Annotated in this window: 51 protein-coding genes, 1 other RNA gene and 3 pseudogenes (1 of these 55 running past the window's edge); 24 read left to right on the forward strand and 31 right to left on the reverse strand. The window is 62.6% G+C overall.

Going from position 1 to position 55832, the window contains the following annotated elements; all coding sequences use genetic code 11:
* The 3 genes from ilvN to AC3CCE_RS22510 all read right to left on the reverse strand — a co-directional run.
* Nucleotides 1-503 carry the 5' portion of an acetolactate synthase small subunit gene (ilvN, locus tag AC3CCE_RS22500; RefSeq protein WP_023668352.1) on the reverse strand. It extends 70 nt beyond the left edge of the window, so the window shows 503 of its 573 coding nt (coding positions 1-503); the start codon lies at nucleotides 501-503; its stop codon lies beyond the left edge, outside the window.
* Between the two features lie 81 nt (nucleotides 504-584).
* Nucleotides 585-2381 (reverse strand): acetolactate synthase 3 large subunit, encoded by a 1797-nt coding sequence (locus AC3CCE_RS22505; protein WP_352626211.1) that lies wholly within the window; start codon nucleotides 2379-2381, stop codon nucleotides 585-587.
* 331 nt (nucleotides 2382-2712) lie between these two features.
* Nucleotides 2713-3675: a DUF1236 domain-containing protein gene (locus tag AC3CCE_RS22510; protein ID WP_023668350.1), complete on the reverse strand. Its 963-nt coding sequence runs from the start codon at nucleotides 3673-3675 to the stop codon at nucleotides 2713-2715.
* Nucleotides 3676-4259: 584 nt separating this feature from the next.
* Here AC3CCE_RS22510 and AC3CCE_RS22515 point away from each other — a divergent pair.
* The 3 genes from AC3CCE_RS22515 (at nucleotide 4260) to AC3CCE_RS22525 (ending at nucleotide 6762) form a co-directional block, all read left to right on the forward strand.
* A complete protein-coding gene (locus AC3CCE_RS22515; RefSeq protein ID WP_023731684.1) occupies nucleotides 4260-4562 on the forward strand; it encodes a DUF1236 domain-containing protein in 303 nt (100 codons plus the stop codon).
* 164 nt (nucleotides 4563-4726) lie between these two features.
* Entirely contained in the window at nucleotides 4727-6118 is a 1392-nt protein-coding gene (locus AC3CCE_RS22520; RefSeq protein WP_352626210.1) for a sensor histidine kinase, read from the forward strand.
* The gene (locus AC3CCE_RS22525) at nucleotides 6115-6762 is read left to right on the forward strand and encodes a LuxR C-terminal-related transcriptional regulator (protein ID WP_023668347.1); all 648 of its coding nucleotides are present in this window, start codon (nucleotides 6115-6117) and stop codon (nucleotides 6760-6762) included. The genes AC3CCE_RS22520 and AC3CCE_RS22525 overlap by 4 nt, the downstream gene beginning before the upstream one ends.
* A gap of 49 nt (nucleotides 6763-6811) precedes the next feature.
* Here the strand turns inward: AC3CCE_RS22525 and AC3CCE_RS22530 are convergent, their stop codons facing one another.
* The 3 genes from AC3CCE_RS22530 to tmpA all read right to left on the reverse strand — a co-directional run bounded on the left by AC3CCE_RS22530 (nucleotide 6812) and on the right by tmpA (nucleotide 9365).
* On the reverse strand, nucleotides 6812-7240 hold the full coding sequence (locus AC3CCE_RS22530) for a hypothetical protein (protein ID WP_023699032.1): 429 nt from the start codon (nucleotides 7238-7240) through the stop codon (nucleotides 6812-6814).
* A gap of 392 nt (nucleotides 7241-7632) precedes the next feature.
* Complete coding sequence (tmpB, locus tag AC3CCE_RS22535; protein ID WP_023725324.1) at nucleotides 7633-8217, reverse strand: (R)-1-hydroxy-2-trimethylaminoethylphosphonate oxygenase; 585 nt, start codon at nucleotides 8215-8217, stop codon at nucleotides 7633-7635.
* Entirely contained in the window at nucleotides 8214-9365 is a 1152-nt protein-coding gene (tmpA, locus tag AC3CCE_RS22540) for a 2-trimethylaminoethylphosphonate dioxygenase (protein WP_352626209.1), read from the reverse strand. Before tmpA ends, tmpB begins: the two co-directional genes overlap by 4 nt.
* A 121-nt stretch (nucleotides 9366-9486) precedes the next feature.
* Between tmpA and AC3CCE_RS22545 the strand changes: the two genes are divergently transcribed.
* Together AC3CCE_RS22545 and AC3CCE_RS22550 are read left to right on the forward strand one after the other, a co-directional pair.
* A complete protein-coding gene (locus AC3CCE_RS22545) occupies nucleotides 9487-10377 on the forward strand; it encodes a LysR family transcriptional regulator (protein ID WP_352626208.1) in 891 nt (296 codons plus the stop codon).
* A 138-nt stretch (nucleotides 10378-10515) separates the two neighbouring features.
* Nucleotides 10516-12317: pseudogene (locus AC3CCE_RS22550) on the forward strand (NAD(P)/FAD-dependent oxidoreductase).
* Here AC3CCE_RS22550 and AC3CCE_RS22555 read toward each other — a convergent pair.
* Genes AC3CCE_RS22555 through AC3CCE_RS22565 form a run of 3 tightly spaced genes read right to left on the reverse strand, consistent with a single transcriptional unit; the run spans nucleotide 12314 to nucleotide 13730 of the window.
* The gene (locus AC3CCE_RS22555) at nucleotides 12314-12835 is read right to left on the reverse strand and encodes a GNAT family N-acetyltransferase (protein ID WP_352460259.1); all 522 of its coding nucleotides are present in this window, start codon (nucleotides 12833-12835) and stop codon (nucleotides 12314-12316) included. The pseudogene AC3CCE_RS22550 and the gene AC3CCE_RS22555 overlap by 4 nt on opposite strands.
* Nucleotides 12836-12850: 15 nt before the next feature.
* Complete coding sequence (locus tag AC3CCE_RS22560) at nucleotides 12851-13159, reverse strand: hypothetical protein (protein ID WP_023682084.1); 309 nt, start codon at nucleotides 13157-13159, stop codon at nucleotides 12851-12853.
* A 4-nt stretch (nucleotides 13160-13163) separates the two neighbouring features.
* A complete protein-coding gene (locus AC3CCE_RS22565) occupies nucleotides 13164-13730 on the reverse strand; it encodes a helix-turn-helix domain-containing protein (RefSeq protein ID WP_023817975.1) in 567 nt (188 codons plus the stop codon).
* A 152-nt stretch (nucleotides 13731-13882) separates the two neighbouring features.
* Between AC3CCE_RS22565 and AC3CCE_RS22570 the strand changes: the two genes are divergently transcribed.
* Entirely contained in the window at nucleotides 13883-15715 is a 1833-nt protein-coding gene (locus AC3CCE_RS22570; protein ID WP_352626207.1) for an ATP-binding protein, read from the forward strand.
* A gap of 222 nt (nucleotides 15716-15937) precedes the next feature.
* On the opposite strand, the gene AC3CCE_RS22575 is transcribed toward AC3CCE_RS22570, so the two are convergent.
* The gene (locus tag AC3CCE_RS22575; RefSeq protein WP_352626206.1) at nucleotides 15938-16729 is read right to left on the reverse strand and encodes a GGDEF domain-containing protein; all 792 of its coding nucleotides are present in this window, start codon (nucleotides 16727-16729) and stop codon (nucleotides 15938-15940) included.
* Nucleotides 16730-16860: 131 nt separating this feature from the next.
* Nucleotides 16861-17844 carry a tRNA (adenosine(37)-N6)-dimethylallyltransferase MiaA gene (miaA, locus tag AC3CCE_RS22580; RefSeq protein WP_352626205.1) on the reverse strand — a complete coding sequence of 328 codons (984 nt, stop codon included), beginning with the start codon at nucleotides 17842-17844 and terminating at the stop codon, nucleotides 16861-16863.
* Between miaA and serB the strand changes: the two genes are divergently transcribed.
* On the forward strand, nucleotides 17834-18721 hold the full coding sequence (serB, locus tag AC3CCE_RS22585; RefSeq protein ID WP_352626204.1) for a phosphoserine phosphatase SerB: 888 nt from the start codon (nucleotides 17834-17836) through the stop codon (nucleotides 18719-18721). The two genes, miaA and serB, sit on opposite strands and share 11 nt — an antisense overlap.
* The gene (locus AC3CCE_RS22590) at nucleotides 18718-19290 is read left to right on the forward strand and encodes a GNAT family N-acetyltransferase (RefSeq protein WP_023744631.1); all 573 of its coding nucleotides are present in this window, start codon (nucleotides 18718-18720) and stop codon (nucleotides 19288-19290) included. Before serB ends, AC3CCE_RS22590 begins: the two co-directional genes overlap by 4 nt.
* Before the next feature lie 43 nt (nucleotides 19291-19333).
* On the opposite strand, the gene AC3CCE_RS22595 is transcribed toward AC3CCE_RS22590, so the two are convergent.
* The 6 genes from AC3CCE_RS22595 to AC3CCE_RS22620 form a co-directional block, all read right to left on the reverse strand.
* Nucleotides 19334-20851, reverse strand: coding sequence for a DegQ family serine endoprotease (locus AC3CCE_RS22595; RefSeq protein ID WP_023753511.1), 1518 nt, complete (start codon nucleotides 20849-20851; stop codon nucleotides 19334-19336).
* A gap of 239 nt (nucleotides 20852-21090) precedes the next feature.
* Nucleotides 21091-21276 (reverse strand): DUF2065 domain-containing protein, encoded by a 186-nt coding sequence (locus AC3CCE_RS22600; protein WP_023668333.1) that lies wholly within the window; start codon nucleotides 21274-21276, stop codon nucleotides 21091-21093.
* Nucleotides 21277-21280: 4 nt separating this feature from the next.
* Nucleotides 21281-22279 carry a protease modulator HflC gene (gene hflC, locus AC3CCE_RS22605; RefSeq protein ID WP_286457240.1) on the reverse strand — a complete coding sequence of 333 codons (999 nt, stop codon included), beginning with the start codon at nucleotides 22277-22279 and terminating at the stop codon, nucleotides 21281-21283.
* Complete coding sequence (gene hflK / locus AC3CCE_RS22610; RefSeq protein WP_352626203.1) at nucleotides 22279-23394, reverse strand: FtsH protease activity modulator HflK; 1116 nt, start codon at nucleotides 23392-23394, stop codon at nucleotides 22279-22281. Before hflK ends, hflC begins: the two co-directional genes overlap by 1 nt.
* Nucleotides 23395-23510: 116 nt before the next feature.
* Nucleotides 23511-24182 carry a dihydrofolate reductase gene (locus AC3CCE_RS22615; protein WP_352513017.1) on the reverse strand — a complete coding sequence of 224 codons (672 nt, stop codon included), beginning with the start codon at nucleotides 24180-24182 and terminating at the stop codon, nucleotides 23511-23513.
* Between the two features lie 157 nt (nucleotides 24183-24339).
* A complete protein-coding gene (locus AC3CCE_RS22620; protein WP_352626202.1) occupies nucleotides 24340-25350 on the reverse strand; it encodes a DUF4424 domain-containing protein in 1011 nt (336 codons plus the stop codon).
* Nucleotides 25351-25497: 147 nt separating this feature from the next.
* Between AC3CCE_RS22620 and cobF the strand changes: the two genes are divergently transcribed.
* Nucleotides 25498-26271 carry a precorrin-6A synthase (deacetylating) gene (cobF, locus tag AC3CCE_RS22625; RefSeq protein ID WP_023667410.1) on the forward strand — a complete coding sequence of 258 codons (774 nt, stop codon included), beginning with the start codon at nucleotides 25498-25500 and terminating at the stop codon, nucleotides 26269-26271.
* A gap of 202 nt (nucleotides 26272-26473) precedes the next feature.
* Here cobF and AC3CCE_RS22630 read toward each other — a convergent pair whose 3' ends face one another.
* From AC3CCE_RS22630 to modA, 4 genes are all read right to left on the reverse strand, one after another.
* Nucleotides 26474-26815, reverse strand: coding sequence for a winged helix-turn-helix domain-containing protein (locus tag AC3CCE_RS22630; RefSeq protein ID WP_023667411.1), 342 nt, complete (start codon nucleotides 26813-26815; stop codon nucleotides 26474-26476).
* 69 nt (nucleotides 26816-26884) lie between these two features.
* Nucleotides 26885-27997: a molybdenum ABC transporter ATP-binding protein gene (gene modC, locus AC3CCE_RS22635; protein WP_352626201.1), complete on the reverse strand. Its 1113-nt coding sequence runs from the start codon at nucleotides 27995-27997 to the stop codon at nucleotides 26885-26887.
* Nucleotides 27994-28698 (reverse strand): molybdate ABC transporter permease subunit, encoded by a 705-nt coding sequence (modB, locus tag AC3CCE_RS22640; protein WP_023667413.1) that lies wholly within the window; start codon nucleotides 28696-28698, stop codon nucleotides 27994-27996. The genes modC and modB overlap by 4 nt, the downstream gene beginning before the upstream one ends.
* Nucleotides 28699-28713: 15 nt before the next feature.
* Nucleotides 28714-29508 (reverse strand): molybdate ABC transporter substrate-binding protein, encoded by a 795-nt coding sequence (gene modA, locus AC3CCE_RS22645; RefSeq protein ID WP_155923552.1) that lies wholly within the window; start codon nucleotides 29506-29508, stop codon nucleotides 28714-28716.
* A gap of 159 nt (nucleotides 29509-29667) precedes the next feature.
* Between modA and AC3CCE_RS22650 the strand changes: the two are divergent.
* Nucleotides 29668-29865, forward strand: a pseudogene (locus tag AC3CCE_RS22650) (TOBE domain-containing protein).
* Between the two features lie 28 nt (nucleotides 29866-29893).
* Here AC3CCE_RS22650 and AC3CCE_RS22655 read toward each other — a convergent pair.
* Together AC3CCE_RS22655 and AC3CCE_RS22660 are read right to left on the reverse strand one after the other, a co-directional pair.
* Complete coding sequence (locus AC3CCE_RS22655) at nucleotides 29894-30688, reverse strand: thymidylate synthase (protein WP_023714748.1); 795 nt, start codon at nucleotides 30686-30688, stop codon at nucleotides 29894-29896.
* Nucleotides 30689-31047: 359 nt separating this feature from the next.
* Complete coding sequence (locus tag AC3CCE_RS22660; RefSeq protein ID WP_023668323.1) at nucleotides 31048-31359, reverse strand: DUF2853 family protein; 312 nt, start codon at nucleotides 31357-31359, stop codon at nucleotides 31048-31050.
* Nucleotides 31360-31527: 168 nt separating this feature from the next.
* On the opposite strand from AC3CCE_RS22660, the gene ssrA reads away from it, so the two are divergent.
* Nucleotides 31528-31886: a transfer-messenger RNA gene (ssrA, locus tag AC3CCE_RS22665) on the forward strand.
* A gap of 212 nt (nucleotides 31887-32098) precedes the next feature.
* On the opposite strand, the gene AC3CCE_RS22670 is transcribed toward ssrA, so the two are convergent.
* Nucleotides 32099-33304 (reverse strand): multidrug effflux MFS transporter, encoded by a 1206-nt coding sequence (locus AC3CCE_RS22670; RefSeq protein WP_023667417.1) that lies wholly within the window; start codon nucleotides 33302-33304, stop codon nucleotides 32099-32101.
* 188 nt (nucleotides 33305-33492) lie between these two features.
* On the opposite strand from AC3CCE_RS22670, the gene AC3CCE_RS22675 reads away from it, so the two are divergent.
* The 4 genes from AC3CCE_RS22675 to AC3CCE_RS22690 all read left to right on the forward strand — a co-directional run bounded on the left by AC3CCE_RS22675 (nucleotide 33493) and on the right by AC3CCE_RS22690 (nucleotide 35300).
* On the forward strand, nucleotides 33493-34176 hold the full coding sequence (locus tag AC3CCE_RS22675) for a TetR/AcrR family transcriptional regulator (protein WP_023668320.1): 684 nt from the start codon (nucleotides 33493-33495) through the stop codon (nucleotides 34174-34176).
* Nucleotides 34177-34306: 130 nt separating this feature from the next.
* Nucleotides 34307-34846 carry an SspB family protein gene (locus AC3CCE_RS22680; RefSeq protein ID WP_023741675.1) on the forward strand — a complete coding sequence of 180 codons (540 nt, stop codon included), beginning with the start codon at nucleotides 34307-34309 and terminating at the stop codon, nucleotides 34844-34846.
* Nucleotides 34847-34864: 18 nt separating this feature from the next.
* Nucleotides 34865-35059 carry a DUF4169 family protein gene (locus AC3CCE_RS22685; protein WP_023667420.1) on the forward strand — a complete coding sequence of 65 codons (195 nt, stop codon included), beginning with the start codon at nucleotides 34865-34867 and terminating at the stop codon, nucleotides 35057-35059.
* Between the two features lie 13 nt (nucleotides 35060-35072).
* The gene (locus tag AC3CCE_RS22690) at nucleotides 35073-35300 is read left to right on the forward strand and encodes a ribbon-helix-helix domain-containing protein (RefSeq protein ID WP_023688060.1); all 228 of its coding nucleotides are present in this window, start codon (nucleotides 35073-35075) and stop codon (nucleotides 35298-35300) included.
* Here AC3CCE_RS22690 and AC3CCE_RS22695 read toward each other — a convergent pair.
* A pseudogene (locus AC3CCE_RS22695) lies at nucleotides 35297-37086 on the reverse strand (chloride channel protein). The gene AC3CCE_RS22690 and the pseudogene AC3CCE_RS22695 sit on opposite strands and share 4 nt — an antisense overlap.
* A 174-nt stretch (nucleotides 37087-37260) precedes the next feature.
* Between AC3CCE_RS22695 and AC3CCE_RS22700 the strand changes: the two are divergent.
* Nucleotides 37261-37689: a MarR family winged helix-turn-helix transcriptional regulator gene (locus AC3CCE_RS22700; protein ID WP_031201823.1), complete on the forward strand. Its 429-nt coding sequence runs from the start codon at nucleotides 37261-37263 to the stop codon at nucleotides 37687-37689.
* A 40-nt stretch (nucleotides 37690-37729) separates the two neighbouring features.
* Here the strand turns inward: AC3CCE_RS22700 and AC3CCE_RS22705 are convergent, their stop codons facing one another.
* The 3 genes from AC3CCE_RS22705 to AC3CCE_RS22715 all read right to left on the reverse strand — a co-directional run bounded on the left by AC3CCE_RS22705 (nucleotide 37730) and on the right by AC3CCE_RS22715 (nucleotide 43750).
* Nucleotides 37730-41683 carry an AsmA family protein gene (locus tag AC3CCE_RS22705; RefSeq protein WP_352626200.1) on the reverse strand — a complete coding sequence of 1318 codons (3954 nt, stop codon included), beginning with the start codon at nucleotides 41681-41683 and terminating at the stop codon, nucleotides 37730-37732.
* A gap of 157 nt (nucleotides 41684-41840) precedes the next feature.
* Nucleotides 41841-42320, reverse strand: a complete 480-nt coding sequence (locus AC3CCE_RS22710; RefSeq protein ID WP_023815557.1) for a hypothetical protein — start codon at nucleotides 42318-42320, stop codon at nucleotides 41841-41843.
* A gap of 20 nt (nucleotides 42321-42340) precedes the next feature.
* Nucleotides 42341-43750, reverse strand: a complete 1410-nt coding sequence (locus AC3CCE_RS22715; RefSeq protein WP_352626199.1) for an FAD-binding oxidoreductase — start codon at nucleotides 43748-43750, stop codon at nucleotides 42341-42343.
* Between the two features lie 102 nt (nucleotides 43751-43852).
* On the opposite strand from AC3CCE_RS22715, the gene AC3CCE_RS22720 reads away from it, so the two are divergent.
* The 5 genes from AC3CCE_RS22720 to AC3CCE_RS22740 all read left to right on the forward strand — a co-directional run bounded on the left by AC3CCE_RS22720 (nucleotide 43853) and on the right by AC3CCE_RS22740 (nucleotide 46537).
* Nucleotides 43853-44338: a thioesterase family protein gene (locus AC3CCE_RS22720; RefSeq protein WP_023699589.1), complete on the forward strand. Its 486-nt coding sequence runs from the start codon at nucleotides 43853-43855 to the stop codon at nucleotides 44336-44338.
* A 146-nt stretch (nucleotides 44339-44484) separates the two neighbouring features.
* Nucleotides 44485-44682, forward strand: a complete 198-nt coding sequence (locus tag AC3CCE_RS22725; RefSeq protein ID WP_013531006.1) for a hypothetical protein — start codon at nucleotides 44485-44487, stop codon at nucleotides 44680-44682.
* Complete coding sequence (locus tag AC3CCE_RS22730; protein WP_155929625.1) at nucleotides 44669-44887, forward strand: hypothetical protein; 219 nt, start codon at nucleotides 44669-44671, stop codon at nucleotides 44885-44887. The genes AC3CCE_RS22725 and AC3CCE_RS22730 overlap by 14 nt, the downstream gene beginning before the upstream one ends.
* 55 nt (nucleotides 44888-44942) lie before the next feature.
* Nucleotides 44943-46091 carry a histidine kinase dimerization/phosphoacceptor domain -containing protein gene (locus tag AC3CCE_RS22735; protein ID WP_023682107.1) on the forward strand — a complete coding sequence of 383 codons (1149 nt, stop codon included), beginning with the start codon at nucleotides 44943-44945 and terminating at the stop codon, nucleotides 46089-46091.
* Nucleotides 46088-46537 carry a response regulator gene (locus AC3CCE_RS22740; protein WP_023668313.1) on the forward strand — a complete coding sequence of 150 codons (450 nt, stop codon included), beginning with the start codon at nucleotides 46088-46090 and terminating at the stop codon, nucleotides 46535-46537. The genes AC3CCE_RS22735 and AC3CCE_RS22740 overlap by 4 nt, the downstream gene beginning before the upstream one ends.
* Nucleotides 46538-46540: 3 nt before the next feature.
* On the opposite strand, the gene AC3CCE_RS22745 is transcribed toward AC3CCE_RS22740, so the two are convergent.
* Both AC3CCE_RS22745 and AC3CCE_RS22750 read right to left on the reverse strand, forming a co-directional pair.
* Nucleotides 46541-47446, reverse strand: a complete 906-nt coding sequence (locus AC3CCE_RS22745) for a dienelactone hydrolase family protein (protein WP_023682108.1) — start codon at nucleotides 47444-47446, stop codon at nucleotides 46541-46543.
* A gap of 188 nt (nucleotides 47447-47634) precedes the next feature.
* Nucleotides 47635-48831, reverse strand: coding sequence for an IS256 family transposase (locus tag AC3CCE_RS22750; RefSeq protein WP_488377099.1), 1197 nt, complete (start codon nucleotides 48829-48831; stop codon nucleotides 47635-47637).
* Nucleotides 48832-48930: 99 nt separating this feature from the next.
* Here AC3CCE_RS22750 and AC3CCE_RS22755 point away from each other — a divergent pair, with 99 nt between their 5' ends.
* Nucleotides 48931-49431 (forward strand): hypothetical protein, encoded by a 501-nt coding sequence (locus AC3CCE_RS22755; RefSeq protein ID WP_155923825.1) that lies wholly within the window; start codon nucleotides 48931-48933, stop codon nucleotides 49429-49431.
* 12 nt (nucleotides 49432-49443) lie between these two features.
* Here AC3CCE_RS22755 and AC3CCE_RS22760 read toward each other — a convergent pair whose 3' ends face one another.
* Nucleotides 49444-51783, reverse strand: a complete 2340-nt coding sequence (locus AC3CCE_RS22760; protein ID WP_198025530.1) for a glucose/quinate/shikimate family membrane-bound PQQ-dependent dehydrogenase — start codon at nucleotides 51781-51783, stop codon at nucleotides 49444-49446.
* Between the two features lie 243 nt (nucleotides 51784-52026).
* Here AC3CCE_RS22760 and AC3CCE_RS22765 point away from each other — a divergent pair, with 243 nt between their 5' ends.
* Complete coding sequence (locus tag AC3CCE_RS22765; protein ID WP_023712457.1) at nucleotides 52027-52860, forward strand: DUF2059 domain-containing protein; 834 nt, start codon at nucleotides 52027-52029, stop codon at nucleotides 52858-52860.
* A gap of 80 nt (nucleotides 52861-52940) precedes the next feature.
* The gene (locus tag AC3CCE_RS22770) at nucleotides 52941-55751 is read left to right on the forward strand and encodes an ATP-dependent helicase (RefSeq protein WP_023712456.1); all 2811 of its coding nucleotides are present in this window, start codon (nucleotides 52941-52943) and stop codon (nucleotides 55749-55751) included.
* Nucleotides 55752-55832 lie beyond the last annotated feature (81 nt).

Consider the following 55832-nt stretch of genomic DNA (forward strand, 5'->3'; position numbering starts at 1 on the left):
TTCATGATGGCGATGAACTGGTCGAGCTTCGAACCCTTGCCGGTAATCTCGAAGATGAAGTGCTCGGTGTTGGCGTCGATGACCGACGCGCGAAAAGCATCCGCCAGACGCAGCGCCTCGACGCGGGCTTCGCCAGTGCCGGCGACCTTGACCAGCGCCAGCTCGCGTTCCAGCGGCCGCTCCTGGCCGAACTCGTGCGAGCGCACGGTGAGATCGACGACGCGGTGCACCGGCACGATGCGCTCGAGCTGATGCTTGATCTGCTCCAGCACATGCGGCGTGCCGCGCGTCACGATGGTGATGCGTGACAGGTGCTTCTCGTGTTCGGTCTCGGAGACGGTGAGGCTCTCGATGTTATAACCGCGGCCGGAAAACAGGCCGATGACCCGGGCAAGCACGCCGGGCTCATTGTCGACCAGAACGGAGAGCGTGTGGTTCTCCGGCTTTTCCGTTTCCTTGGCGATGAAATAGGCGGAGCCGGTCGGTTGAAGCTGTGCGTTCATGACATGAATCTCGATTTCAGACTTTGAGCTAATTCTCTGTTTGCGCACGGCTTCTCGCGACAGCCCTGCCCCGGCTTGGACCTAGACCAGTTCCCTGCCCTTGGCGTCGATGGCGTTGGCCACGGCTTCGTCGGTCGCCTCGTCGGGCAGGAGCATTTCATTATGCGCCTTGCCCGACGGGATCATCGGGAAGCAGTTGGCGAGCGTCGCCACCCGGCAATCGAACAGCACCGGCTTCTTCACCGCGATCATCTCCTTGATCGCATCGTCCAACTCGTCCGGCTTCTCGCAACGAATGCCGTGGCCGCCATAGGCGTCAGCCAGCTTGACGAAGTCGGGCATCGCTTCGGTATAGGAATGCGACAGGCGGTTGCCGTGCAGCAGCTGCTGCCACTGACGCACCATGCCCATATACTGGTTGTTGAGGATGAAGATCTTGATCGGCGCATTGTGCTGCACCGCCGCGCTCATCTCCTGCATGGTCATCTGCACCGAGGCGTCGCCTGCGATGTCGATGACCAGCGCGTCCGGGTGCGCGATCTGCACGCCGAGCGCAGCCGGCAGACCGTAGCCCATCGTGCCCAACCCGCCCGACGTCATCCAGCGGTTCGGCTTCTCGAAATGATAGTGCTGCGCCGCCCACATCTGGTGCTGGCCGACCTCGGTGGTGATGTAGGTGTCCATGTCCTTGGTCAGTTCGTAGAGCCGCTGGATGGCATATTGCGGCATGATCACATCGTGGTTCATCTTGAACGCGAGCGAGTCACGCGCGCGCCATTTGGCGATCTGCTCCCACCAGGGATGGAGCGCCTTCTTGTCGGCCTTGGCGCTCGCCCGCCACAGCCGCACCATGTCCTCCAGCACCCGGCCGACATCGCCGATGATGGGCACTTCCGTGTGCACGTTCTTGTTGATCGACGATGGATCGATGTCGATGTGGATCTTCTTCGAGTTGGGCGAGAAGGCGGTCAGCCGTCCGGTGATGCGGTCGTCGAAGCGCGCGCCGATGCAGATCATCACGTCGCAATCATGCATCGCCATATTGGCTTCATAAGTGCCGTGCATGCCCAGCATGCCCATCCAGTTCTTGCCCGATGCCGGATACGCGCCGAGGCCCATCAGCGTCGAGGTGATCGGGAAGCCGGTGAGGTCGACCAGTTCGCGCAGAAGATGGCTGGCCTCCGGACCGGAGTTGATGAGGCCGCCGCCCGAATAGATGATCGGCTTCTTGGCGCTGGCCATCAGTTCGACGGCGGCCTTGATCTTTTCCAGGTCGCCCTGGACCTTCGGCTGGTAGCTGGTGCGCGGCGCCGCCTGCGGCGGCACATAGATGCCTTTGGCGAACTGCACATCCTTCGGAATGTCGACCACCACCGGGCCGGGGCGGCCGGTCGTCGCGACATGGAAGGCCTCATGGATGGTGGCGGCCAATTCGTTGACGTCCTTCACCAGCCAGTTGTGCTTGGTGCAGGGGCGCGTGATGCCGACCGTGTCGCACTCCTGGAACGCGTCGGAGCCGATCAGCGAAGTCGGCACCTGCCCGGTCAGGCAGACCAGCGGGATCGAATCCATCAGCGCATCCTGCAGCGGCGTCACCGCATTGGTGGCGCCCGGGCCGGAGGTCACCAGCATGACGCCGGCCTTGCCGGTCGAGCGGGCATAGCCTTCGGCCGCATGCCCTGCGCCTTGCTCGTGGCGGACGAGGATGTGCTCGACCTCGTCCTGCTGGAAGATTTCGTCATAGATCGGAAGCACCGCGCCGCCGGGATAGCCGAAGACATGCTTGACGCCATTGTCCTTCAGCGCCTGCACCACCATTTCGGCGCCAGTCATTTCCCTGTTTGGCATTTCGCGCCGTTCGTTCTGTCCGTTGCTCATCGGTCTGGTCCCGTACTTCTAGCCATGAGGCGATTGCTGGTCGTTTAGTCGTGTTTCGGGCAATAAAAAAGGCCCCCGATGGGAGCCTGTGTGTTGCGCATGGGAGGTTTTCGCCCGGCGGTTACACCGCCTTGCCCACGCGCTTTCCTACGAGAATGAGTGCCTTTTTCATCGTGGCGGACACTACGAGGGTGAAAGGCAAGGTGTCAACGGGAAAAACGCGCGATGCGAAAGACAAAGCAAGTGGCCCGCCGCCTCTGGTCGGCGGGCCACCGCGGCGCATACGATACCCCTCAATCGCACCGCGCCGGGAACAAGAGCCACTGCCGTGTCACGTCAGGATCAGCACGATCTTGTACGTATCCGGGTCGACGATGACGATGCGCCCGTCGGCCAGCACGAAGTACTCATAGGATTCGTAGGCCGGGACGATCTTGACAATGCGCGCCGGCAGACGGTGCAGGCGCACTTTGTGCCGCGGCACCTCGATGCCGACCGAAATGTCGAAGTCGACGTTCTTCACCGGCTCAACCCTGGTCTCGTGGATGATCTGCGTGACCTGCGTCTTCTGCTCGACGGTCACGTTGTTGATCGAGGCCGTATTGCCCTGGTCGGTCTGAACGTTTGTGTTGCCCTGAGCGTTCTGCTCGGTGGTGGTCCCGGCCTTGCCCTGGGCCTGCTGGTCCGTGCTGGTGCCGGTCTGGCCCTGAGCGTTCTGCTCGGTGCTGGTCCCGGCTTTGCCCTGAGCCTGCTTCTCGGTGCTGGTGCCGGTCTGGCCCTGAGCGTTCTGCTCGGTGCTGGTCCCGGCCTTGCCTTGGGCCTGTTCATCCGTCTTGAGCTTGGCCTTGCCCTGAGCCTGCTTCTCGGTGCTGGTGCCGGTCTGGCCCTGAGCATTCTGCTCGGTGCTGGTCCCGGCCTTGCCCTGGGCCTGTTCATCCGTCTTGAGCTTGGCCTTGCCCTGAGCCTGCTGATCGGTCGTGGCGCCGGCCTGACCCTGAGCATTCTGCTCGGTACTGGTCCCGGCCTTGCCCTGTGCCTGTTCATCCGTCTTGAGCTTGGCTTTGCCCTGAGCCTGCTGATCGGTCGTGGCGCCAGCCTGGCCCTGTGCATTCTGATCGGTCTGTGACTTCATCTTGCCTTGCGCCTGTTCTCCGGCCTTGCCGCCCTTCTGGCAATCGGCCGCGCCGGCGGCGCAGTTGTCGCCACCGCTCGGCTGCACGGCCTGGGTCTGGGCGATCGCGGCGCCGCACCCGACGCCAAGCGCAATCATGCTCGTGATCAACACATGTTTCATCTGCTTTCTCCTTAAAGAGTCGGTCCCTCAGCCTAGCCAACTCTGCCAAAAATACTTTGTTCCACATTTTGTGAATAAAATCGGGCTTCTAAGAAGACCAATGAATGTTGGCAGTAATTTTGCAACAATCACCTACAAATTGCATCAAACAATTTAATGCAACGCAACATTTTGTTTTTCCTGAGCTTGTGATCCCATAGCGATGACACCAGCCTCACAAGCTTAGAAGTACTCCCGTCGTCATGACCAGGATGGCTACCCCGAAAACAGGCAAGAGCAACCATCGTGCCTGATGGACGCTGTTGTCCATTAACGCCTCCCACAAGTGCTGATCTCAACGATGCCGAGAACCCTGTGTTCCGCCCTGAGGAGGCTCTAGGACCTCTACAGCCTGGCACCAGACTTTGGTCCCTCCCCCTATCGTCCATTGGCCCGATGACGCCCGGACCGAAGCCCCACACGGGAACGCAGCCGCGAAAAGCCCGTTCGGCTCCCGGTGTGTGCATCAACCTCATCAACACCACCCGTATCGGAATCGAGCTCGCGCAAGATGCATGAGCGTTGCTCGCATGAAGGAGAGAATCATGACGACCATGTACCAGTCGACCGCAATTGCCGGATTCTTGCTGCTCGCGAGCGCCGGCGTAGTTGCTGCTCAAGACGTCATCATCGCGCCGGAGCAGGAAACGGTTGTGCGCGAATACGTGAAAAAGCAGCCCCTTGCGTCGGTGAAGATTCCAGGTGTCGAATTGAACGTGGGGACCGCCATTCCCGACACGGTGGAACTGCATGAAGTGCCGAGCGTCAAGTATCGCTACGTTGTGGTCGACGGGCGAACCGTGCTGGTCGACCCCGGCACGCGGAAGATCGTCAAGATCATACAGTAACGCTGATCCCACCGCCGTTCCCCGCGGGTGGCGGTGGGATCATGCCCTGAATTGGCGGTTTCCCCAGCAATTCAACCTGGCGCTTGCTCGCACCATCGACCGTTCTAGATGTAGGATGGCTTAGGCATTTTGGCACGGCCAAAGCTCGCGGGGTCGGTTGAGACGTGCGCTACATTGATAGTCTCTATCAAAACTGGAACAGGCTATCGTTGGCTTGGCAGTTCATCATAGTCGGAAGCATTGGGCTGCTGTCGCTGATGCTGGTCGTCGGCCTATGGGTCACCTCGCAAATACGAGATGGAGTGATCCGCAACTCTGCAAGCACGACCGCGCTTTACGTCGACAGTGTCATCGCGCCAATCCTGCCGGATATGCGCAAAAGCCAGCAGCTCAGCGACACCGTTAAACGGGCACTCGATGAAACCCTGGACCAGGGTGCTCTCGGAAAAAAACTCGCGTCGTTCGTGCTTTGGCGGCGTGATGGCAAGGTGCTGTACGCCAAAGACGCGGCTCTTATCGGCCAGACCTTCGAGCCAAATGCGAACTTGCTGCATGCGTTCGATGGAAACGTGGTGGCGCAATTCAATGATCTGGACGAAAATGAAAGGAAGGAACGGAAGAGCCCCACCGCCTCGCTGCTCGAGATCTACAATCCGGTTCGAGAGCCGTGGTCGGGCGATGTTGTGGCCGTTTCCGAGTTCTACGAGATAGCCGACGATCTTCAGGGCACTTTAAACTCGGCACTATGGTCGAGCTGGCTGCTCGTGGCTGGCGCGACCGCGGTCGCCTTGGCGATGCTCTCGGGAATCGTGCTTCGCGGCAGCAGCACTATCGAAACGCAGCGTTCAGCGCTTGAGACACAAGTGGCGGAACTTCAGTTGCTTTTGGAGCAGAATTCCGCTTTGCGGGAGCGCGTCCAGCAGGCGTCGCGCCGCGCAACGGCAATCAACGAGCGTTACTTGCGCCGCATCGGGTCTGATTTGCATGACGGTCCAGCTCAGCTCGTCGCACTGGCTGCGCTGCGCATGGACAGCCCTTTGCTGCTCGATCCCGCCGCATCCCCAAGCCACCGCAAGACCGAGATCGCCGATATCCATCATACGTTGGACGAGGCGATGCGGGAGATCCGCGCCATCTGCACCGGCCTCGTGCTGCCACAGATCGAAGCTTCGACAGTCGCGGAGATATTGCGGCTTGCGGTTGCCGAACATGAACGCCGGACGGCCTCCTCCGTATCGCTTTCACTGCCACCTCGCCTGCCCGACCTGGGGACGTCCGAGAAAATAAGCATCTTTCGCTTCGCGCAGGAGGGGCTGAACAATGCCTGGCGACACGGTCTGGGCAAGGGGCAGGCTGTCAAGGCGAGAGTGACGCAGGGCAAGCTCCTCATTCAAGTGCTTGATCACGGCCCTGGATTCCAGTCGGGATCGTGTGAAGGACTTGGACTCGCCGGCATGAGGGAACGTATCGAAAGTATCGGAGGTCACTTCGAGACGTTTTCGAGCCCCAGAGGGACCCGGCTGACCATAACGCTCAACATCGAGGACCAGAAATGACCGCTCCCATAAGGATTGCCATTGTTGATGATCATCCGCTGTTTCGCGAGGGTGTGGCTCGCAGCCTCGCCGAAATCGGCGGCTTCGAAGTCGTTGGTGCGGGCGAAACCGCGACGGATGCCGAACAGCTTGCGGCCTTGGCAAATCCCGACATATTGCTGCTCGACATCAGTTTGCCGGGAGGGGGCCTAGCGGCAGCGGAAAATATTCTTGCAACTCAGCCTGACTGCAAGATCGTCATGCTCACCGTCTCGGAGGCGAACGCCGATTTGGCGACGGCGCTCAGGCTGGGCGTACGCGGATATGTGCTGAAAGGGATTGGGGCGGCATCGCTGGCCGAGGTGCTGACTTATATAGCCGCAGGAAAAAAATATGTTTCGCCGACCCTGTCAGCGCAGCTTTTGAATGAACTGATACGGCCGGAAAAGCGCACCACCGATCTCGTTGCCAATCTCTCGGGACGCGAGCTTGGGATAATCTCCTTGGTAGGCGAAGGACTGAGCAATAAAGAAGTCGCCAAACGTCTCAACCTGCAGGAGAAAACGGTAAAACACCACATGACTCGGATATTTCAAAAGCTAAAGGTGCGAAACCGCACCGAAGCAGCCATTCTTATGCACGCGCCCAAAACGGGTCTTGTATAGGGAGATCGGGGCTTGTCTGAAGGTCGGATGCTGGTTGGCGAACCAGCAGTCACAGCCCTTTCAGACGAGCAATGTCGGAGGCCCTTACGGCGCGTTCGACAATTGTCCTTCCAAGCGGATCCTTCATAGTGAAGCGGCCGGCCTCGATGCTTTCGCTGAATCCATCGCGATGCACGACCTGGATTTTGGCGCCCTGTACCGTCACCGTGTCGCCAGCGGCATTGACTTGGCTACTCGGAGCTTGGCTACCGGGGGCGTTGTCGCCGGCACCATTTTTTCCCTTTCCGTTGGCGTTGCCATTCCCGGCGTTGCCGCCTGAGCCATTACCATTACCACTACCGTTACCACCACCGTTACCATTGCCATTGTTTCCGCTCTTGGCGCTGGCAGCGGCGAATTCGATCTTGTAGCCGTCGACATGGCTCAACCGCAGACCAAGCACCGGCATCGTCACCGCAACCGCCGCGAATACGCGCAAGCTAAAGTACGCCCAGCGACGCACGGATGAAAACAGGGGCTGCCTTTCTCCATTCATGCCACCATCACATCATGATGTGTCACGGTATTCAAGAATGAACAGCCCAAAATTGCGGCTTACAAACGCTGAGGAAACTCTCCTTTCGTGCTTTCAGCTCGATTCTCAGACCTTCGTCTGAGTCAAATATACACCGAAGTCTGACCTACTGATCTTGGCCGCGCCGACGGATGTCGCAATAAAATCCACGGTGACAAGGCTCGTCACCGGTAGGGATCGGCAGCGAGGCGCGAGCGCCTGCGGCACGCAGACGCTTGCGGCAGGTCTCCGGCATACGGTTAGCGCATGCTCGCCGTCGAAGCGGTAGCACATGCCGGTCCTTCTCCGGATTATGATCAGGCGCGATTGGCGAAGTCGCGGACAACCCGTTGCAGCAGCGGCATGTAGTCGCGAAATGCCCGGGTCTTCATGTTGGCGATCTTGCCGGCCTCGTCCCAGATGCGGACCCGAACCGCTTCCTCGTGGAACGGGTTCTTGCGGAACTCGGCCACCTCTTCGGCGTTCATCGGCCCGCCTTGCAGCGACAGCGTGTGGACCGAGGCCTGCGACAGCCTGCCGAAATAGGTCGGGTCGGTAGCGCAGAGGTAGCGCTTGGCCGCGACATGCAGCCTGACGCATTCGACGATCACGGGTGGAAAGAACGGCGCCAGCACCTCGCCGCCGGCTTCGTCATGATGCTTGTCCTCGACATCGTCGGGCGAATAGGTGCCGAACTCGCTGGTGTAGTGGCCGATATCGTGCAGCAGTGCTGCCGCCACCAGCACATCGGGCGCGCCGTCCTTTTCGGCGAACCAGGCGCCCTGCAACATGTGCTCCGACATGGTGACGGGTTCGCCAAGATAGGATTCCGCCCCTCGGCGTTCGAAAATATCGGCGATGAATTCGACGATGGTGTCCGCGTTCAAATCCTGGCTGCTCATTCCGCGGCTTCCTTGAACTCGTGTTCGATCGCCGACAGCGTCGACAAAAGGCCATCCTTGTCGGCGTAGCAGCCCTGCAGCCAGCGCTTGCCGGCGCCGGAGAATTGCTTGCGGGCATGCATGACGCGGGTGTTATCGACGATGAAGGCCTGGCCTGCCTCGAGCTTGAAGGTCACTTCGAAGGACGGATCCTCGATCAGTTCGGCAAACCGGCGATAGGCGGCGTAGTAGGCCTCCATCTCCGCGAACGGCACATCGACCGTCGGCGCCAGCGAGCGGTTGTTGAAGCGGATGGCGATGAGTTCGCCATCAGGCCCCAGCTCGATCATCGGCCGCTTGGCCTGCAGCCGCACGCCCGACGAACCGGCATATTCGAAACGCGCCGGGTATGAACTTAACAGCCGGAAGCCTTCGGGGTTTTCGGCCTGCAGCGCGGCCGCCACGGCAAAACCATCGACGACGCTGGATTCGCCGCCCTCCACCGTGTTTTCGATGCAGGACAGGATCTGCAAGGTCGGCACCGGATCACGATAGGGGTTGTCGGTGTGCGCCTGCAGGCCAAGATTGGTGTAGGCCAGATTGGTTGGATTGACCTCGGCGCGCACCTCGAACCAGCGGCCGTAATTGGTCTCCCTGATATAGCCGAACAGATCGGACACTTTGCACAGCGCCCCGGATTCGGCCGGCAGATCGTCCATCACCGCGAAGCCGTAGGTCTTCACCGCCGACAGCCATTGCCGCAAGACGGCGCGGTCGCGGCTGGCCGCGACATAGCCGGCGCGCGGCACCAAATTCTGCATAGAGGCCCTGGTCCATCGCACGGTGCCCTCGCCTGTCCAGCCGGGCTGTCGGGCGGCATCGCGGTCATAGGCATTGGCGCTCAGCCATGCCGCAGGAAAGCGCACCGTCTTTCCCTCCGGTTCGAAACTGACTTCAAGCGCATCGCCCTTGATCGCGGCTGCGCCGATCTGCGTTTGCGCCGGAATGTCGAGAATGGTGATCAGCCGCTGGCCGTTGCCGGCGCTGCGCGTCTTGTCGTCGAGCGCATTGTCGCGCAACCACACGGCGTGAAAGCGAGTGCGCGCGCCGTCCTTCCACCCGAGGTCGATCGTTCTTCCTTCGTCGCCGATCAGCACCTGGGTAAGCATGGAGATCCGTTCCTGTCCGCTGCGCCCCGCAGCCAACTCCGCAGGGTTTCCGGTTGCATCGTGATGATGTTGAAGGCATAACTCAAATTATCATTTTGCGGCCAAAGGCCATAAACTGTTTATGCCTCAAACAACCCTGCCCTTGCCGCCGCTCGACTGGCTGCGGAGTTTCGAGGCCGCCGCGCGGCTGTCGAATTTCACCGCCGCCGCGGCCGAGCTTGGCCTGACCCAGGCTGCGGTCAGCCAGCACATCCGTTCTCTCGAAGAGCGGTTGAAGCAGCCGCTGTTCATCCGTCTGGCGCGCGGCGTCGAATTGACGCCAGAGGGTGCCGCCTACCTGCCGCATCTGCAATCGGCCTTCGCCGTGATCGCCAACAGCACGCGCGAGCTGTTCGAACCCAAGACCGTCCAGAACGTGACGATCCGCTCGCCGATTTCCTTTGCCGTGCTGATGATCGCGCCAAAGCTGCCGCAAATGGCCAAGGACCTGCCCTTCGTCCAGCTGCAGATCGAGACCATCCACACACCGGCCGATTACGGCGAGCGCTTTGTGGGTCTCGACATCCGATTCGGCATTGGCTCCGGCTCCTTTGCCGGACGGCAGGCCGACCGCCTCACCCGCGAAACCTTGACGCCGATGGCGTCGCCAAATGTCGCCAAGGCCAAGGATTGGACAGGATTGCCGAGACTTACAGTGGTCGGCGCGCGGGAAATGTGGGGCGAATGGTTCGCCGTCGCTCGGATGAAGCCGGCGCTCGGGCCGACGCACAAATTCGACAGTTTCGTTACCGCACTGGAGGCGGCGAAGCACGGCGCCGGCATGGTGCTGGGATCGCGACCGTTGGCCGACGCGGCACTGCGCGAAGGATCTCTCGTCACCCTGTCCGGCTTTACGCTGTCGAGCGGTGCCGGCCACTATCTGACCGCACCTTCGGGCGCGCATCTGAGCCCGGCCGAAGAAGCGGTCCGCCGCTGGTTCGCAACGGTCTTCGGCGTCCCGATTTCCCGATAAGCCCCTGAATACGCGGCAAACTATTGAACGACGTGACGCGGCGCATAATTTGCCGCGATACTGCGACAGGCCGGACGTCAAGCTTCGGCAGGGTTCCGCTCGCTACAGGCGGCCAGGAAAAATCGCGGAGGAAATTCAATGCTCGACAAGGCCCCCAACAAGAAGCTTTCCGACCTGCTCGATCGCTTCGGCGCGGCACTCACCGCCGGCGACCTCGACAAGGCGGTCGCCTGCTTCCAGGAGGATTGTTTTTGGCGCGATCTTGTTACCTTCACCTGGAACATCAAGACGATGGAAGGCCGCGATCAGGTGCGCGACATGCTGGTCAGCCAGTTGGCCAGGACCAAACCGTCGAACTGGGCGATCGCCAGGGGCGAGGGTGCCACGGAAAGCGACGGCGTGCTCGACGGCTGGATCAGTTTCGAGACGTCCGTGGCGCGCGGCTTCGGCCACGTCCGGCTGAAGGACGGCAAGATCTGGACGCTGCTCACCACCATGGTCGAGCTGAAGGGCCATGAGGAGCCGGCCGGTTTCGACCGCCCGCTCGGCGCCAAGCACGGCCATGGCAAGAACCGCCCGACCTGGAAGGAGGAGCGCGAGAAGGAGGCCGCCGAGCTCGGCTTCAAGACGCAGCCCTATACGCTCATCATCGGCGGCGGCCAGGGCGGCATCGCGCTCGGCGCGCGGCTGCGGCAGCTCGGCGTGCCGACCATCATCGTCGAGAAGAACGAACGGGCCGGCGACAGCTGGCGCAAGCGCTACAAATCGCTCTGCCTGCACGATCCGGTCTGGTACGACCATCTGCCCTATATCGACTTTCCCAGGAACTGGCCGGTCTTCGCGCCCAAGGACAAGATCGGCGACTGGCTGGAAATGTACGCCAAGGTAATGGAGCTGAACTACTGGTCGTCGACCGAGCCATGAGCGCTGTCTATGACGAAGGGAAGAAGGAATGGACGGTGTTGGTGCGCCGCGACGGCAAGGACATCACGCTGAAGCCGAAGCAATTGGTGCTGGCCACGGGGCAATCCGGCAAGGCCAACATGCCGAACTTCAAGGGCATGGACACATTCAAGGGCGACCAGCATCACTCCTCGAAGCATCCGGGACCCGATGCCTATGTCGGCAGACAAGCTGTCGTCATCGGCTCGAACAACTCCGCCCACGACATTGCAGCAGCCCTTTGGGAGGCCGGCGCCGACGTCACCATGGTGCAGCGCTCGACCACGCATATCGTCAAGTCGGACACGCTGATGGAGATCGGCCTGGGCTCGCTCTATTCGGAAAAGGCGGTCGCGAGCGGTATGACCACAGCCAAGGCCGACCTCGTCTTTGCCTCCCTGCCCTACAAGATCCTGCACGAATTCCAGATCCCGGCCTATGCCGAGATGAAGAAGCGCGACGACAAATTCTACAAGGGCCTGGAGAAGGCCGGCTTCATGCTTGACTGGGGCGATGACGGCTCCGGCCTGTTCATGAAATATCTGCGGCGCGGCTCGGGCTATTACATCGATGTCGGCGCATCCGACCTGATCATCGACGGGTCGATCAAGCTGAAAAGCGGTGTCGACGTGAAGGAGATCAAGGCGCACTCCGTTCTGCTCTCCGACGGATCGGAACTGCCGGCCGATCTCATCGTCTACGCCACCGGCTACGGTTCGATGAATGGCTGGGCGGCCGATTTGATCTCACGGGAGGTCGCAGACAAGGTCGGCAAATGCTGGGGCCTCGGCTCCAACACCACCAAGGACCCAGGCCCCTGGGAAGGCGAGCTGCGCAACATGTGGAAGCCGACGCAGCAGGAGGCGCTGTGGTTCCATGGCGGCAATTTGCACCAGTCGCGCCATTACTCCCAGTTCCTGGCGCTGCAGCTGAAGGCGCGCATGGAAGGCATCGCGACGCCGGTCTACGCGCTGCAAGAGGTTCATCACAAGGGTTAGGCAGCGCCGCCGATGCGCTTCCAGTAGATGAGCGTGCCGGTCAGCCCGCCATGCGGTTTCAGGGCAAAGTCCGGTATTTCGCCAGTGAGCGTGAAGCCGAGTTTTTCGTAAAGGCCGGAAGCGCCCTCCTCGGTTGCGGTGTCCAGCACCAGAAGCGTGCGGCCTTTCTCGACGGCGAGCGTTTCGGCCGCCCGCATCAGCCGGCTCGCTATGCCCTTGCCGCGGTGTTCGACGCGGGTCATCAGCTTGGCGATCTCGGCCCGGTGCGGCTGATTGACCGGGAAGTCGAGCAGCAAGGTGACGGTGCCGACCAACGCGTCGCCATACCAAGCGCCCAGCACCGCTCTTTCGCCTCTCTCTGCTGCCATCAACGAGTTGCTCCAGAAGGTTTCCGCCGCTTGCCTGGATAAGGGATGCATGAAGCTGACGGAGCCGCCGGCCGCGACCGTCTCGATCAGGAGGTCGGCCAGCATGTCGCGTGTTTCCGCAGTCAGCGACCTGATTTCGATGGGACTCACCTGCACTTTCCCTTCCTAATCCAGACGCGCGACGCGGCGCCGCTTTCGTCTCGCCTTGATCGCGGCGATGCGATCGGTGTCTTTCGGCTGCAGATGCAGCCCGCGTTCGAGGATTTCGAGCGTGTATTCCTCATAGGTCAGGCCAAGCCGCTCGGCCTTTTCCATGCGCATCAGCATCACGTCACGGCTTGGCGCCTTCCACGCCTTGGCATGCGCTGCCTGCCAGGCCAGGAAGATGTAGGGATCGCCCTTGCCCCATGGCGGACCCTTGTAATCATCGAGCGGCGGTCCGCCATTGTCGGAGCGCTTGGGACGTCTTGCCACGATTTCAGCCCCTGACCAGCGCGACCAGGTATTCAGCTGGCTGCGGTCCGACGGCATGGAACGTGCAGTCCGACGGCGCGCCGAGCGCCAGGCAGTCGCCGGGCTCGAGACTATGCACCATATCACCCTCGGTGAATTCGAGCCGCCCGGAGATCAGCCACATCTGCTGCTTGATGAAGGCATAGGACGCCGCCGGGAAGCTCACACTGGCGCCCGCCGGCAACTGCACCCGGATCAATTCGAGCGGCGTGTCGGAAACCGGCGACAAATGCCGGCGGACATAGCCCGTACCGGGGTCGCGCCAAACCGGCTGCTCACTCTCGCGCAGCAGGCCGCCACCTTGCTGCTCGGCGCGCGCAATCAGCGTCGACAGCGTCATGCCAAAGGCAGCGGCGATGCGCACCAGCAGCGCCGCCGTCGGGCTGGTCATGCCGCGCTCGATAGTGCTGAGCATGGCTTTGGAGACGCCGGAGCGGTTCGCCAGGTCGGCCAACGACCAGTCCCGCAAGGCTCTTTCGGCATGGATCCGTCTGCCGATCGTAGCCGACATGTCATTCGCTATATCAGTCATTCGTCCAATATATCGAATCTTCGGATTGGGGGAAGAGGCCGGCCGGTTGAATTTTCGCTGACGGGTTAACCCCTGCTACACCATCCCGCATCACGCCACCTTAACCCCGTCTGTGTAGGATCGAGGCTCCACGGGAATGGGGATCGGATCGTATGTTTGTCGAGCGCGAAGCCTCCGTCGGCGAACCGACCTCGCAGGAGCGCCGCCGCGCAGAGCAGAGCGACAAGCGCATTCTCGGCAACGTCGTGCAGTGCGACGGTGCGCGCGCCACCATCAGCGCCTATGCCGACGACATCGAAGGAGCGGTCACCGGCCTGTGGACCGTCGGCAAGATGATCTCCATCAATCTCGGGACATCGCGCACCGTTGGTCTGGTCTACGAGATCGGCAAGTCGGATCGCGCCTGGAGCAATGAGGGACAAAACCCCATCGAGGTCAGCGTCGAGCTGATCGGCGAAGTGCGCGACGGCGCCGAACCGGGGGCCAAACCGGTGTTCGACCGCGGCATCACCACCTATCCTCATATCGGCGCCATAGCGCACCGCATCCGTACCCGTGATCTGCAGGCGGTCTACGATCTCGCCGGGCGTCATTCGATCACCATCGGTACGCTGTCGCAGGATGAGTCGATCGACGCCAACATCGCTATCGACGACACGCTGGCGCGCCATTTTGCCGTTGTCGGCACAACCGGCGTCGGCAAATCCACCGCCGTCTCGCTGCTGCTGCGCAAATCGATCGCGGCCCGGCCCGATCTGCGAATCCTCATCCTCGATCCGCACAATGAATTCGCGGCGTCGCTGCCTGAGTTCTGCGTCCGGGTCGATTCCAAGACGCTTGACCTGCCGTTCTGGATGTTCAGGCTCGAAGAATTCGCCGAAGTGCTGTTTCGCGGCCGAGAGGTCGTGCCGGAAGAAGTCGATGTCCTGCGCGACCTGATCCCCGCCGCCAAGAACCTCTATCGCAATCCCAATTCAGGCTCTTACGTGCGCCGCGGCAGCGATGCGCTGACCGCCGACACGCCGGTGCCCTACCGCATGGTCGATCTCATCAAGCAGATCGACGAGCGCATGGGCCTCCTGGAAAGCAAGAACGACCGCCCGACGCTGAAATCGCTGAAGACGCGCATCGAATCCGCCGCGTCCGACCCGCGCTATCGCTTCATGTTCAATTCGCGGCTGATCGAGGACACGATCCACGAGACGATCGGCAATATTTTCCGTGTGCCGCATCATGGCCGTCCGGTGACCTGCTTCGAGATGGCCGGCATGCCGTCCGAAGTGGTCAATTCCGTCTGTTCGGTGCTGGCTCGGCTCGCCTTCGACCTTGCGCTGTGGAGCGAGGGCCGGCTGAAGCTTTTGCTGCTGTGCGAGGAAGCGCACCGCTATATGCCGGCCGATCCGCGCCTAGGCTTCGCGCCGACAAGGCATGCACTGTCGCGCATCGCCAAGGAAGGCCGCAAATATGGCTGCTATCTCGGCGTCGTCACCCAGCGCCCGGGTGAACTCGATCCGACCATCCTGTCGCAATGCTCGACCTTCTTCGCCATGCGGCTGGCCAACGAGCAGGACCAGGCGATCATCCGCTCGGCGATCGCCGATTCCTCCGCCTCGACGCTGGCCTTTCTGTCCTCCATGGGCCAGCGCGAAGCCATCGCCTTCGGTGAAGGCGTGGCGACGACCATGCGGCTGAAGTTCGAAAAACTGGCGGAGAACCTGATCCCCGGCACCGCCAAGCGAGAGCAGGACGAGTTCTCGCAGGACGGCAACGACGTCGATCTCGCCGCCATCGTCGAGCGGCTGCGCAACGTGCCGAAACCGCAGCAGCAGATGGCCTTCGCCGAGGTCGTGGACTCTGGCCGCCAGGCCGGCGATCCCGATTACCGCAAGCCGGCCACCGCCCAGCGCGTCCAGCCCGACGACGATTTCGACCTGCGCTACGGCCTCAAGCCCACAACCTTCGGCATGCGCCCGCAGAACGATTAGTCCTGCATCAAGTTCTCTGGAAGCTTTCCGACAAGATGCGTCGAGCGTTCGAGATTGCGGCCGGGTAGGTCCGCTTGGGTAAATCCCGTCAGAAAATTCGTCAGGCTGAGTCGATTGGTGTCGTTTTCGAGAACCGGAGCGGAGCGGACATCAAGTCCGTGAGCACCGGAAGCGCAGAAAACGGCGCCAGGCGGCCAGCCTCACGAATTTAATGCCGGGATTTCAGGCGCAGACGCGGTTGCGGCCTTGCCTCTTCGCCTCGTAGAGCTGGCGGTCGGCGCGGCGGTAGAATTCCTCGGCGGTTTCCTTCCGATCCCAGACGGCGAGTCCGACGCTGGTGGTGATCTTGAGGCGGACATTGCCCGACAGCACCAACATGTTGGCAATCGCTTTGCGGATGCGTTCGGCGAACTTCCCCAACAACTCCGCATCCATGTTGGGCGTGACGACGGCGAACTCCTCGCCCCCAAGCCGCGCCACCACATCGTGGTAGCGCGTCATGCCTTTGAGGCAATTGGCGACGGCCCTAAGCACCTCGTCGCCGACATCGTGGCCATGCGTGTCGTTAACCTGCTTGAAATGATCGAGGTCGAGGATCATGAGCCCGACGGGCTTTTCGATGCGGCGGAATTCCTCGAGATATTCCTTCAGCGCATCATCGAAATAGCGCCGGTTCTGCATGCCGGTAAGGCCGTCGGTCAATGCCGCATGTTGCAGCGTTTCCGAGCGGGCGCTGAGCGAAACCGTCATGGCGCGCAGCTTGCCCTCTTCCGTCGCCTGCCTACGGATCAGCGGGTAGATGAAGAACACGCCGAAGAACAGCGCTGTCGCCAGCAGCACCCCGGTGACAAACAGCAGCGTGTTGAGATAGGCGATCCGCTCGACCCGGGAAGTCGTATCGTGACCGACCGCGATGGACTGCAATTGACCATAGGCATAAAGCGTCACCAGGCCTGCGGCCAGGATCACGAAAATAAAGACGAAAAATGCGGATTCCGCCTTGTGGAAACGCATCTGCTCCCCGTTGGAAAAGTACCCGCCGGATCTATGGCATGCCGGCGCCTTACGGACGGTTAATCCAGACAACCGGAGCGGGAATGTTCATTCCTACTTCTGTTTCTTTAATTGTATTGGCAGCACGAAAATCAAATCACGGTTTGCAGGCCGTCGCCGGGCTGCAATCTCAGCCATTCCGGTCCCAGCTGATGGCGAAACCACGTCGTTTGCCGTTTGGCATATTGCCGCGTCGCTGCCTTGCAGCGCTCGATGGCCTGGGGAAAGCTGATGTCACCCGCCATGGCAGCCGAAAGTTCGCGAACCCCGATCGCCTTCATCGCCGGCAGGTCGGGATCGAGGCCAAGCGCCGCAAGCCGTTTGACCTCATCGAGCGCGCCGAGATCGAGCATGCGGTCGAACCTTGTTTCGATCCGCTCGACAAGGGTGGCGCGGTCCGGCTCGATAACGAAGAACCGAGCGCTGTCGCGGTCGATCAGCGGCCGGCCGCGCGCTGCCTGCCATTCGAGGATGGAGCGGCCGGATGCATCGAGCACCTCCAGCGCCCGCACGATGCGCTGGCCGTCGGTCGGCTTCAGCTGCATGGCGACCGCCGAATCCTCATGCATCAGGATGCGGTGCAGCTTGGCTGCGCCTTGCTCCTTTAACTCGTAGCGCCAGCGGTCGCGTACCTGCTGCGGAACGTCGGGCATTTCCGAAATGCCCTCGGCAAGTGCGCGAAAATAGAGCCCGGTGCCGCCGACGAAAATCACCGGACGTTCAAAGCCGGCGTTATCGGGCTGTCGGGCGAGCGTGCCGTCATCGATCAGCTTCATCGCGTCGCGCAGCCAGGCGCCGGTGGAATAGGCGGTGGAGGGATGCACATGGCCATAGAGAAAGTGCGGCGCGCGGCCGAGTTCGGCAGCGCTCGGCCGCGCCGTCAGCACATCGAGCACCGAATAGCCCTGCATGGAATCGGTGTTGACGATGACGCCGCCCTTGCGCTCGGCGAGATCGAGCGCCAGCGCCGACTTGCCGCTGGCTGTCGGCCCGGCTATCAGGATCGCGTTCTTCACGCGGCCCTCGCCCGCCTGCCCGCCCTCGCCTAGCTGCTTGGAAGTCTCGATGCCGCTCATTGCCACGCTTGTGTCTCACCCCGTCCGCCGCGCGATGTCGGCCTCGCTTGCGAATATGGCCTCACGGTCGGTCGGCGCAAGCGCTGTTCGCTGGCTGGGCGAAGGCGTCGCCTGCGATCTGGTGTTGCCCGAGGGGGCAGAAGCCGCTGAGGCAAGTGCGGCCTTGCGCACAGCACTTGGCTCCGAGCCGGTCGACGTTATCGTCCAGCAGGCCGAAAGCCGCCGCAAGACAATCCTGCTTGCCGATATGGATTCAACCATGATCGACCAGGAATGCATCGACGAACTCGCCGACGAGATCGGCGTCAAGGACCGCGTTGCCGCCATCACGGCACGCTCGATGAACGGCGAGATCGCTTTCGAGCCGGCGCTGCGTGAACGCGTGGCGCTGCTGAAAGGCCTCGATGCCGCCGTCGTCGACCGCATCATCGCGAACCGCCTGACGCTGGCGTCGGGCGGCCGCGCTCTGGTGCAGACGATGCGCGCCAATGGCGCCTGGACGGCGCTTGTCTCCGGCGGCTTCGACGTCTTCACCAGCCGTGTCGCCGCCATGCTCGGCTTCGAGGAAAACCGTGCCAACCGCCTGATCGAGGAGAACGGGCGCTTTGCCGGCCTGGTCGCCGAGCCGATCCTCGGCCGCGCCGCCAAGGCCGATACGCTGAACGATATCTCGGCCCGCCTCGGCCTGACGCCATTCGATGCGATTGCGGTCGGCGACGGCGCCAACGACCTCGACATGATCCGCCTGGCCGGCACCGGTGTCGCGCTCCACGCCAAGCCGGCCGTTGCTGCCGAAGCCAAGGTCCGCATCGACCATGGCGATCTCACCGCGCTGCTTTATCTCCAGGGCTACCGCCAGGAAGAGTTCGCCCAATGAAACCGATGCGCACCGAGCGCCTCATCCTGCGCAACTGGGAAGACCGCGATCGCGAACTCTTCCACCGCATCAATTCGGACGAGCGGGTGATGGAATTCTTTCCGTTCCGCCGCGACCGCGCCGAGACGGATGCCAAGATGGACGAGTTTCGGGGCTGGATCGCCGAGGACGGCTTTGGTTTTGCCGCCGCCGAGATCGCCGCGACTGGGGAATGCATCGGCTTCGTCGGTCTCTTAAAGACCGATCACGTGCCGTCCCTGCCTTCCGATACGATCGAGATCGGCTGGCGGTTGGCGCCGGAATTCTGGCGCAAGGGCTATGTCACGGAGGCCTCCGAAGCCTGGCTCGCCTTTGGCTTCGAAACGCTTGACCGCGACGAGATCGTCTCCTTCGCCGTCGCGGCCAACCGCCGCTCGACGGCCGTGATGGAGCGTCTTGGCATGAGCCCTGACCCGGCTCGCGATTTCGACCACCCATCCATCCCTGACAGCCACCCGCACCTCAAGCGGCATGTCCTCTACAAACTGTCGCGCACGGACTGGCAGGCACGAAAAAGGGCGGCTCGCTAGCCGCCCTTTCCCTGAAGACAATCGGTTATGGGGCTTTCCGGACTCAATCCATCCGGATCGTCACGAAGCGCAACTCGCCTGTCTTGGACGCCAGCATCAAGAGCGCATTCTTGCGGCCCTGCTCCTTCAGCGCGCCGATCCGGTCCATCACGTCCTTCGGGGTCGCGACCGATTCCTGGGCGATTTCGGTGATCACCTCGCCGGCCTGGATGCCGCGCTCGGCGGCGGCCGAATCCTTGGTGACGTCGGTGATGACGACGCCGGAGACGTCGGCCGCGATGCCGAATTTTTTCCGTGTGTCGTCATTGAGCTCGCCGACGGTCATGCCGAGCACCGAGGCCGTGGAGACCGCGGGCGCCTTGTCGCCGCCCTTGTCCTCATCGGTAGTGCCGTCCTCACCGGCAGCGACCTTCTCGCCGTCCTCAAGCCGGCCGAGCGTCACCTTCACCGTCTGCTCGACCCCCTTGCGCACGATGATCACGTCGACCGCCTTGCCGACCGGGCTTTCCGCCACGACGCGCGGCAGGTCGCGCATTTCATGGATGTCCTTGCCATCGAACTTGATGATGACGTCGCCGGCGAGAATTGTGCCGTTGTCGACCGGTCCGCCCTTGATGACGCCGGCCACCAGCGCGCCCTTGGCGGTCGCCATGCCGAGGCTCTCGGCGATGTCGTCGGTCACCGGCTGGATGCGCACGCCGAGCCAGCCGCGACGGGTCTCGCCGAACTGGCGCAGCTGGTCGACGACGCCCGAGGCAAGCTGCGAGGGGATGGAGAAACCGATGCCGATCGAGCCGCCCGACGGCGAGATGATCGCCGTGTTGATACCGATGACCTCGCCCAGGCTGTTGAACAGCGGCCCGCCGGAATTGCCGCGGTTGATGGCGGCGTCGGTCTGGATGAAGTCGTCGTAGGGGCCGGAATTGATGTCGCGGTTGCGGGCCGAGACGATGCCGACCGTCACCGTGCCGCCAAGGCCGAACGGATTGCCGATCGCCATCACCCAGTCGCCGACGCGCATCTTGTTGGAATCGCCGAACTTCACCGCCGTCAGCTTGTGGCCCTTCGGGTCGACCTTGAGCACCGCCACGTCGGTCTTGGTGTCGGTGCCGACCAGCGTCGCCTTGAGCGTCACGCCGTCGGAGAAATTCACCTCGATATCGTCTGCATCGGCGATGACGTGGTTGTTGGTGACGACAATGCCTTGCTCGGCGTCGACTACGAAGCCGGAGCCCAGCGACTGCACCTTTTGCGCGCCGCCATCCTTGTCGCCGCCACGGTTCTTGAAGAAGTCGTCGAAGAAATCCTGGAACGGCGAACCCTCGGGCAGCTGCGGCATCGGCACCGCGCCCGGACCTTCCGTGCCCTTCACGGTCTGCGAGGTCGAGATGTTGACCACCGCACCGAGCAGGCCTTCGGCGAGGTCGGCAACCGAAGCCGGTCCGTCCGCGGCCACCGTCGGCGTCACCAAAGCCGGAACGGCAAGCGCGCCGACCATAAGTGCCGCAGCACCTGCGATGAACGTCCGCCGCGCCGCGCGCAGAAGGGTGTTGGATGTCATCGAAAGCCTCCCGGATTGCTGAAAAGAAAAAGCGCTTCGGCAAAACGCCGCGTCGCGTCATGTTGGCAAGAAATACGGCACGTTTGCGGCTATGGCCACATCAGGAGGATAAATCCTCCGTTACACCCTAGAGCGGTTCGCCGTTTCGCGGAAACGGCGAACCGTTCAATCCCTTTGCTTTTACGCAATTCCGGACGGAAAACCGCTCACACTTTCCTGGAATTGCAGATCAGCGGTCCTCAGCCACGCACCAACCAGACGATGCCGACGCCGATGGCGATCGCCACCAGCCCGACGATGCGCAGCGCAATTTCCGGCGTCGACAGCACTTCGCCGGCAAGACGTTTGGCAAGGCCGGGAAAGCCGCCATAGACCAGGCCCTCGACAACGAGGACCAGGCCTATGGCCGCAAGGAAATCCTGCACCGCCCTACTGGGCGGGTGCAGGTTGTGCAGCCGGCGCGGCAGGTGCCGTCGCCGGCGCGGCAGGTGCCGTCGCCGGCGCGGCAGGTGCCGTCGCCGGAGCCGCAGGCGCCGCCGGCTTCGCGTCCGTCCCGTCCGGATTGCGGAAGAAGCGGAAGAACTCCGAGTTCGGCGACAGCACCATCGTCGTCCCGGAGTTGTCCAGCGCCGTGCCATAGGCATTCATCGACCGGTAGAAGTCGAAGAACGCCGGATCGCGTTTGTAGGCGTCGGCAAAGGTCGCGCTGCGCTGGGCTTCACCTTCACCTCGCAGGATTTCCGATTCCTTGCGCGCTTCGGCGACGATTTCCACCACTTCGCGGTCGGCGCGGGCGGTGATGCGCTGCGCGGCCTCTTTGCCGCGTGCCCTCAGCCGTTCGGCCTCGGCCAAACGTTCGGCCTTCATGCGGTCGAAGGTCTGCTGCGAAACCTCGGCCGTCAGATCGGTTCGGCGGATGCGCACATCCTCGATCTGCAGGCCGAGCGAGGTGGCGTCGGGCCGAAGCTGATCGCGCACTTCGCGCATCATCACGGCCCGCTCTTCCGAAAGCGCCGCCTCGAAGTCGCGCAGACCGTAGACACGGCGCAGCGCCGCATCGAGACGCGTCCTCAGTCGTGCTTCGGCCAGTGTGATCTGACCGGACACGGCTGAGCGGAACACCCGCGGATCCGAGATGCGGTACGCGATGAAAGCGTCGACCTCGTAGAACTTGCCGCCCGAAACCTGGACGCGGATGTTGTCGAGATCGAAGCGCAGCACCCTGTTTTCGATCAACTGCACGCTGTCGGCGTCGAAGAAGGCGAAAGGCGCCTTGAAATAGATGCCGGGTTCATTCTTGACGTCGACGATCTCGCCGAACCGCAGCACGAGCGCCTGCTGGCGCGCGTTGACCACGAAGACCGAGGAGTAGAGCAGGAACAGAAGCACGGCCGCGATGACCGCGATGATGGGAAGACGATTGGCCATCACTGGGCTCCTCCCGTCGTCGCAGGCGCCGGCGCCTTCGGCTGCAGTGCCGGCAGCGGCAGATAGGGAACGACCCCTTGTCCATTGCCCTGTTCGACGATGACCTTGTTGGAATCCTTCAGCACCTTCTCCATCGTTTCCAGATAAAGCCGCCGGCGCGTCACGTCGGGCGCCTTGGCGTATTCGTCATAGACCGAGATGAAGCGCTGCGCCTCACCTTCGGCTTCCTGGACGACACGGTTCTTGTAGGCTGCCGCGTCCTCGCGGATCTGCGCCGCGGCGCCACGCGCCTGGCCGAGCTTCTGGTTGGAATACTGGTTGGCCTGCTCGACGAACTTGTCTTCGTCCTGCTCGGCGCGCTGCACTTCGTCGAACGCGTCGGCCACTTCACGCGGCGGCGCCGCGTCCTCGATCGAGACCGCGTTGACGTTCAGGCCGGCCTTGTAGCCGTCAAGCGTCGTCTGGATGATTTCACGCACCGACGCCGCAATGCCCTGACGGTCGTCGCGGAAGATGTCCTGCGCCGGTCGCCGGCCGACCGCTTCACGCATGGCGCTTTCAGCGACCTGCTGCAGCATGCCTTCGGGATCGGAGACGTCGAACAGATAGGCCCGCGGATCGGAGACCTGGTAGGCCACCGAGAACTGGACGTTGACGATATTCTGGTCGCCGGTCAGCATCAGCCCGGAGGTGTTGCCGCTGGTCGCGCCGCCACCACCGATATCGACGAGCTGTTCGGCGATGTTGGCCGTCTCGACGGTTTCGACCGGCCACCAATGGAAATGCAGACCCGGCTGCGACAGCTCCGCCTTCGGCTTGCCGAAGCGCAGCTCGACCGCAACCTCGTCCGGCTGCACGGTGTAGACCGCCTTGAACGCCCACAGCACGATCAGAGCCGCTGCGATCAGCGCAAAGACGGCCGGGCTGGCGCCGCCGCCACCGGGCAGCGCGCGCCGCAGCCGGTCCTGGCCGCGGCGGATGATGTCTTCGAGATCGGGAGGTGACCCCGGCGGGCCGCTAGGCCCCTTCGGTCCCTGCCCCCAGGGTCCCTGATTGTTGCCGCCGCCGCCGCCCCATGGGCCGCCGCCACCGCCGCTCTTGTCGTTCCAGGGCATGAATGTCCTTTCGCTTGGAATTCCCTCGGCGCCGGCGTTGCGGCGCAAAATCCAGTTGTTCTTCTATAGGGACGCAGCGATGCGCTTTCAACGCGATCGGCCTTCTAGGCCTCATATTAAAGCAGCGGCAACTGCTCTTCTTCAACGGAATGCATCGGCGCGGTGGCGATCATTGAAGAATAACGATCCAAGAACGAAGCCACCTGTGGGTCTGCTCGTAACAAGCGATCAGTCGCTTCAAATCGATGCTCGGGCTTCAGCCTCACCAGTGTGGTGATGCGAAAAGGATGATCGTCGATATCAGACCTAGGGTATTCTTTCTCTTTGTAGTAGCGCCAATGAGCTCTATCGAACTGCCAGTCAAACTTAGCGTCACCGTTAACTCGAGAAAATACCTCCGTCAAATACACCTTGTTTATGTAATTGCGGAACTCACCATAAATTCGCTCTCCACCAATGACAAAAAATTGCTTCTTAAAATTGCAAATTGAATATACATCGGCCAAGAGAAGAGCAGTCTCTATATCCTTCGCCCATTTTATTCCGCGAGCGTCCGGAACTGGAGTTCTGGAGAGGACGATATTCTCTCGCTTAGGAAGCGGTCGGCCAATAGATTCGAATGTCCGTCTTCCCATTATAATGGCATGCCCTTCGGTTCTTTTCCTAAAATGCCGAAGGTCCGTTCCCAGATGCCAAGGTAATTGGTTCTCGATTCCGATAACGTGATCGGGATAACTTCTCGCGACGATCGACGTCGCGGAAGGCATTTGTATTTTTTTCGCTACCAATCGCCCATCCCCACACTCAACAGTCGTAGGCTAGGGTAAATGCCATCAACCTCGATGCGATAAGATTTCTATGGCTCATCAAAACGGATTGCACCAGTGACGAAGCGCCGCAAAATAGCGTCATTGCGCGCGATGGCGACATAGATCGCGACATCCATCAGTTGGCATCGCCGTCATCCGACGGCTCCAAGAGCAATATGTCGATGTTGTGCTCGGGATAGAAATCCTGCGCCTTGGTCTCGAAGGTCGTCGGCCCGACCTTCTTGACATTGTCGCCGCAAAACGAGATCAGCGCTTTCGGATTGCCCTTGTCGACGGTCAGCTTGAACTTGCCGATGCTGCCATTGGCCCAGTTGCCGCCGGTGGTCAGGATATAGGCTATGCGGTTCTCGTAAAAATGCGGATAACCGTCGGCCTTGGCGGCCTGCCGCACCGCATTCTCGAAGCTGTCGTCCATGCAGTAGCGGGTCTTGTAGGTCGTGTACTGGCTGCCCTCGGTGAACTTGCCGTCATAGAAGAAACTCACCGATGACGTGCCGCCGACGCTCGGTTTGTAGCGGTGCGAGACGTGGACATCCTTGTTGGCCGGAAATATCGCGCGCCACCAATAGGTCGAGCGCAACTGCCACCACGGCGTATAGACCTTGTTCGCCTCGGTACCGTCGCTGCCCGTATCCTCGATGATGATGCCGCGGTTTTCCCAATCCTCGGCGACCGTTTTCGGCAGCTTCGCCAGGGCCGCCTTGGCCGCATCGCCGAACGGATTGAACGGCACGTTCTGCGCCTTCAGATCGGCGCCGATATCGATGCCGACAGCGAACACTTTCTGCTCGAGCTGCGGCTTTGCCGGCGCGCCATCGATCGTCACCTCGAAGCCAAGGAAATTGTCGCTCTGGTTTTCCGGGATGGCCGGCATTTCCTCCGGATTGCCTTCGATGTCCGGCAGCGGAAAAGCGACGATGGCATTTACATCCTTGTCCGTGTTGTTGTGGAAGACGTAGTCGACCGTGACCTTTTCCGGCGAGATATAGAGGTCCTCGCTTTGCATCGACACCGCGTCGCTACGCGACAGGATCAGGCCACCTGTGCCGAGTTCGGCGGTCGTATCATTGGCCAGCGCGGGCACGGCTAAAAGCGCCAGCGCTACGGACAGAACATATTGCAACATCGAAGCCCCTCGCCAAGAATGCGGCGACCCTAGCCGTTTCAATGTGGCGTTTCAAAGCCTTCCGTCTCCCAGCAGGACGCCACAGTGTCTGGACACGCCAATCGGCGGTCTGGACTAACAGGTTTCGATCGGGCAGGAGTTCGCGTCATGCGCAAGCTTCTCGTCATCGGCATCGGCGCCGGCAATCCCGACCATATGACCGTGCAGGCCATATCAGGCCTAAACCGGGCGGACGTCCTGTTTATCCCCGACAAGGGGGCGAAGAAGAACGACCTTGCCGAATTGCGCCGCCATATCTGCGACCGTTTCGTCAGCAATCCGAAATCGCGCCGCGTCGAGTTCGACGTGCCGGTGCGCGCCGAGCCGGCGCCTTCCTATCGCTCAACCGTCGATGACTGGCACGAGGCCATCGCCCAGATTTATGAGAGCCTGGTCCGCGACGAACTTGCCGAGGACGGCTGCGGCGCCTTCCTGATCTGGGGCGACCCCTCGCTCTATGACAGCGCGCTGCGCATCCTCGCGCGCGTACGACTGAGGGGCAATGTCGCATTCGAACTGGAGGTCATTCCCGGCATCACCGCCGTCCAGGCGCTAGCCGCCGGCCACAAGATGGCGCTGAACCGCATCGGCGACCCCGTGCTGATCACCACCGGCCGCCGCCTCGCCGAACAAGGCATGCCGCACAATGCCGGCAGCGCCGTGGTCATGCTCGACGGCAAATGCGCCTTCAACACGCTGGCAGACAAGGATCTGATCATCCATTGGGGCGCCTATCTCGGCACACCGGACGAGATCATCGTTTCCGGTCGCCTGGGTGATGTCGGCGAGGAGATTGAGAGGACGAGAGAAGAAGCCCGGAAAAGAAAGGGCTGGATCATGGACACCTATCTGCTGCGTAAAGCAGGAGAGCCCGAGGAATAGCGCGCTCAAAGGTCGAGTTCCTTCGCGCCCCCCTCTGTCCTGCCGGACATCTCCCCCTCTAGTGGGGAGATTGGCCGTCACGGAGGATTTCGCCAATCGCCTAACAGATTAGCGCCCGTCTACGGGCTAGCTGATCTCCCCCCTTGCGGGGGAGATGTCCGGCAGGACAGAGGGGGGTGTGACGGATCGCAAGCTTCAACCCTCACCCAGCATCAATCTCCGCCTGCAAGGCGTCCATATGCGTGGCCGCCGCTGCCGCCGCAGCGCGCTCGATAGCGCGAAAACGGCTGACAACTGCAAGGCCAACTGAGGTCAGCTGTGCGCCGCCGCCCTTTTTGCCGCCGGTCTGCGCCGCGACCAGTGGCTTGCCGAACACACGGTTCATATCTTCCACCAGATCCCAGGCGTGCTTGTAGGACATCTCCATGCCGCGTGCCGCAGCCGAGATCGAGCCGAAAGTGGCGATCTGCTCCAGCAATTCGATCTTGCCCGGACCTATGCGCCCGTCCGGATCGAGATTTATCCGCAGGCTCAGCGACGGCATCTCTTGTCCTCCACAGTCACACTAGCCCCTCTCGACCCATAGCGCTATTCCAAAACGATATAGCGGCTATCAGCCATCCGCTTCGGCCGGCAGGCCGGCGCCGGTGTTGGCACGGTCGAAACTGACCGTCTTGATCACCGCGAACACCTTGCCGCCGAGTTGAAGGTTCAGTACCTGCCTGGATTGTTCGGTAATGCGCGCAAGCACGGTTGCGCCATTGCAGTCGATGCCGATTTCGACCGTCGGCCCCTCGCCCGAGCCGATTGCGACGATGGCGCCCGGCAGGATGTTGAGCGCACTGAGACCTTTCGGCTGTTCGGTGGCTATCATCACGTCGCGGGCGCGGATTCGGATGCGCACAGGCGCGCCGACCGAGACCGCCAATTGCGGCACCCGGATTTCGCCCGCCGCCGAGCCGAGCACGGTCATCCCGAAGATCTCATCATGGCGCAGCACCTTGGTGTCGAGAACCGCGCCGCCCTCGCCGCGTTCCTCCGCCGGCAGCAATTCGAGCCGTTGCATGATCGCGCCGGTCGGGCCTGAGGCAGCGACCTTGCCTTGCGCCATCACCACCACGTCGCTGGCCAGCCGCGCCACCTCGGCGACGGAGTGGCTGACATATACGATGGGCAGCTTGGTCTCGTCGCGCAGCCGCTCGATATAGGGCAGGATCTCGGCTTTGCGCGCATCGTCGAGCGAGGCCAGCGGCTCGTCCATCAACAGCAGTTTCGGGCTGGCAAGCAGCGCCCGGCCGATCGCCACGCGCTGCTTCTCGCCGCCCGAGAGCTTTGCCGGTCGCCGGTCGAGCAGAGGACCGATGCCGAGCAGTTCGACGACCGCGTCGATATCCGCATAGCGCTCCGCCGGTGGCGTGAACCAGCGGCCATAGCGCAGATTGCCGGCCACGCTCATATGCGGAAACAGCCGCGCGTCCTGGAACACCATGCCGATCCGGCGCTTGTGCTTCGGCACGAACATGCCGGCATCGGTGTCGACCAGCACACAGCCGTCGACCGCGATACGGCCCTTGGTCGGCCGGATCAGGCCGGCGATCACGTTGATCAGCGTCGTCTTGCCGGAGCCCGATGGCCCGAACAGCGCCGTCAGCCGCCCGGCGCTTTCGAAACGCGCGTCGACGGCGAAACCGCCGAGCCGATGGCTGATGTCCACCAGCACGCTCATTCGATGTCCATCCGCCGGCCGACGCGCCGCGCCAGCACTTCCGAGGCGACCAATGCGGCCATCGAGATGACGATGGAGATCAGCGTCAGCCTGAGCGCCCCGTCATCGCCGCCAGGCACCTGCGTGAAGGTGTAGATCGCCGAAGGCAGCGTCTGCGTCTCGTTGGGAATGTTGGAGACGAAGGTGATGGTGGCGCCGAACTCGCCCATCGCCTTGGCGAAGGACAGGATCGAGCCGGCGATCAGCCCGGGCAGGATCAGCGGCAGCGTGATGGTGGCGAAGACCCAAATCGGGTTGGCGCCGAGCGTTCCCGCCGCTGCCTCCATTTTGCGGTCGACCGCCTCGATCGACAGCCGGATCGCCCGCACCATCAGGGGAAAGCCCATGATACCGCAGGCCAGTGCGGCGCCGGTCCAGCGAAACGAGAAGACGATGCCGAAATGCTCGGCCAGGAACGCTCCCGCCGGCCCGCGCCGGCCGAAGGTAAGCAGCAAGAGATAACCTGTCACCACCGGCGGCAGGATCAACGGCAGGTGAACCACACCGTTGAGCAGCGTCTTGCCCCAGAATTTTCCGCGGGCCAGCAAAAGCGCCATCAAGATGCCCGGCGGCAGGCTGAACAGCATCGCCACCGTCGCCACCTTGATCGACAGCCGGACCGCATTCCATTCGTCGGGAGTGAGGTCCAGCAGCCAGTTCATGCGTCAGCCGCTACCTTAATTGCTCGGCGTGAGCACGGTGAAACCCTGATCCCTAAACAGCTCCACCGCCTTGGCGGACTGCAGGCACTTCAGGAAAGCCGGGGTATCCTTGTCCTTCGAATCGGTGGTCTGGGCAACCGGATAGATGATCGGCGGGTGCGAATCCTCCGGGAAGGTGCCGACCACCTTGACTCCCTTGTCGGCATGCGCGTCGGTGGCATAGACGATGCCGAGCGCGGCCTCGCCCGTTGAAACCAGCTTCAGCGCGGCGCGCACATTCTCGGCCTGCGCCACCTTGCCTTCGACCGACGACCAGACGCCGAGCGATTCAAGTGCCGCCTTGCCATACTTGCCGGCCGGCACCGCCTTGACGTCGCCCATGGCGAGCTTGCCGTCGCTGATCAGCTTGGCGAGGTCGAAGCCTTTCTCGATCCTGGTCTCGACCTTGGAATCCTGTGGCGCCACCAGCACGATCTGGTTGCCGAGCAGTTTCACCTCGGTTTCCGGCTTGGTCAGTCTCTTGTCGGAGAGGTACTTCATCCAGTCGAGATCGGCCGAAATGAACACATCGGCGGGCGCCCCGCTTTCGATCTGCTTGGCCAGCGCCGAGCTCGCGGCGTAGGAGACGGTCGCCGCTTCACCGACATCGGCTTCGCAGGCCTTGGTGACGGCGTCGAGCCCGTCCTTGAGGCTGGCTGCGGCAAACACGATCACCTTGTCTCCCGCGTGAGCCGCCGGCATCGCGGCCATCAGAGCTACGGCAAAGCCGCCAATCGCGATTGCCCTCATACCAAAACCTTTGTGCCCCAACATGAAAACTCTCCCTGGGCTTGAAATCTGCTGGCTCGACTCCTGCCGACCGATATATCTGGATGAATATAACAAGGGAAGGCCGCCTCCTGCGAAAGCGTATGTTCGGCATCGATTGTTCTGGTTTGGACGTGCACCGAAACCCGGAAAGGAACTCCGATGAAGATCAGCGCCCGCAACATCCTCAAGGGAACGATCGTCGAGATCGTCAAAGCACCTCGCCTGTCCGCGGTGATGTCGCCGGCTCCGTCGTCACGCTTCGATCACCAACGAGGCCGTTGCCGATCTCAAGCTCGAAAAAGGCAAGCAGCCTATGCCATGATCAAGGCAACCGACGTCATGGTCGACATCGATTGAGGGTCGGAATTGATTGACGGTGGACGGATCAGACCGCGATCGGCGCCTTGATCGACGCGTCGGCAAAATAGTTTTCCAGCCGGAAATCCTCGAAGCGGAAGGCGAACAGGTCCTTCACCTCCGGATTGATCCACAGCGTCGGCAGCGCCTTGGGCGTGCGACGCAATTGCTCGCGCGCCTGCTCGAAATGGTTGGAATAGAGATGCGCATCGCCCAGCGTATGGACGAACTCGCCGGGCTTCAGCCCGGTCACCTGCGCCACCATCAGGGTCAGCAGCGCGTAGGAAGCGATGTTGAAGGGTACCCCGAGAAAAATGTCGGCCGAGCGCTGGTAGAGCTGGCAGGACAGCTTGCCGTCCGAGACGTAGAACTGGAACAGGCAGTGGCAGGGCGGCAGCGCCATCGCCTCCACTTCGGCCGGGTTCCACGCCGAAACGATCAGCCGGCGTGAATTCGGATTCCTGCGTATCTCCTTCAGAACATTGGCAATCTGGTCGATCGACCCGCCATGGCCATCCGGCCAAGAGCGCCACTGCTTGCCATAGACCGGGCCGAGATCGCCATTCTCGTCGGCCCATTCGTTCCAGATCGAAACGCCATGATCTCTAAGGTATTTGATGTTGGTGTCGCCGGCCAGGAACCACAGGAGTTCATGGATGATCGACTTCAGATGCAGCTTCTTGGTGGTGGTGACGGGAAAGCCGCGCGACAGGTCGAAGCGCATCTGGTACCCGAATACCCCACGCGTGCCGGTGCCCGTGCGGTCGCCACGGTCGGCGCCATTGTCCAGCACATGCTGCAAAAGGTCGAGATACTGGCGCATCGGCTTCGCCTCGATTCGGGATTACCGCCATCATAACCGACTGGCCGCCGGCCGAACACAGCAAAAGGACCAGAACGCGGCTTGCCCCATCACTCTTCAAGGGTTAGCGCTGCCCCTCACCTGCCTGCCGGCATCCTCTCCCCGTATAGGGACGGGGAGAGGGGCGCTGTGATCAGCGGTTTCGCCAATCACAAGCGTTCGAGAGAGAGAGAGAGAGAGAGAGAGAGAGCCAAGGCTGCGGTCAGCCCTATCTCCCCGTCACTATACGGGGAGAAATGCCCGGCAGGGCAATGAGGGGCGGTGCTGATCTCCGGTGAGGAGCAAAATCAAACGCGCGCTCTGCCTATCGGCAATAATCTCTACAAAGAGCCGAGCTTGCCCAGATCCTTGGCGACCAGATAGTAGAAAGTCACGCGGCTCTTGGAGCTGTCGGCGGCCAACGCCTTGCAGGTCTTCTCGATCGCAGAGTCGGCTTTCGCCCCGTCGGTCACGCCGAGTTTCTTGGCAACCCAGTTGGTCTTGACGCGCTCCAATTCCTTGGGGTCGGTGCAGGATACCAGCGAGGAATCGCGGTTGCGCAGCGCGATGCCCAGATGTTTCACAATCTTGGCAACCACATCGGCATTTGCGGCGGCGTCGTATTTCTTCACGTCTGCGAGATAATCGGCCATCAAATTTCCCCATGTCGGCGCCACGGGATCCGATCGATGAGGGCTGTGGCGCGCTGCCGCAACTTGTGCGCTATGTCGATGCTCCTCACCATCGCAAAGCTTCGGTTGAGACCGCGCGCGAGTCAACCCTCGGCGCCGCAGTTTGGTGCGGCCAAGAAGTGTCATTGCGGCCTTTCATTTTGTGCGCCGCCCCCCTATATTCGTTTTGTCGGCTTGACCGACTATGGCGATAAATGGGCGATGTAATAAGCCGTTCGGACCCGGGGGCGGTACCCGGCGCCTCCACCAAGAACCGCTCTGTGATCAGAGCGGCTGTTGCTGGGGGCGAAATAGGATCGACGAAGGTGTAAAGATCGTACTTTTGCCCGGCATGGTACCACCGTCATCGGGCTAAACCTGTAGTTGCAAATGACAACTATGCGGAAGCACGTCTCGCCGCGTAAGCGGTGCGATAGCTTCAAATCAAGCCCTAGAGGTTCGCACTTCTAGGCGGGGTTCGGAGGTACCTGGCAACAGAAACCTCCACTTCTCCCCTCCTCGATATCGTACGCTCAATGCCGGCTGCCGCTGGCCGGATTTCGCATGACGATGGGCCGCGAAGCCTACACCAAATTGAGCCATGAGCTGGTGCAATTTGCCGCTGGCGTCGGTCGAAGGCCGTGGTTCTGGCCGGGGCCGGATTACCCCAGACGTGAAAAAGGCCGGGATGACCCGGCCTTTCCGGTCGATTGCGGTCAGCTTACTCGGCCGGCGCTTCAACGGCTTCGCGCGAGCGGCCGAGCGTCAGTTTGGCCAGCGTGAACGAGATTACGGCGCAGAGCGTGATGCCGGCCACCATGGGGAGCGGGGTGCCGTCGAAGAAGATGCCGGCGACGCCCATCGCCAGCGCACCGATGGCGAAGTGCAGCGTGCCCATCAGCGCCGAGGCCGTGCCGGCGATCTCGCCATGCTCTTCCATGGCCAGCACCGACGTCGTCGGGATGACCAGGCCGAGGAAGCCGTAGCCGACGAACAGCAGTGCCGCCATCACATCGAGCCGGTCGACGCCGGTCGCCATGACTGCGAACAGCACCACCATCGTCGTGGCATAGCCGGTCACCGCCACCCAGACGACGCGCTTCAGCCCGAAGCGCTCCGACAGCAGTCCCGTCAGCTGCGACATGCCGATGAAGGCGACCGCATTGATCGAGAAGAACACGCTGTAGACGGAAGGCGACAGCCCGTAATGGTCGATCAGAATGAAGGACGAACTCGAGAGGTAGACGAAGAAGCTGGCGATGCCGAAGCCGGCGATCGCCACCAGGCCGAGGAAATTGCGGTCACCCATAAGGAAGCGATAGCCGGCGAGTGCGGTTCCGAAGGAGGAACCGACGCGTTCTTCCGCCGGCCGCGTCTCCTTCAGCGAGGTCGCCAGCAGAATGGTGGCCAGCAGGGCCGCGCCCGTCACCGTCCAGAACACGGCGCGCCAGCCGAAATTCTCGATGATCTGGCTGCCGGTCAGCGGCGCCAGGATCGGCGACACCGAAAACACCAGCATCAGCAGCGACATCAGCTTGGCGGCTTCGGTGCCGGTGTGCAGGTCGCGCACGATGGCGCGCGGCACCGCCATGCCGGCGCTGGCGCCCAGTCCCTGCAGGAAGCGGAAGGCGATCAGCCATTCGATGGTCGGGCTCATGGCCGAACCGATACCGCCGACCATGAACAGCGCAAGGCCGCCGTAAAGCGGCAGCTTGCGGCCGACCATGTCGGAGATCGGTCCGACGACGATCTGGCCGAAGCCCATCGACAGGAAGAAGATCAATAGGCTCATCTGAACGGCGGCGGTGCCGGCATGCAGATCTTCGCCGATCGAAGGCAACGCCGGCAGATACATGTCGATGGCGAAGGGGCCGATAGCGGACAACAGGCCGAGCACGACCGCGATGCGGAGGAATTTGGGACTCATGATAAAGGCTTCTTTCAAGTCTGGTTGGCGCCGCCAACGCGACGACTAACCCTAGGACGTTCCATCCCGTTGAAATCCGACGGCTCAGAGCGAGATTATTCGTCTCTACGGAGCGAATTCCCCATTTATTGTGTCCACAAATTTAGACAGCCTTGTCTAATTCGTCAATCACCTCTATATAGATTTCTATGAAGCTTGCCGTTTCTCCTGACATTTTCCCGCCACGCGGCCACGAGGCCAAGCGTATGTCGATTATCGATGCGGCGGCTTCGGTCTTTTGCCGGGAAGGCTTTGCCGGCGCGAATATCGACCTGATCGCGGTGGAGGCCGGCGTGTCGCGCCAGACCATCTATAATCACCACCGCGACAAGGAAAAGCTCTTCATGGCTGTGGTGCGCGATCTGACGGAGCGCTGCAATGCCGGCATCTTCGCCACCTTCGCCTCTTTCCCAGACCAGCCGAAGGATCTGGAAGCCGACCTGATCGGCTTTGCCGTGCGCATGAATCAGAACTGCATCTGCAACCGCGACGGACGCTTCCTGCGCAAGCTGATCCAGACCGAAGGCGAGCGCTATCCCGAGCTCTTCGCCGAATGGCGCGACCAAGGGCCGGGCCGGACCTGGCCGGCACTTGCCGCCCGTTTTGCCCGCCTCGCCCATGCCGGCCATCTCGCGGTCGACGATCCCGATGTCGCCGCACGCCAGTTCCTGGCGCTAGCCAACGCCGAACTGCAGACCACCTTCATGCTCGGCGGCATGCCGTCGGAAGATGAAGTGCTGCAATCCGCGACCCACGGCGTGCGCACATTCCTGCGCGCCTTCGGCAAGCGCAGATCAGCGGCAGCGGTGGAAAAACAGCTGGCCAGCGCCTGAACGCCAAAGCAGGCGATCAAATCGTCCGTTACGGGCTTCGCTTCGGCGCATCAGCGATCTATATCCGGTTTACGCCGCGCTCAAGCTTGATTACAGCTATGCGGACGATTCAACGGAACCCGACCAGCACATGGCCGACGACCACATCCGCTACGACATTCTGGCCCAGGAGGCATTGCGCGGCGTCATGCGCAAGGTCCTGGCCGAAGTCGCGCGCACCGGCCTTCCCGGCAATCATCATTTCTTCATCACATTCCTGACCGGCGCGCCGGGCGTGCGGGTGTCCTCCAGGCTGCGCGAGCGCTATCCCGAACAGATGACCATCGTCATCCAGTTCCAGTATTGGGACCTCAAGGTGACCGATACCGGCTTCGAGGTCGGGCTGTCCTTCTCCGACGTGCCGGAGAAGCTGGAAATCCCGTTCTCGGCCGTACGCGGCTTCTACGACCCATCGGTCAATTTCGAACTCGAATTCGACGTCAAGACCGACGTCCCGGCGGAAGACGATGCAGCCGCCCAGCCGGCTGCCGAGCCCTTGGCTATCGTCTCCGAGAAAAAGCCGAAGGCCGAGAAGAAGGCAGCTACCACTGAGGCGGAGAAAAAGCCCGCCGTGGCCGATGCCGGCAAGGGCGCCGACGTCGTGTCGCTCGACGCCTTCCGCAAGAAGTAGCGGGACGGACGGCGCGACATGGGCGAAATCGTCAACCTTCGCCAGGTCCGCAAGCAGAAGGCGCGCACCGAAAAGGAAAAGCTCGCCGGCGAGAACCGCGCTCTGCACGGCCGTTCCAAAGCCGAAAGAACTCGTGACCGGCTGACATCGGACAAGGCCGAAAAATTCGTCGCCGGCCACCGCCGCGAACGCCCGGAAGACCAGGGCGATTGATGGACGGCCTGCGGTGAGCCCGGTCGAAAAACGCTCGGTGACCATCCGCGGCCATCGCACCAGCTATTCCCTCGAAAAACCCTTTTATGACGATCTCGTCGCCATCGCCGCCGCGCGCAAGCTGACGCTTGCTGCCCTGGTCGCCGAAATCGACGAGACAAGGCCGCGCGATGCGAATCTGTCGTCGGCCCTCAGGCTCCACGTGCTGGACTGGGCCAAGCGCGACGCCAGAACTTCTTAGGCCTTTATGACCGCATCCTGTTTCTTGCTGCGGGTGCCAAATCCCAGCAGCGTCGAGCGATCGCGTTCCTCGGCAGCCTTCTTCGACCGGACGCGCATCAGATCCTTCCAGCCGACATAGCCGACCAGCCGCGCATCCTCGCGCGCGACAACCGGCAGATGCGAGACATTGGCCATCAGCAGCTTGTCGGAAAGACCCTCGAGATACTCGTCCGGATAGGCAAGCGTGAGCTTGCCGCCGTCAAGCAATTCGCCAAGCGTCGTGGTGCGGTGCTTGCCCGCGCGCCTCCAGCGCAGGATCGCCGGCGGATCGATGACGCCAAGCACCTGGCCGTCTTCGCTGACGACGGGAAAGCTCGGATGCCGCGTCTGGGGCGCGGTCAGGAAGGCGGCTGCGCCATGTAGCGTCATCGTCGCCGGCACGCTCTCCACCTGCGCGGTCATGACCTCGCGCACCCTGGTCAGCGCGAACGGATCGACACCATATTCGCGAACCAGATGATGCCCTCGCCTGGCAATCTTTTCCGTCAGGATCGACCGCTTCATCAACAGCACGGTGACCGCGTGAGCGGCCGCGCAAGCGGCGATCAACGGCACCAGCACATGGGTGTTGCCGGTGAGTTCGACCGCAAAGAAAGTCGCCGTCAGCGGCGCGCGCATGGTGCCGCCCATGGTCGCCGCCATCGCCAGCAACGGCCAGAGCCGGGCGTCCCCTCAGGCAGGATGCCGGCGAGAACCGCGCCCATGGCGCCGCCCATGATCAGCAGCGGCGCCAGCACGCCACCGGACGTTCCAGAACCGAGCGCCACCGACCAGATGATCGCCTTGACCACCAATAGGACAAGTGCCGCCGTGGCGATCAAGCGGCCATCGAGCATGTCGGCGATGTTGTCATAGCCGACGCCCAATGCCTGCGGCTCGATCAGTCCGCCAATGCCGACCACCAGGCCACCGATCATCGGCCACCACATCCAGTGTATCGGCAGCTTCTGGAAAGCGTCTTCGCAGGCATAGACCATCTGGGTCAGCAGGCCGGACAAGAGCCCGGCGCATATCCCGATCAGCACCCAGCCGCCCAGGCCGGTGAACGAAGCCTCCATGCTGCCTTGGAACGGGAAGATCGGCCCCGGCAAATGCAGCATGGTGCGCTCGACCTCGGCAATGATGGCGGCAACGGCCACGGGGATGAAGCTGCGCGGCGTCCATTCGAAGAGCAGCAGTTCCACCGCCAGCATGATGGCCGCGATCGGCGTGCCGAACACGGTGGTCATGCCTGCCGCCGCGCCCGCCACGAGCAGCGTCTTGCGCTCATTGTCGCTGACCGGCAGCATCTGCGCGATCAGCGAGCCGATGGCGCCGCCGGTCATGATGATCGGCCCTTCGGCGCCGAACGGACCGCCGCTGCCGATCGAGATCGCCGACGACAGCGGCTTGAGGATCGCCACCTTGGCATCAAGCCGTGAGCGACCGAGCAGGATTGCCTCGATGGCCTCGGGGATTCCGTGGCCGCGGATCTTCTCGCTGCCATATCTGGCCATCAAGCCGATGATCAGCGCGCCGATCACCGGAACGACGACCGCGGCGTAACCGAGCGGCGTGTGCTGCAGCTTCAGATTGGCGAATGAGAATTGGCCGAAATAAGCGATGTTGGTGGCAAGCTGGATCAGCTTAAGCAGCGCAATACCGGCAAACAGTCCTGCGGTTGCAACCACCACGGCGAGCGCCGCGATGAGCAGCACGCGCGCATCGGTAGTGAAGTCGCGCAGGTGATTTTCCGAGGATTTCATGTGGCGTCCAGCTTTCCGACGACGCCAAGCGCGCCATCCTGTTGTCGGGCCGCTATGTATCGTAACACGACATAAATATTCAAGGCCGTTCTCGACCGCTTTACCACGTCATTTTGGACAACGACTGCGCGCTGGCCGTTGAGCTTTTCAGACAAAGGGCGATAGAGATCGGAAATGACCGTGCCAAAGAACCCACGCCCCGCCATCTCGCAGGCCGACTACCAGCGCCTGTCCGAATTCCGTTACCTGATCCGGCGCTTCCTCGAATTCAGCCAGACGCAGGCCAACGATGCCGGCCTGACGCCGCGCCAGCATCAGGCGCTGCTGGCGATCAAGGGGTTTCCGGATGGCGGGTCGGTCACGGTTGGCGACTTGGCCGAGCGCCTGCGCATCCGCCACCACAGCGCCGTCGAGCTGGTCAACCGCCTAGGCGAGGCAGGACTTGTGATCCGGCATCAGGACAAACACGACCAGCGGCGCGTGTTTTTGCGCTTGACCGAACACGCCGAAGACCGTCTTGCCGAATTGTCCGCCGCGCATCTCGATGAGCTCAAGCGCATCGAACCGATGCTGGAACGCCTGCTGACCCGTCACAAGCAATAGTCCGCAAGTCGCGGACCGGTGCCGTCGGCGATGCGGGTGCCTAATTGCCCAGCGACTTCAGCAAATTATCGACCGAGAACGGATTTGTCCTGGGCTTCGGCGGCGCCGGGGCCGAACCGTCATTGACGCCGGGAAGTGAGCGGTCGACCTTCGGCGCCTGCTCCTGAGCCTTGCGCTCGGCCTCCAGCCTGGCTTTTTCCTGCGAAGCGATCCGAGCCTGTTCGGCCTTCTTCCGTTCGTCCTCGGCCTTGGCGGCGTCTTCGGCAGCCTGCTCTTCGGCCTGGGCTTTCGCGTCCGCATCTGCCTTGGCCTTTGCGTCAGCCTCTGCCTGCGCTTTCGCATCGGCATTGGCCTTTGCTTCGGCATCCGCCTTGGCCTTCGCATCCGCTTCGGCCTGTGCCTTCGCATCGGCCTGTGCCTTCGCCTTGGCGTCGGCCTCGGCTTTGAGCCGTGCCGCTTCCTCCTGCTTGCGCAATTCCTCGGTCGCGTTGTCGCGCTCGGTCTGCAGGGCGGCGTAGTAGCGCACCTCGCGCCGCAGCCGCTGCTTCTCGAGCAGTGCGGCCTGCATCGCCTCGACCCGCTGCTGCTCCTTTTCCAGCGCGCGCTGGGTCAAAAATTGCGCCAGCGGCTCGCTGTCGAACTGCTTCTTCAGCGCCCCGAACGGCCCATCGACGCTGAAATTGACCGTCGGATCGGAGCCGATCAGCGCCTCGTCGCCAGGCTTGTAGGTGACAGCGCCCTTGGTGGCGACGGTGCCGGTGTTGAGGTCGGCCGTGATGTCGGCAGACAGCGTCGCCGCCTGGTTTTCGAATTTGATCGGTGGTGCCCGCAACGTGCCGCCGGCGACCGTGAAGGCGATGTCGGCATCGCCGGCAGCAAAGCTGCCGTCGCCAGCGATCTCAGGTGCAAAGCCCGCGGTCTTTGCTGTGTCGATGTCGCGCCCGATCGCATCAGCCTTGGCAATCAACGCGCCGAAGGCATCGGGATTGACGCCGGCAATGGTGAGGCCTTTCAGCGCCGCCGTGCCCGAGCCGGAGAGTGCGGCAATCATCGCGTCGACCGATTTGCCGCTGGTCGACAGCCCTGTCGAGAAGTCGCCGCTGCCACTCAGGCCGGCAGCCGGCAGCACGGTCGCCAGGTCAGCGCCGGCAAGCCTCATCTGGCCGGAGAACAGCCCCGTGCCGTCTGTGTTCTTCAACTCGAACAATCCGGTGAGCGCGCCGCCGAGCAGTTTTGCCTTCAGGTCCGAAACGCGGATGCCTTCCTGGTCCAGTTTCAACGACAGCGACGCGTCATAGGCTGTCGCCAGCGGTCCGGCGGCAAGCGTCGCCGTCGTCAGATCGAGATCGGCGCTGAACGGCAGGCTGGAGTTCTGGCTGAATGGCGCCGTCGGCCAGTTCGCGTTGCTGCTGAGGAACGACTGGTCACCGAACAGCGCAACCGCAATCGGGTCGAGGTCCAGTTCGTCGAGCGCCAGCGCACCGGCAAAATGCGGCAGCCCCTGCTTCGCATCGATGTTGACGTCGCCCGAAATCTCCGACTCGTTGATGGATCCGCTGAGGCCGCTCAACACCAGCAGGCCATTGCCGAAATCGGCATCCGCGCTGAGCGAGGTCGAGGTGCCCGTTCCCATGCCCGGCAGGCCGGCGCCGGTCGTCATCAGCCAGGGCTCGATGTCGGAGGCGTCGAGGCCGATCTTGCCCTTGGCGGTGGCGCCTTGCGGTGTCTGAGCAACGGTGCCGTCGAACGTCGCCTTGAAGTCATCGGCGGCGAAATTGAAGCTCGTCGCCAGGCCGCCGCCAAACGTGCCTTTCGCCGAAATATCGGTGCTTGCCTGGCCGAGCATGCCGAGCGGCAGCGCCGGCAGGCCGTAGAGCGCCAGCAGCGCCGTGGCGTCGGGGTTTTTGGCGTTGAAGGTCAGCGTCACCGGCGCGTCGAGCAACTGGCCGACGGCCCCCTTGCCCGACAGCGACGCCGAAAAGGCCGAACCACCGGCCTTGCCTTGTCCGCTCACCGCCAGCCCGGTCGTGCCGTCGCCATTGTCGGCGGCGCTCGCCACCAGATCGACGCGCGCGTCCTGGAACAGTTCGGGATAGGCGGCCGTGCGGCCAGCCAGTCCCTTCAGCATCAGATTGTCGGGATAGTGTTGCGCGGCAATGTCGATCAGCGGCTTCAGATCGACGGCGACCACCGAGGCATCGAGCTTGCCGGTCGGGCTTGCCGGAAAATCCTTGATCCGGCCGGTGGCGCTGATCGAGGCGCCGGCAAGGCCGCCAATCGACAGCCGGTCGATTTCGAGCAGCCCGTCGCGGAGCCGGAGCGCGGTATCGACCGTGTCGGCGGTGAGCCCGCCGGCATTGACCGGCCCTGCCTTGATCTGAAAATCGAGGTCACGGTCGGAAAAGCGGTTGGCGCCCTTGTCGCTGACGAAGATCGAGGCGAAGGCCGTCAGCCCGTCGACATCGAGTTCGCCGCCCTCGAGCCGCATCAGCACCGAGGACTTGGCGTCGTCGGGCTGGTTGGAATCGATGCGGCCGGTGAACTTCGACTTGCCGAGGATCAGTTCGAGATCGCTGAACGCCTGGCGCTTCTCCGACAGGTCCACCTTGGCCTTGAAGCCGGCGGCCGGCAGCCGGCGGATCGCCTCGTCGACATCTTTCGACAACCAGGCAGCAAAGCCGGAAGGCTGCGCCACCGCCAGCAGCATGGAGCCGCTGAAACGGAAATGATCTTCGACGCTGAGCATGCCGCTGGCTTCCAGCGTCGTGCGCCCGGGCAAGGTCGCGGCCAGCGATTTCACCGACCAGCCGCCCTCGACCGGCTCGGCCGAGAGATGCACGTCGCGCACCGTGGTGTCGCCGGCCACCACCGCCGGCAGCTTGACCTCGACAGTGCCGGGGATGCTCGGCTTCGGCAGTTCGAGCAGCGCCTGCTCGATTCCGGCAATGCGCTGGTCCAGCGTCAGGCCGGCGCCCTTCTCAGCGCCCACCGCCTCGTCCAGTTGCACCTGCGCGCCATTGGCCTCGATGGCGAAGTTCGGCCTAAGGCCGAGATCGACCGAAGCCTTGCCGTCGGCTGTGTAGGGATTGTCGAGCGGCCCGGTCTCGAAGCGGAATTCGTCGACGCCGAGCTTCTGGTGATCAAGCGAGAACTTGCCGTTCAGCCGGAAGCCCGGATCGGGCTTGCCGGCGCTGACCTTGCCCGTATTGATCTCGACAACCTCACCATCGCTGCCGCGCAGCGTAGCCGAATTCTTGTCGTTGCCGGAAATCTTGAACTGGCCGGAATAGACGGCAGCCCCATTGACGATGCCTGCATTGCCGTCGGTTTCGATGACCACTGGATAGGCATCGGGATCGACCTTGAGCCTCAGCCGCATCTGGCCGCTGCCTTCGGCCTTGCCGGTCGAAGCCGCAACCGTCGAACGCAGTCCGTCGAGCAGCAACGTTCCGTCCATGCGCCACGGCCCGGCCAGCGACTTGGCAGAGATGGTCGAATTGATCTCGGAAATCAGATGGCTGCGCCCGCCTGCGGCATGGCGGAGCGCAATTTCTCCCTCCGTCACCGTGAGCTTCTCGATCGAGATCTGGTTGAGATCGAAGGGCGAGGACGGCCGTATCGCCCAGTCGACCGTGCCGTTATCGGCGATGTCGATCGTCGCCTTCGGATGCACCAGCCGCATGTCGAAAATCAGCACTTCGCCGCGCAGGAACGGCGCCAGTTCCGCGTCCATCGAAAAGGTCTCGACGGTCATTGCCGGCTGGCCGCCGGGGCCGCCGGCGACCGTGACGTTTGAGAAGGTCACCGAGGGGAACGGCAACAGCCGCGCCGTGGCGTCGCCTTGCACCGTCACCTTGCGGCCGAGAATGGCGCTCGCCTCGCGCTCGAATTGGGCGCGGTACCCGGTCCAATCGACAAAATACGGCACCACCAGCGCCGCAACCAGCACCAGCACAAACAAGCCACCGAAGATCACGAACAGGCGTGCGAGCATCAGCTCCGAACGGGTTGATTGAAAGTCAGCCGCACTCTACCCGCATCAGCGTGTCGATAAAGAGGCAATTCATCCAGAGTTGCTTGATCTCTGATGTATCTGGAAGAGCAGAGATTTTTGGACGCCTTTGACCGCGGTCCGGCCTGTGCGCAAGAGACTATCCTGCCATGGCCCGTCGGCGATATTCGTTCAGCAGCACCACCATCTCCTCGGGCGACAATGTCCAGCCCTGCGGTAATGCGGCTTCGGCGCCGAGGCTTTTGGTCACGCTGCCCATGACGGAGCTTTTCTTGACCCCCGGTGCGAAATTGTACCCGATCATATCGCCTATCCTGCGCCGGCGATGGACGACGAAGAAGCTTTCGATATTCTTCCAGGGGACCAGCTTGGGCGATCGAACAAGGCCTCCGCCGAGACTGAAACCTTGTCCGTTCAGCACCAGAATCTGCGGCCGCACAAGCTGCCAGGCAAACACCAACGCGACCAGCCCGAAAAAGGCCACGCACCACCAAAGGCCGGCGGTGTCGCCGTCCTCGGAGACATAAATCAGGAAAGCGCAGGCCAGGACAAAGAAGAGGCTGGCCGACAGCAGTAACAGTGTCTTGCCAAGCGATGCCCTTATAATCAGGGTATCCATTGCCGCTCCTCACATTTCGGCTATGCAGGTAATATCTTGCCCGGGTTCATGATGTCTTGCGGGTCGAGCGCTTTTTTTATGGAGCGCATGATGTCGACACCATGGCCGAGCTCATGGCGCAGGAAGCCGATCTTGCCCTGGCCGATGCCGTGTTCGCCGGTGCAGGTGCCGTCCATGGCGATCGCCCGCACGTTCAGCCGCGAGACGAATTTCTCCGCCAGCGCGATCTCTTTGGGGTCGTTGACGTCCATCAGCACCAGCACATGGAAATTGCCGTCGCCGGCATGGCCGACGATCGGCGCAACCAGGCCCATCTCGGCAATGTCGGCCTCGGTTTCGGCAACGCATTCGGCCAGCCGCGAGATCGGCACGCAGACATCGGTCGAAAGGCCCTTGGCGCCCGGCCGTAGCGTCAGCGACGCCCAATAAGCATCGTGCCTGGCTTTCCAGAGTTTCGTGCGCTCCTCGGCGACGCTGGTCCAAAGGAATGGCCCGCCGCCATTGTCTTCAGCAATGGCACCGAAGGTCTCGGCCTGTTCGGCGACGCCGGCATCGCTGCCGTGGAACTCGACGAACAGGCACGGGCTCTCGGGATAATCGAGCTTCGAGTAATTCTTCATCGCCCGCATCTGCAGTCCATTGACCAGTTCGATCCGCGCCACCGGAATGCCCATCTGGATGGTCGCGATGACCGCGTTGCAGGCCGCCTCGAGGTTTGGAAACGGGCAGACGCCGCCGGAGATCGCCTGCGGAATGCCTTGCAGCTTCAAGGTCAGCGAGGTGATGATGCCGAGCGTGCCTTCCGAGCCGACCAGAAGCCGCGTCAGATCGTAGCCGGCCGAACTCTTTTTCGCCCGCTTGCCGGTCGTCACCGTCTCGCCATCGGCCATGACGGCCGTCAGCGACAGCACGTTTTCACGCATCGTGCCGTAGCGCACCGCATTGGTGCCGGAGGCCCGCGTTGCCGCCATGCCGCCGAGCGAAGCATTGGCGCCGGGATCGATGGGGAAGAACAGGCCGGTATCGCGCAGGTGCCGATTCAAATCCTCGCGCGTTACGCCAGGCTCGACCGTGCAGTCGAGATCCTCGGGGTTGACCGACAGGATGCGGTTCATGCGCGAGGTGTCGACCGAGATGCCGCCACCCGGCGCGTTGGTGTGGCCCTCCAGCGAGGAACCGACGCCGAAGGCGATGACCGGCACGCGGTGCGCGGCGCAGGCACGTACGATCTCCTGCACCTCTTCTGTCGTCTCCGGGAACGCGACACCGTCAGGCGCCTGCGTCGGAATATAGGTGGTGGTATGCGCATGCTGCGAGCGGATCGCCGCGCCTGTCTGGAAGCGTTCGCCGAGCTGCTGCTTGAGAATGCCGAGCACGGCGGCGATGCCTTCCTCGTTGCGTTCGACCGGATTGAGGTCGCTCAGAGCCATGAATTCCTCCGCGAATGGACCAGCGTCCACGCTTGTTATGCGATTATGGATGCGTAGTCTCGACTGCCGCGCTCTGTCCAGCACCAGAACAAGGAACTTTCCATGCCTGTTCCCGCCCCCTTAGTTTCCAAACCGATGGACATCGAGAAGGACTGGATCGACTACAACGGCCATCTCAACATGGCCTATTACAACGTGTTGTTCGACCGCTGCTCGGATGAGGCGTTCGAGGCGATGGGCATGGGGCTGGACTATGTCGAAGAGCGGCGCCTGACCATCTACACGGCCGAAGTCCATGTTTGCTATGTCCAGGAACTGCACCTCGAACACAAGGTCGTCGTATCCTTCCAGCTGATCGATCACGACGACAAGCGGCTGCGGGCCTACCAGGAAATCCGCCATGTCGATGGCTGGCTTGCCGCCACCTCCGAAACCCTGTCGCTGCATGTCGACATGTCCGGGCCGAAAGTCGCGCCCTTCCCCGCCGATGTGCAGGCCAAGGTGGAAGCCATGCGCGCCGCCCATTCTGCACTGCCGATGCCCGAGCGCGCCGGCCGTTCGATCGGTATTCGCCGCAGGACCGCTTGAAGCGCTGCCGCGCCCGCGTTAACCTTACCAAGGTTTTAACGTGAACAAGCCATTTGGGCCATTGAACGACTCAGCTGACCGTTTGAGAACGGTGCCATGCGAGTTGTGACGCGGGCGGCGGGCAACAGGCGGTTCGAGGAACGTGCATGAAAACCGACATCAAGGTCGAGGTGGACAGGCTGGCTGCCGATCCGCGCATCACCGACTATGATTTCTGGCGCTCGTTGAAGAACGTCAACAACGAGATCTTCCACATCGCCAACAACAACGAGCCTATCCCCTTCGACATGATCCGCTGGCGCGCCATCCTGAAGCAGGCGCGCATGAAGCGTGGCCACGCCTGATGTTTCCGCTGTTCTGAGAAAGCCGCCACCGGCGAGCGCCGCCACGGACCATTGCGACCTGATCATTTCCAAAGGTCTGCGCCAGCCCCGCTTTCAGCGAATCGGCTGCATCCGACAACCTTCAAAAACCGTTCATTTCGACAGTTTGCGCAACCGGCGATTCGGTTTCGCAAACGGCTGCCTGCGACAAGAAGATCAAGATTGAACCAATTCCACGTCTAAGCCGTTGTGACCCCTGAAAAACGGCTTGGAGTGAAAGCATGGACTGGAAAAGGACCAGGGAACCGGCCGACGCATGGCACATGACGGACAATCTGCATGCCGAGCACGGCAAGGGCGATCCGTTCGCGGCCGCCATCCGCGCCACCCGCATGTCGATGGTCATCACCGATCCCCGTCAGGCGGACAATCCGATCGTCTTTGCCAATGACGCGTTCCTGCGCCTGACCGGCTACGAGCGCGACGAGGTCATGGGCAAGAACTGCCGCTTCCTGCAGGGGCCAGAGACAGACAAGGCAGCTGTGGCTAGCGTGCGCGACGCGATAGCAGCGGGAACCGATATCGCCATCGATCTGTTGAACTACCGCAAGGACGGCTCGACATTCTGGAATGCGCTCTACATCAGCCCGGTTTCCAACGACAAAGGCGAACTCCTGTTCTTCTTTGCCTCACAGCTCGATGTCTCCGATCGCAAGCGCTCGGAGGATCGCATCACCGCCGACAAGAACCGCTTTGAAAAGGCTGTCAAGGAACGCACGCGCGAGCTTGAGGCCGCCCTTGAGGCGCAGACCACGCTGCTGCACGAGGTCGACCATCGGGTGAAAAACAACCTGCAGATGATCTCCTCGCTGATCATCATGCAAAGCCGGGCAATCAAGGATGAAGCGACAAAGCGATCGCTGGCCACCATGCTGGAGCGCATCGAGGCGCTGAGCACGGTGCATCGCCGTCTCTACCAGTCAAAGGATGTCAGCCGCTTCGATGTCTCGGATTTCGCCAGGGATCTGGTCACCGACCTGCTGACCGCATCCGGACGCGCCGAGATCAAGCCGACGCTGGACCTCGAACCCATCGTCATTCCGGCCGAAAAAGCCACGCCTGTTGCCTTGATGGTCAATGAGCTTGTCACCAACGCGCTGAAGCACGCCTTCAAGGCAAAGCCGGACGGCACCACCGCGGGGCGCATCGGCATCAAGATGAGCCAGCCCGACGGCCACTTCAACATCGAGGTTTCCGATGACGGCGTCGGCATGGCCGAGGCCAGTGGCGATGCTTCCTTCGGCATGCGGCTGATCAAGTCGCTTGCCCGGCAGTTGCATGCCGACATCGAATGGCGCGACGCCGGCCCGGGCACAAAGGTCGTCATCTCGATGCCGAACGAACCGCAGCAGAAAGGGAAGCTGTCATGAACGAACCGCTCAAGGTCCTGATCGTCGAGGACGAGGCGTTGCTGGCGATGGAACTGGAAAGCCTCGTCGAGGAAGCCGGCCACAGCGTTGTGGGTTGGGCGACATCCTTGGCCGAAGCAAGAGGTATGATTGATACCGCCGATGCCGATATTGCCTTTGTCGATATCCACCTCGCCGACGGACCAACCGGGGTCGAGGTTGCCGAGCATATCCGCGAGGGTAACCGTTCCATGGTGGTGTTCATGACCGCCAATCCAAAACGCATCCCCGACCATTTCGCCGGCGCGATCGGCGTCATCGCCAAGCCCTACACGATGAACGGACTGGTGTCGGCGTTGCGCTATCTGCAGGAGGGCGTGCGGCGCCCGCCCCCGGTCTCGGTGCTGCCGGCCGGTTTTACGCTGTCGCCGGCCTATGAAAGCGTATGGGCGTCGTCGGCGGCCTGAAGCCTACGCCAGCTTCTCCTTGAGGAAAGCGATCGTCCGTCCCCAGGCGAGATCGGCTGCCTTCTTGTCGTAGCGCGCGGCCGAGGTGTCGTTGTTGAAGGCATGGTTGACGCCGTCATAGACATAGAGCGTGTATTCGACATGGGCGGCGTCGAGCGCTTTCTTGTAGGCATCGATGCCGGCGTCGATGCGCTCGTCGAGCCCGGCATAGTGCAGCAACAGCGCCGCCTTGATCTTCGCCACATCCTCGGCCTTCGGCTGCATGCCGTAATAGGCGACGCCGACGGCGAGATCGGGCGCGTTGACCGCCAGATTGTTGACCGTGCCGCCGCCCCAGCAGAAGCCGACAGCACCGACCTTGCCGTTGCCGTCCTTCTCGCCCTTGAGATAGGCGATGGTCGCCAGGCCATCGGCGGTGACCTGGCTGGCGTCGAGCTTGGTGAACATGTCGCGCGCCTTGTCTTCGTCAGCGGGCGTGCCGCCGAGCGGCGACAGGAAATCCGGCGCCAGCGCCACGAACCCTTCCAGCGCAACGCGCCGCGCAACATCCTTGATATGCGGGTTGAGCCCCCTGTTCTCATGCACCACGATGACGGTGCCGAGCTTGCCGGACTGGTCCGCCGGCCTGACCAGATAGCCCTTCATCTCACCGCTGCTGCCGGAATAGGTGATATCTTCAGCCTTCACGCGCGGATCGTTGTCGGCGACGATTGCCGCCTGCGCCGAATTCGCCGCAAGCAGCGGCGCGATCGCGGCCGCCGCCGCGCCCGATCCGGCAAGCCTGGTCAGCTGTTCCATGAAGCGGCGGCGGTCGAGCGTCAGATGCGTGTATTCGTCATAGGCATCGATCATCGCCTGGGTGATGGCAGGTTTGGCAGGTTTGACGGCTTCGGCGGTGGGTTTCGTCATGGCGTGCTCCTCGTTAGGAGATGATCTCACGGTCACTCCGGGATGACCTCATGGTCACTCCGGGATGACCTCGCGGTCACTCCGGGATGACTCGCGGATCAAGATAGGGTGCAAGCTCGCACGGTCCAGTCTCGGATGGGTGGGTTGTGTGCGTCAAGTTCTGCAAAATGGGGCGGCCATGATGCTGGTCATGCGGCTTGGCGCAGAGCGAGCTTCTTGTGCTCGCGCAGGACGTCCATATTGATGTATCGGTTGGCCTCCATCCAGTTTTCATTGGTCTCGACGGCCAACGCCCTGACCAGGCGCAGGCAGCTTTCGGTGTTGGGGAAGATGCGCACGACATAGGTGCGCCGGCGGATTTCCTCGTTGAGCCGCTCCAGCATGTTGGTGGATTTGAGATGCTTGTGGTGCTGTCTCGGCAGCCTGAAGAAGGTCAGGGTTTGTTCGATGGCATCCTCGGCCCAGCCTGTCAGGCGCGGATAGCGTGCCGACCATTTGGCAAGCCATGCGGCAAGATCAGCCCTGGCCTCTGCGAGATCGCGCCGGTCGTAGAGCCAGCGCAATTCCTGCAGGCAGTCGTCGCCGTGCTTCCTCGGCAGATGATCGAGCGCGTTCCTGAGGAAGTGCACGTAGCAGCGTTGCCAGGCGGCTTCGGGGATCACCTCGCCGATCGCTGCCACCAGGCCGGCGTGATCGTCGGACACGACCAACTCGACGCCCTTGAGGCCGCGCGCCTTGAGGCCGACGAGGAAGTCCCTCCAGGCCGAGCGGCTCTCGCGATTGGCCATCTCCACGGCCAGGATCTGGCGCCTTCCGTCCCAGTCGATACCGACCGCTATCAGCACCGCCTGGCTCATGACAACACCGGCTTCACGCACCTTCTCGTAGCGCGCATCGAGGATGAGGTAAGGAAACGGCTCTTGAAGGGGGCGCCTGGCAAAGGCAGCGAGGCTCTCGTCCAGCCGCTTGTTGATGGCCGAGATCGACGAGGCCGAGAAGGCATGGCCGCACAGTTCTTCCGTGATCGCCTTCACCTTGCGGGTCGACACGCCCTGCACATACATCTCCGCCAGCGTCGCCACCAAGGCCCGCTCGGAACGCTGGTAGCGCTCGAACAGCTCGGTGGAGAAGCGCCCGGCACGGTCCTGCGGAACCCGCAGCTCGAGCTTGCCGACCCGCGTCACAAGGGTACGGCCGTAATAGCCCGAGCGATAGCCAAGCCGTTCGGGCGTGCGCTCGCTCTTCGAGGCACCCAGCGCCTCGTCCATCTCGGCCTCAAGCACCTCCTGCATCACCGCACGGAGCACCTCGTGCAATCCATCCGGGTTCGAAAGCAAAATGTCTTTGACGGCAGCGCTGGCGGTCTTAACTTCAGTCTTGGTCATGGTGGCGTTCCTTCGCGGGAATCAGGTGACGTGAACAATCACCAGCCTGCCATGACCGCCCCCTCTCAGCGAATTTGCAGAACTCTCAGCACACTACCGATGGGTGACGCTTGCGCCATCGAACGATGCGGCCGCCCCGCCGAACGCGCCCATCACATTTTGGTCATTTCAGAGAATGTCGATGGTGCCGCCACAATATGGAAGGAAGCTGATGATGGTCTCGCTCGTAGCGGCGAGCCCGACGAGAAGGAACAACGCCATGACCTTGTCTACTCCGATCCTTGCAAGCGCGCTCGTGCTTGCTGTTGCTGCCTTGCTGGCAATGCGCTCCGCTGCTGCCGCAGCCGCCGCTCGGATGGTGAAGGTCCGCGTCGACCGGCGTCGGCCGGCACCACGCTGATCCAGCAGGCCGAAACAGGGCCGCAGCTAACCAATGAAGTACTGGGCTCCGTGCCCAGCCTCAAAGGCCATCTCTTACGCAAGCTGACCAAGGCTGCTGCTGCCCTCATCGCCCTGCCGGGCACTTCTCCCCGTATAGATGCCGGCAGGCAGATGAGGGGCGGCGCGACAGAATATCTGCCGGGCCGATCACTTACCTAAGTCACATCGCTGCTACTTCGGCAGCGTATAGGCCATCACATAGTCGCCGGGCTTGGTGCCGACCGAGCCATGGCCGCCGGCGACGATGACCACGAACTGGCGGCCGTCGGCGACGGTGTAGGTCATCGGCGTCGACTGCCCACCGGCCGGCAGCCTGGCCTGCCAAAGCTGCTTGCCCGATGTCAGGTCATAGGCGCGCAGATAGTCGTCGACCGCCGCGCCCAGGAAGACGACGCCGCCGGCGGTGATCATCGGCCCGCCAATGCCGGGAACACCGACCTTCAGCGGCAAGGGCAACGGCGTCATGTCGTAGACGGTGCCGTTGCGGTGCTTGTAGGCGATCTTGCCGGTTCTGAGGTCCGCTCCCGCCACATAGCCCCATGGCGGCGCCTGGCAGGGCACGCCGAGCGGCGACAGGAACGGCCCCATCACCACCGCATAGGGTGCGCCCTCATTGCGGTTCAGCCCCTGCTCGCTGCCGCGCCCCTCATCCGGCGGCGGCACCTGGTCGCGCGGAATGAGCTGCGATTTGAACGCCAGATAGGTCGGCATGCCGAACATCACCTGCCGCACCGGATCGACGGCGACGCCGCCCCAGTTGAATGTGCCGAAATTACCGGGATAGACCAGCGACCCCTGCACCGATGGCGGGGTGTAGCGGCCCTCGTAGCGCAGGCCCTGGAATTCGATCCGGCAGGCCAGCTGGTCGAACATGGTGATGCCCCACATGTCGGCGCCGGTCAGCGGCCTCGGATTGAAGGAGAGATCCGAGACCGGCTGCGTCGGCGACGTGTGATCGCCCTCGACAGCGCCGCCCGGCGCCGGCACTTCCTTGATCGGGATGATCGGCTCGCCGCTGCGCCGGTCGAGCACGTAGAGGTCGCCCTGCTTGGTCGGTCCAACCAGGCCCGGAACGACGCCGGCAGCGGTGGTGATGTCGACCAGGGTCGGCTGTGCCGGCACATCCATGTCCCAGAGGTCGTGATGCACGGTCTGCCGCACCCAGCGCACTTGTCCGGTGGCCAGATCGAGCGCGGTGATCGAGGAGGAAAACTTCTCGACATTGGCGCTGCGGCCCATCCCGAGCTGGTCCGGCGTCTGGTTGCCGAGCGGCACATAGAGCAGGCCGAGCTTCTCGTCGGCGCTTGCCGTCGACCACATGTTGGGCGAGTTGTGGGTGTAGGTCTGGCCTGCCGCCAGCGGCGTTGTCTGGTCCGGATTGCCGGAATCCCAGTTCCACACCAGGGCGCCGGTGTCGACGTCGAAGGCCCGGATGACGCCGGACGGCTCTTGCGTCGAATAATTGTCGTTGACCGCGCCGCCGATGATGATCTTGCCGCCCGCAATCAGCGGCGCCGAGGTCGAGTAATAATAGCCCGACTTCGGATACGGCATGTTGGTCAACAAATTGAGCGTGCCGGCTTCGGCGAAGGACGGGCAGACCTGGCCGTTGGCGGCGTCGAGCGCGATCAGCCGCGCATCCGAGGTCGGCAGATAGACGCGCGTCGCGCAAGGCTGGCCGGCGGCGATCTTGGCATCGGCATAATAGGACACGCCGCGGCAGGTCTGGTGCTGGCGGTCCTTGTCGAGCTTGATCTTGGGATCGAAACGCCATTTCTCCTTGCCGGTGGCGGCATCGATGGCGATGGCGAAATTGTGCGGCGTGCAGATATAGAGCGCATCGCCCACCTTCAGCGGCGTCACCTGGTAGGTGGTTTCGCCGACATCGTCCGGCCCTTTCACGTCGCCGGTCTGGTAGATCCAGGCCGGCTGCAATTTGGCGACATTGTCGGGCGTGATCTGGTCGAGCGGCGAATAGCGCTGGCCAAATTGCGTACGGCCGTAGAAATGCCATTCGCCCGGAGGCACATTGCCGCCGAGATCGGCAGTCGGCGTCACCTTGTCGGCGCTGAGGTCGCCGGCGATGTCCTTGGGATCGGCCGTCATCGAATAACCGGCGACGGCGAGCGATGCGAGCACGGCCAGAATGAGCGGCGCGCGCGCGTCGGGGCCGATCAGGCCCCGCCTTGCCCAAGGCGTCAGCAGCCACAGCGCCAGAAGCACGATGATGCCGCCGCGCGGTGCGAGTTCCCACCAGTCGAAGCCGATTTCCCACACCGCCCAGGCCAGCGTGCCGAGCACGATCGCCGCGTAGAGCCAGAGCGCCGTCGATTTGCGCCGGAAGAGCAGCCATGCGGCGATGAGGAAGGCGAGACCGGTGACGACATAGTACCAGCTGCCGCCCAGCATCGCGAGCCAGACGCCGCCGCCGCCAAGTGCGAGGCCGATGAGGAACAGGATGAGGGAGGTGATGACGACAGCCAAGACGATACTCCTTCGACTGATGCGCATTCCGCGGCGCGGCCATGGGCAAAGGTATGCCAATCCTGCCCCCGGCGGTACAACCTTCTCCCGCCCGCCGTGCCTGTCAAGCCGCCGGGGAGCGATCCATGGCGAAACCAAACGGCCATGCCGCAGGCTCCGCGCACAGGGCGTTTTTTTCGAGGCCACACGCCCAGGTGGCAATCCCGCCTTGCCGGCATCCGGGTTTTCCAGCAGTCTGCTTTCGACCAACCATCAGGAGCAACCAGAGTGATGTCATTCGCCTCGCCTCTGACGCGAGTAGTCCTTGTCCTCTGTAGCTTCGTCGCGCTCACGGCCGGCACAGTGGCCGCGCCGGCACAGACGCTGAGCGAGATCAACAAGGCAAACGGCTTTCACGAGATGCTGATGGGCATCGGTCCCGGCATCGCCGCAGCCACGAAATCCATACCCGAACCGTTACCGGCAAATTTCCAGGACGCCTTGTCGGTCGCGCTGGAAGGCGCCTTCGACGCAGTCAAAATGGAGACTGCCATCGAATCGCGGATGGCGGACAGGCTGTCGGCCACCGATCTGTCCGACCTCGCAGCGTTTTACGCTTCCCCGTTGGGCAAGCACGTCACCGCTTTGGAAATTCAGTCGTCTGGCCCGGAAGGCAGGCAAAGCAAGAAGACAGAGGGCAAGCAAATCCTCGCCGAGCTTCCGACCAAGGATCCAGCCCGGCTCGAATTGTACCGCAAGATCATCGACGATATCAGCGCTGTCGACACCGGCGAGGCGATAGCGCTGAACATGAGCTACGCGATGGTTACGGGGATGCTGGGCGCAGCCGGAAAGCCTCTGTCGGACGAACAGATCATGGCGCTGGTGCGTCAGCAATCCGTGAAAATTCGCCAGAACATCGAACAGAATGCCATGCAGGGTAGCGCTTATACGTACCGGGATCTCCCGCTCGGCGATCTCAGACTGTACTCGACATTCCTGGCGTCACCCGCGGGCAGCCGCTATTACGACCAGATGCTGACGGCCTTTGGCATGGTGATGACAGAGGAAGCGCGCTCGTTCGGACATCGATTGTTCGTCGCGCTCGGTTACCGAAAGGCCTGAGCCGCAGTATCGGGCACTTTAGCAGAACAAAACGTAGACACTTCTGGTCTTTCGCTCCCGAATCACTACATTCGGGGGAGATGTCCGGCTTTGCGGAAGAAATGCCCTTTTTCGACGAACCCAATGCGCGGCCCGCGGCCCCGTCGGGCATAGCCGCGCGCGCCATGGCGGCCCGCAGCGGACCCAACAGCGCACCCGATTATCTCAACGGCCTCAACCCCGAGCAGCGGCTGGCGGTGGAAACCACCGAAGGCCCGGTCCTGGTGCTGGCCGGCGCCGGCACCGGCAAGACCCGCGTGCTGACCACCCGCATCGCCCATATCCTGGCCACCGGCAGGGCTTTCCCCTCGCAGATCCTGGCGGTGACCTTCACCAACAAGGCCGCGCGCGAGATGAAGCAGCGCATCGGCCATCTCGTCGGCGAAGCCGTCGAGGGCATGCCGTGGCTCGGCACCTTCCACTCCATCGGCGTCAAGCTCTTGCGCCGCCACGCCGAGCTGGCCGGGCTCAAATCCGATTTCACCATCCTCGACACCGACGACGTCGTACGGCTGATCAAGCAGCTGATCCAGGCCGAAGGCCTCGACGACAAGCGCTGGCCGGCCAAGCAGTTCGCGCAGATGATCGACGGCTGGAAGAACAAGGGCCAAGGCCCGGCCGACATTGCCGAGGGCGATGCCCGCAGCTTCGCCAACGGCAAGGGCCGGGAACTATACAAGGCCTATCAGGAGCGGCTGAAGACGCTGAACGCCTGCGACTTCGGCGATCTGCTCTGCCACCCGATCCGCATCTTCCGCGCCAATCCGGACGTGCTGAAGGACTACCACAAGCGCTTCAAATACATCCTCGTCGACGAGTACCAGGACACCAACACCGCGCAATACATGTGGCTGCGGCTGCTGGCGCAAAGGCCAAGTGCGCCACAACCGCCAAGTGAGCCACAACCGCCAAGAAGTGGCGTTCCAGGTGGCCGCGTTCCAAGTCCTAGCCCGTCCAGGACTCCTGATCGAACTGAGGCGGGCAACTACAAACCTGCGGCGTCAAAAGACGATCCTTCGGAAGAAGGTAACTACGTTAGACCAAACACCTCCTACCGCTGGAATGTTCCGGCCGAAGGCCGCAAGCCCGACCGGGCGTCCGAGCCGTTGCGAGGCCCCCGCGGAGGGCCCGCGCCGGCAGGCGCGGAACAGCCCGTGAGCGTGAATATTTGCTGCGTCGGCGACGACGACCAATCGATCTATGGCTGGCGTGGCGCCGAGGTCGACAACATCCTGCGCTTCGACAAGGATTTTCCCGGCGCCACCATCATCCGTCTGGAGCGCAATTATCGCTCGACCGCGCACATCCTCGGCACTGCCTCGCACCTCATCGCCCACAATGAGGGCCGCTTCGGCAAGACGCTGTTCACCGAGAAGGTCGCCGAGGACGACGAGAAGGTGCATGTCCACGCCGCCTGGGATTCCGAGGAGGAGGCGCGCGCCGTCGGCGAGACCATCGAGACCTACCAGCGTGCCAAGCACAAGCTCAATGATATGGCCATCCTGGTCCGCGCCTCCTTCCAGATGCGCGAATTCGAGGATCGCTTCGTCACGCTCGGCCTCAACTACCGCGTCATCGGCGGCCCGCGCTTCTATGAGCGCATGGAAATCCGCGATGCACTGGCCTTCTTCCGCGTCGTCGCGCAGGGCGCCGACGACCTCGCCTTCGAGCGCATCGTCAATGTCCCCAAGCGCGGCCTGGGTGAAGCCACCATCCGCCAGATCCACGACACGGCGCGGAGCTTGCGCATCCCGATGCTGGAGGCAGCCGCCAAGCTCGCAGAAAGCGACGAGCTGAAGCCCAAGCCCCGCGCGGCCTTGCGCGAAGTGGCGGCCAATTTCGAGCGCTGGCAGAAGGCGCTGGAAACCACGCCGCACACCGAACTCGCCGAGACCATTCTGGAGGAGAGCGGCTACACCGACATGTGGAAGAACGACCGCTCGGTCGAGGCGCCGGGCCGGCTGGAAAACCTGAAAGAGCTTATCCGCTCCATGGAGGAGTATGAATCGCTGCGCTCCTTCCTCGAACATGTCGCCCTGGTCATGGACGCCGAGCAGAACGCCGAGCTTGACGCCGTCAACATCATGACGCTGCATTCGGCCAAGGGCCTCGAATTCGAGACCGTGTTCCTCCCCGGCTGGGAGGAAGGCCTGTTCCCGCACCAACGCGCGCTGGACGAAGGCGGCCGCTCCGGCCTGGAGGAAGAGCGCCGTCTCGCCTATGTCGGCCTGACCCGGGCCAAGAAGAACCTGCATCTGTGGTTCGTCTCCAACCGCCGCATCCACGGCCTGTGGCAGTCGACCATCCCGTCGCGCTTTCTGGACGAACTGCCGGAAGCCCATGTCGAGGTCGCCGAAAGCGGCAACTCCTATGGCGGCTACGGCAATTCCTATGGCGGCGGTTCGTTCGCGTCGGGCCGTGGCGGCCAGGGCGCAGGGCGGCAGAACCCCTACGGCGCCTCGCGCTTCGACAATGTCGGCGCGGAAAAATCCGGCGCCTTCTCCAACACCTATGCGACGCCCGGCTGGCAGCGCGCGCAGGCCAACCGCACCGAGGCGACCGACCGCAACTGGGGCTCGCGCTCCGGCCACCAGGTCGAGCGCATCGGCTATGGCGAGACCGACTCCGGCTACGGCGCCGGCCGAACCAGCGTCAAAGGCCGCACCATTGACGGCGAACTGGTCGCCAAATCCGTCGCCGACACGCCGTCGCCCTTCAGCGTCGGCGACCGCGTCTTCCACCAGAAATTCGGCAACGGCAACATCTCCAACATCGAAGGCAACAAGCTGACCATCGACTTCGACAAGGCCGGCCAGAAACGCGTGCTGGACGGGTTTGTGGCGGCGGTGTGAGCGCCCGCTTGTCCTGTTGTCCTACAAGCGACCACATTGTTGTAGTCTGGCGGAGCCCTCCCCGCCTCGTCATCCACGGGC

This window comes from Mesorhizobium sp. P160187 (assembly GCF_057766425.1).

What these genes read in the sequence shown, in the direction of transcription:
- AC3CCE_RS22505 (WP_352626211.1), bottom strand. Translation starts at nt 2,381, where the DNA reads ATGAGCAACGGACAGAACGAACGGCGCGAAATGCCAAACAGGGAAATG.
- AC3CCE_RS22510 (WP_023668350.1), bottom strand. Translation starts at nt 3,675, where the DNA reads ATGAAACATGTGTTGATCACGAGCATGATTGCGCTTGGCGTCGGGTGC.
- AC3CCE_RS22515 (WP_023731684.1), top strand. Translation starts at nt 4,260, where the DNA reads ATGACGACCATGTACCAGTCGACCGCAATTGCCGGATTCTTGCTGCTC.
- AC3CCE_RS22525 (WP_023668347.1), top strand. Translation starts at nt 6,115, where the DNA reads ATGACCGCTCCCATAAGGATTGCCATTGTTGATGATCATCCGCTGTTT.
- tmpB (WP_023725324.1), bottom strand. Translation starts at nt 8,217, where the DNA reads ATGAGCAGCCAGGATTTGAACGCGGACACCATCGTCGAATTCATCGCC.
- tmpA (WP_352626209.1), bottom strand. Translation starts at nt 9,365, where the DNA reads ATGCTTACCCAGGTGCTGATCGGCGACGAAGGAAGAACGATCGACCTC.
- AC3CCE_RS22545 (WP_352626208.1), top strand. Translation starts at nt 9,487, where the DNA reads ATGCCTCAAACAACCCTGCCCTTGCCGCCGCTCGACTGGCTGCGGAGT.
- AC3CCE_RS22565 (WP_023817975.1), bottom strand. Translation starts at nt 13,730, where the DNA reads ATGACTGATATAGCGAATGACATGTCGGCTACGATCGGCAGACGGATC.
- AC3CCE_RS22570 (WP_352626207.1), top strand. Translation starts at nt 13,883, where the DNA reads ATGTTTGTCGAGCGCGAAGCCTCCGTCGGCGAACCGACCTCGCAGGAG.
- AC3CCE_RS22575 (WP_352626206.1), bottom strand. Translation starts at nt 16,729, where the DNA reads ATGCGTTTCCACAAGGCGGAATCCGCATTTTTCGTCTTTATTTTCGTG.
- serB (WP_352626204.1), top strand. Translation starts at nt 17,834, where the DNA reads ATGCCGCTCATTGCCACGCTTGTGTCTCACCCCGTCCGCCGCGCGATG.
- miaA (WP_352626205.1), bottom strand. Translation starts at nt 17,844, where the DNA reads ATGAGCGGCATCGAGACTTCCAAGCAGCTAGGCGAGGGCGGGCAGGCG.
- AC3CCE_RS22590 (WP_023744631.1), top strand. Translation starts at nt 18,718, where the DNA reads ATGAAACCGATGCGCACCGAGCGCCTCATCCTGCGCAACTGGGAAGAC.
- AC3CCE_RS22595 (WP_023753511.1), bottom strand. Translation starts at nt 20,851, where the DNA reads ATGACATCCAACACCCTTCTGCGCGCGGCGCGGCGGACGTTCATCGCA.
- hflC (WP_286457240.1), bottom strand. Translation starts at nt 22,279, where the DNA reads ATGGCCAATCGTCTTCCCATCATCGCGGTCATCGCGGCCGTGCTTCTG.
- hflK (WP_352626203.1), bottom strand. Translation starts at nt 23,394, where the DNA reads ATGCCCTGGAACGACAAGAGCGGCGGTGGCGGCGGCCCATGGGGCGGC.
- AC3CCE_RS22620 (WP_352626202.1), bottom strand. Translation starts at nt 25,350, where the DNA reads ATGTTGCAATATGTTCTGTCCGTAGCGCTGGCGCTTTTAGCCGTGCCC.
- cobF (WP_023667410.1), top strand. Translation starts at nt 25,498, where the DNA reads ATGCGCAAGCTTCTCGTCATCGGCATCGGCGCCGGCAATCCCGACCAT.
- AC3CCE_RS22630 (WP_023667411.1), bottom strand. Translation starts at nt 26,815, where the DNA reads ATGCCGTCGCTGAGCCTGCGGATAAATCTCGATCCGGACGGGCGCATA.
- modC (WP_352626201.1), bottom strand. Translation starts at nt 27,997, where the DNA reads ATGAGCGTGCTGGTGGACATCAGCCATCGGCTCGGCGGTTTCGCCGTC.
- modB (WP_023667413.1), bottom strand. Translation starts at nt 28,698, where the DNA reads ATGAACTGGCTGCTGGACCTCACTCCCGACGAATGGAATGCGGTCCGG.
- AC3CCE_RS22655 (WP_023714748.1), bottom strand. Translation starts at nt 30,688, where the DNA reads ATGCGCCAGTATCTCGACCTTTTGCAGCATGTGCTGGACAATGGCGCC.
- AC3CCE_RS22660 (WP_023668323.1), bottom strand. Translation starts at nt 31,359, where the DNA reads ATGGCCGATTATCTCGCAGACGTGAAGAAATACGACGCCGCCGCAAAT.
- AC3CCE_RS22670 (WP_023667417.1), bottom strand. Translation starts at nt 33,304, where the DNA reads ATGAGTCCCAAATTCCTCCGCATCGCGGTCGTGCTCGGCCTGTTGTCC.
- AC3CCE_RS22675 (WP_023668320.1), top strand. Translation starts at nt 33,493, where the DNA reads ATGAAGCTTGCCGTTTCTCCTGACATTTTCCCGCCACGCGGCCACGAG.
- AC3CCE_RS22680 (WP_023741675.1), top strand. Translation starts at nt 34,307, where the DNA reads ATGGCCGACGACCACATCCGCTACGACATTCTGGCCCAGGAGGCATTG.
- AC3CCE_RS22685 (WP_023667420.1), top strand. Translation starts at nt 34,865, where the DNA reads ATGGGCGAAATCGTCAACCTTCGCCAGGTCCGCAAGCAGAAGGCGCGC.
- AC3CCE_RS22700 (WP_031201823.1), top strand. Translation starts at nt 37,261, where the DNA reads ATGACCGTGCCAAAGAACCCACGCCCCGCCATCTCGCAGGCCGACTAC.
- AC3CCE_RS22705 (WP_352626200.1), bottom strand. Translation starts at nt 41,683, where the DNA reads ATGCTCGCACGCCTGTTCGTGATCTTCGGTGGCTTGTTTGTGCTGGTG.
- AC3CCE_RS22710 (WP_023815557.1), bottom strand. Translation starts at nt 42,320, where the DNA reads ATGGATACCCTGATTATAAGGGCATCGCTTGGCAAGACACTGTTACTG.
- AC3CCE_RS22715 (WP_352626199.1), bottom strand. Translation starts at nt 43,750, where the DNA reads ATGGCTCTGAGCGACCTCAATCCGGTCGAACGCAACGAGGAAGGCATC.
- AC3CCE_RS22720 (WP_023699589.1), top strand. Translation starts at nt 43,853, where the DNA reads ATGCCTGTTCCCGCCCCCTTAGTTTCCAAACCGATGGACATCGAGAAG.
- AC3CCE_RS22725 (WP_013531006.1), top strand. Translation starts at nt 44,485, where the DNA reads ATGAAAACCGACATCAAGGTCGAGGTGGACAGGCTGGCTGCCGATCCG.
- AC3CCE_RS22735 (WP_023682107.1), top strand. Translation starts at nt 44,943, where the DNA reads ATGGACTGGAAAAGGACCAGGGAACCGGCCGACGCATGGCACATGACG.
- AC3CCE_RS22740 (WP_023668313.1), top strand. Translation starts at nt 46,088, where the DNA reads ATGAACGAACCGCTCAAGGTCCTGATCGTCGAGGACGAGGCGTTGCTG.
- AC3CCE_RS22745 (WP_023682108.1), bottom strand. Translation starts at nt 47,446, where the DNA reads ATGACGAAACCCACCGCCGAAGCCGTCAAACCTGCCAAACCTGCCATC.
- AC3CCE_RS22750 (WP_488377099.1), bottom strand. Translation starts at nt 48,831, where the DNA reads ATGACCAAGACTGAAGTTAAGACCGCCAGCGCTGCCGTCAAAGACATT.
- AC3CCE_RS22755 (WP_155923825.1), top strand. Translation starts at nt 48,931, where the DNA reads ATGGGTGACGCTTGCGCCATCGAACGATGCGGCCGCCCCGCCGAACGC.
- AC3CCE_RS22760 (WP_198025530.1), bottom strand. Translation starts at nt 51,783, where the DNA reads ATGCGCATCAGTCGAAGGAGTATCGTCTTGGCTGTCGTCATCACCTCC.
- AC3CCE_RS22765 (WP_023712457.1), top strand. Translation starts at nt 52,027, where the DNA reads ATGTCATTCGCCTCGCCTCTGACGCGAGTAGTCCTTGTCCTCTGTAGC.
- AC3CCE_RS22770 (WP_023712456.1), top strand. Translation starts at nt 52,941, where the DNA reads ATGTCCGGCTTTGCGGAAGAAATGCCCTTTTTCGACGAACCCAATGCG.